47 protein-coding genes are annotated in these 57,671 nt (G+C 61.5%); 27 read left to right on the forward strand and 20 right to left on the reverse strand.

Annotated features, from left to right (window positions below; translation table 11 throughout):
- Window positions 1–150: 150 nt before the first annotated feature.
- Genes HGI47_RS14415 through HGI47_RS14425 form a run of 3 tightly spaced genes read left to right on the forward strand, consistent with a single transcriptional unit; the run spans window position 151 to window position 1,822 of the window.
- Window positions 151–855: a class I SAM-dependent methyltransferase gene (locus HGI47_RS14415; protein WP_168853475.1), complete on the forward strand. Its 705-nt coding sequence runs from the start codon at window positions 151–153 to the stop codon at window positions 853–855.
- 58 nt (window positions 856–913) lie between these two features.
- Window positions 914–1,309 (forward strand): cupin domain-containing protein, encoded by a 396-nt coding sequence (locus HGI47_RS14420; protein WP_168853476.1) that lies wholly within the window; start codon window positions 914–916, stop codon window positions 1,307–1,309.
- Between the two features lie 51 nt (window positions 1,310–1,360).
- Complete coding sequence (locus tag HGI47_RS14425; protein WP_168853477.1) at window positions 1,361–1,822, forward strand: DUF2202 domain-containing protein; 462 nt, start codon at window positions 1,361–1,363, stop codon at window positions 1,820–1,822.
- A gap of 46 nt (window positions 1,823–1,868) precedes the next feature.
- Here the strand turns inward: HGI47_RS14425 and HGI47_RS14430 are convergent, their stop codons facing one another.
- From HGI47_RS14430 to HGI47_RS14460, 7 genes are all read right to left on the reverse strand, one after another.
- Entirely contained in the window at window positions 1,869–2,558 is a 690-nt protein-coding gene (locus tag HGI47_RS14430; protein ID WP_168853478.1) for an energy transducer TonB, read from the reverse strand.
- Window positions 2,558–4,705, reverse strand: coding sequence for a TonB-dependent siderophore receptor (locus tag HGI47_RS14435; protein ID WP_168853479.1), 2,148 nt, complete (start codon window positions 4,703–4,705; stop codon window positions 2,558–2,560). Before HGI47_RS14435 ends, HGI47_RS14430 begins: the two co-directional genes overlap by 1 nt.
- A 44-nt stretch (window positions 4,706–4,749) precedes the next feature.
- A complete protein-coding gene (locus HGI47_RS14440; RefSeq protein WP_168853480.1) occupies window positions 4,750–5,394 on the reverse strand; it encodes an SCO family protein in 645 nt (214 codons plus the stop codon).
- The gene (locus HGI47_RS14445) at window positions 5,381–5,869 is read right to left on the reverse strand and encodes a copper chaperone PCu(A)C (protein WP_168853481.1); all 489 of its coding nucleotides are present in this window, start codon (window positions 5,867–5,869) and stop codon (window positions 5,381–5,383) included. Before HGI47_RS14445 ends, HGI47_RS14440 begins: the two co-directional genes overlap by 14 nt.
- Window positions 5,869–6,066, reverse strand: coding sequence for a hypothetical protein (locus tag HGI47_RS14450; protein ID WP_168853482.1), 198 nt, complete (start codon window positions 6,064–6,066; stop codon window positions 5,869–5,871). The genes HGI47_RS14445 and HGI47_RS14450 overlap by 1 nt, the downstream gene beginning before the upstream one ends.
- A 3-nt stretch (window positions 6,067–6,069) precedes the next feature.
- Window positions 6,070–6,600, reverse strand: a complete 531-nt coding sequence (locus HGI47_RS14455) for a DUF2244 domain-containing protein (protein WP_168853483.1) — start codon at window positions 6,598–6,600, stop codon at window positions 6,070–6,072.
- A 78-nt stretch (window positions 6,601–6,678) separates the two neighbouring features.
- A complete protein-coding gene (locus HGI47_RS14460) occupies window positions 6,679–7,083 on the reverse strand; it encodes a DUF2946 family protein (protein WP_168853484.1) in 405 nt (134 codons plus the stop codon).
- A gap of 119 nt (window positions 7,084–7,202) precedes the next feature.
- Here HGI47_RS14460 and HGI47_RS14465 point away from each other — a divergent pair, with 119 nt between their 5' ends.
- The gene (locus HGI47_RS14465) at window positions 7,203–8,453 is read left to right on the forward strand and encodes a hypothetical protein (protein ID WP_168853485.1); all 1,251 of its coding nucleotides are present in this window, start codon (window positions 7,203–7,205) and stop codon (window positions 8,451–8,453) included.
- An 11-nt stretch (window positions 8,454–8,464) separates the two neighbouring features.
- Here HGI47_RS14465 and HGI47_RS14470 read toward each other — a convergent pair whose 3' ends face one another.
- Entirely contained in the window at window positions 8,465–9,358 is an 894-nt protein-coding gene (locus HGI47_RS14470) for a recombinase family protein (RefSeq protein ID WP_168853486.1), read from the reverse strand.
- Between the two features lie 237 nt (window positions 9,359–9,595).
- Between HGI47_RS14470 and HGI47_RS14475 the strand changes: the two genes are divergently transcribed.
- Window positions 9,596–10,534, forward strand: coding sequence for a MarR family transcriptional regulator (locus HGI47_RS14475; protein ID WP_168853487.1), 939 nt, complete (start codon window positions 9,596–9,598; stop codon window positions 10,532–10,534).
- A 207-nt stretch (window positions 10,535–10,741) separates the two neighbouring features.
- Here the strand turns inward: HGI47_RS14475 and HGI47_RS14480 are convergent, their stop codons facing one another.
- Together HGI47_RS14480 and HGI47_RS14485 are read right to left on the reverse strand one after the other, a co-directional pair.
- On the reverse strand, window positions 10,742–11,722 hold the full coding sequence (locus tag HGI47_RS14480) for a ParB/RepB/Spo0J family partition protein (protein ID WP_168853488.1): 981 nt from the start codon (window positions 11,720–11,722) through the stop codon (window positions 10,742–10,744).
- A gap of 230 nt (window positions 11,723–11,952) precedes the next feature.
- Entirely contained in the window at window positions 11,953–13,158 is a 1,206-nt protein-coding gene (locus HGI47_RS14485) for an AAA family ATPase (protein ID WP_147161232.1), read from the reverse strand.
- Between the two features lie 554 nt (window positions 13,159–13,712).
- On the opposite strand from HGI47_RS14485, the gene HGI47_RS14490 reads away from it, so the two are divergent.
- From HGI47_RS14490 to HGI47_RS14500, 3 genes are all read left to right on the forward strand, one after another.
- The gene (locus HGI47_RS14490; protein WP_168853489.1) at window positions 13,713–15,017 is read left to right on the forward strand and encodes a replication protein RepA; all 1,305 of its coding nucleotides are present in this window, start codon (window positions 13,713–13,715) and stop codon (window positions 15,015–15,017) included.
- Between the two features lie 520 nt (window positions 15,018–15,537).
- Window positions 15,538–15,936: a toprim domain-containing protein gene (locus tag HGI47_RS22690; RefSeq protein WP_240950202.1), complete on the forward strand. Its 399-nt coding sequence runs from the start codon at window positions 15,538–15,540 to the stop codon at window positions 15,934–15,936.
- A gap of 58 nt (window positions 15,937–15,994) precedes the next feature.
- A complete protein-coding gene (locus HGI47_RS14500) occupies window positions 15,995–20,212 on the forward strand; it encodes a strawberry notch family protein (protein ID WP_168853491.1) in 4,218 nt (1,405 codons plus the stop codon).
- A 58-nt stretch (window positions 20,213–20,270) separates the two neighbouring features.
- Here the strand turns inward: HGI47_RS14500 and HGI47_RS14505 are convergent, their stop codons facing one another.
- The gene (locus HGI47_RS14505; protein WP_168853492.1) at window positions 20,271–21,380 is read right to left on the reverse strand and encodes a Fic family protein; all 1,110 of its coding nucleotides are present in this window, start codon (window positions 21,378–21,380) and stop codon (window positions 20,271–20,273) included.
- Between the two features lie 429 nt (window positions 21,381–21,809).
- Window positions 21,810–22,418 carry a hypothetical protein gene (locus HGI47_RS14510; RefSeq protein WP_168853493.1) on the reverse strand — a complete coding sequence of 203 codons (609 nt, stop codon included), beginning with the start codon at window positions 22,416–22,418 and terminating at the stop codon, window positions 21,810–21,812.
- Between the two features lie 105 nt (window positions 22,419–22,523).
- On the opposite strand from HGI47_RS14510, the gene HGI47_RS14515 reads away from it, so the two are divergent.
- From HGI47_RS14515 to HGI47_RS14525, 3 genes are all read left to right on the forward strand, one after another.
- Window positions 22,524–22,664 (forward strand): hypothetical protein, encoded by a 141-nt coding sequence (locus tag HGI47_RS14515; RefSeq protein WP_168853494.1) that lies wholly within the window; start codon window positions 22,524–22,526, stop codon window positions 22,662–22,664.
- Between the two features lie 95 nt (window positions 22,665–22,759).
- Window positions 22,760–24,217: an SMEK domain-containing protein gene (locus tag HGI47_RS14520; protein ID WP_168853495.1), complete on the forward strand. Its 1,458-nt coding sequence runs from the start codon at window positions 22,760–22,762 to the stop codon at window positions 24,215–24,217.
- Window positions 24,214–25,623, forward strand: a complete 1,410-nt coding sequence (locus tag HGI47_RS14525) for a hypothetical protein (RefSeq protein WP_168853496.1) — start codon at window positions 24,214–24,216, stop codon at window positions 25,621–25,623. Before HGI47_RS14520 ends, HGI47_RS14525 begins: the two co-directional genes overlap by 4 nt.
- A gap of 118 nt (window positions 25,624–25,741) precedes the next feature.
- Here HGI47_RS14525 and HGI47_RS14530 read toward each other — a convergent pair whose 3' ends face one another.
- A complete protein-coding gene (locus tag HGI47_RS14530; protein WP_168853497.1) occupies window positions 25,742–28,141 on the reverse strand; it encodes a type I restriction enzyme HsdR N-terminal domain-containing protein in 2,400 nt (799 codons plus the stop codon).
- Window positions 28,142–28,600: 459 nt separating this feature from the next.
- Between HGI47_RS14530 and HGI47_RS14535 the strand changes: the two genes are divergently transcribed.
- From HGI47_RS14535 to HGI47_RS14565, 6 genes are all read left to right on the forward strand, one after another.
- Window positions 28,601–30,652, forward strand: coding sequence for a ParB/RepB/Spo0J family partition protein (locus tag HGI47_RS14535; RefSeq protein WP_168853498.1), 2,052 nt, complete (start codon window positions 28,601–28,603; stop codon window positions 30,650–30,652).
- A 76-nt stretch (window positions 30,653–30,728) separates the two neighbouring features.
- Window positions 30,729–32,393, forward strand: coding sequence for an ATP-binding protein (locus HGI47_RS14540; RefSeq protein WP_168853499.1), 1,665 nt, complete (start codon window positions 30,729–30,731; stop codon window positions 32,391–32,393).
- Window positions 32,390–33,289, forward strand: coding sequence for an ArdC family protein (locus HGI47_RS14545; RefSeq protein ID WP_168853500.1), 900 nt, complete (start codon window positions 32,390–32,392; stop codon window positions 33,287–33,289). Before HGI47_RS14540 ends, HGI47_RS14545 begins: the two co-directional genes overlap by 4 nt.
- Window positions 33,290–33,391: 102 nt before the next feature.
- Window positions 33,392–34,048 (forward strand): hypothetical protein, encoded by a 657-nt coding sequence (locus HGI47_RS14550; RefSeq protein ID WP_168853501.1) that lies wholly within the window; start codon window positions 33,392–33,394, stop codon window positions 34,046–34,048.
- Between the two features lie 10 nt (window positions 34,049–34,058).
- Entirely contained in the window at window positions 34,059–34,664 is a 606-nt protein-coding gene (locus HGI47_RS22695) for a hypothetical protein (RefSeq protein WP_240950203.1), read from the forward strand.
- A 24-nt stretch (window positions 34,665–34,688) separates the two neighbouring features.
- Window positions 34,689–34,922, forward strand: a complete 234-nt coding sequence (locus HGI47_RS14565) for a hypothetical protein (RefSeq protein WP_079731416.1) — start codon at window positions 34,689–34,691, stop codon at window positions 34,920–34,922.
- On the opposite strand, the gene HGI47_RS14570 is transcribed toward HGI47_RS14565, so the two are convergent.
- The gene (locus tag HGI47_RS14570; RefSeq protein ID WP_168853502.1) at window positions 34,916–35,404 is read right to left on the reverse strand and encodes a hypothetical protein; all 489 of its coding nucleotides are present in this window, start codon (window positions 35,402–35,404) and stop codon (window positions 34,916–34,918) included. The genes HGI47_RS14565 and HGI47_RS14570 overlap by 7 nt on opposite strands.
- Window positions 35,405–35,512: 108 nt before the next feature.
- Between HGI47_RS14570 and HGI47_RS14575 the strand changes: the two genes are divergently transcribed.
- From HGI47_RS14575 to HGI47_RS14585, 3 genes are all read left to right on the forward strand, one after another.
- The gene (locus HGI47_RS14575) at window positions 35,513–35,920 is read left to right on the forward strand and encodes a DUF3768 domain-containing protein (RefSeq protein ID WP_168853503.1); all 408 of its coding nucleotides are present in this window, start codon (window positions 35,513–35,515) and stop codon (window positions 35,918–35,920) included.
- A gap of 450 nt (window positions 35,921–36,370) precedes the next feature.
- On the forward strand, window positions 36,371–37,822 hold the full coding sequence (locus HGI47_RS14580) for an ATP-binding protein (RefSeq protein ID WP_168853504.1): 1,452 nt from the start codon (window positions 36,371–36,373) through the stop codon (window positions 37,820–37,822).
- A 76-nt stretch (window positions 37,823–37,898) separates the two neighbouring features.
- On the forward strand, window positions 37,899–39,914 hold the full coding sequence (locus HGI47_RS14585) for a Druantia anti-phage system protein DruA (RefSeq protein ID WP_168853505.1): 2,016 nt from the start codon (window positions 37,899–37,901) through the stop codon (window positions 39,912–39,914).
- A gap of 11 nt (window positions 39,915–39,925) precedes the next feature.
- Here the strand turns inward: HGI47_RS14585 and HGI47_RS23115 are convergent, their stop codons facing one another.
- From HGI47_RS23115 to HGI47_RS14605, 4 genes are read right to left on the reverse strand one after another with little or no spacing between them, the layout of a single operon-like run.
- The gene (locus HGI47_RS23115; protein WP_168853506.1) at window positions 39,926–41,902 is read right to left on the reverse strand and encodes an AAA family ATPase; all 1,977 of its coding nucleotides are present in this window, start codon (window positions 41,900–41,902) and stop codon (window positions 39,926–39,928) included.
- Window positions 41,903–41,939: 37 nt separating this feature from the next.
- Window positions 41,940–47,492, reverse strand: a complete 5,553-nt coding sequence (locus HGI47_RS14595) for a DEAD/DEAH box helicase (protein ID WP_168853507.1) — start codon at window positions 47,490–47,492, stop codon at window positions 41,940–41,942.
- A 15-nt stretch (window positions 47,493–47,507) separates the two neighbouring features.
- Complete coding sequence (locus tag HGI47_RS14600) at window positions 47,508–48,581, reverse strand: hypothetical protein (protein ID WP_168853508.1); 1,074 nt, start codon at window positions 48,579–48,581, stop codon at window positions 47,508–47,510.
- The gene (locus HGI47_RS14605) at window positions 48,578–51,418 is read right to left on the reverse strand and encodes a hypothetical protein (RefSeq protein ID WP_168853509.1); all 2,841 of its coding nucleotides are present in this window, start codon (window positions 51,416–51,418) and stop codon (window positions 48,578–48,580) included. Before HGI47_RS14605 ends, HGI47_RS14600 begins: the two co-directional genes overlap by 4 nt.
- 368 nt (window positions 51,419–51,786) lie before the next feature.
- On the opposite strand from HGI47_RS14605, the gene HGI47_RS14610 reads away from it, so the two are divergent.
- Window positions 51,787–52,305 carry a DUF736 domain-containing protein gene (locus tag HGI47_RS14610; protein ID WP_168853510.1) on the forward strand — a complete coding sequence of 173 codons (519 nt, stop codon included), beginning with the start codon at window positions 51,787–51,789 and terminating at the stop codon, window positions 52,303–52,305.
- Window positions 52,306–52,835: 530 nt separating this feature from the next.
- Here the strand turns inward: HGI47_RS14610 and HGI47_RS23120 are convergent.
- Window positions 52,836–53,054, reverse strand: coding sequence for a DUF6771 family protein (locus tag HGI47_RS23120; protein ID WP_370521734.1), 219 nt, complete (start codon window positions 53,052–53,054; stop codon window positions 52,836–52,838).
- 70 nt (window positions 53,055–53,124) lie between these two features.
- Between HGI47_RS23120 and HGI47_RS14625 the strand changes: the two genes are divergently transcribed.
- The 6 genes from HGI47_RS14625 to HGI47_RS14650 all read left to right on the forward strand — a co-directional run bounded on the left by HGI47_RS14625 (window position 53,125) and on the right by HGI47_RS14650 (window position 56,226).
- Entirely contained in the window at window positions 53,125–53,745 is a 621-nt protein-coding gene (locus HGI47_RS14625; protein WP_168853512.1) for an SOS response-associated peptidase, read from the forward strand.
- Between the two features lie 51 nt (window positions 53,746–53,796).
- A complete protein-coding gene (locus tag HGI47_RS14630) occupies window positions 53,797–54,261 on the forward strand; it encodes a hypothetical protein (protein WP_168853513.1) in 465 nt (154 codons plus the stop codon).
- Window positions 54,248–54,589, forward strand: a complete 342-nt coding sequence (locus HGI47_RS14635; RefSeq protein WP_168853514.1) for a hypothetical protein — start codon at window positions 54,248–54,250, stop codon at window positions 54,587–54,589. The genes HGI47_RS14630 and HGI47_RS14635 overlap by 14 nt, the downstream gene beginning before the upstream one ends.
- A complete protein-coding gene (locus tag HGI47_RS14640; RefSeq protein WP_168853515.1) occupies window positions 54,586–55,077 on the forward strand; it encodes a hypothetical protein in 492 nt (163 codons plus the stop codon). Before HGI47_RS14635 ends, HGI47_RS14640 begins: the two co-directional genes overlap by 4 nt.
- 45 nt (window positions 55,078–55,122) lie before the next feature.
- Window positions 55,123–55,635: a hypothetical protein gene (locus HGI47_RS14645; protein WP_168853516.1), complete on the forward strand. Its 513-nt coding sequence runs from the start codon at window positions 55,123–55,125 to the stop codon at window positions 55,633–55,635.
- An 87-nt stretch (window positions 55,636–55,722) separates the two neighbouring features.
- The gene (locus tag HGI47_RS14650; protein WP_168853517.1) at window positions 55,723–56,226 is read left to right on the forward strand and encodes a hypothetical protein; all 504 of its coding nucleotides are present in this window, start codon (window positions 55,723–55,725) and stop codon (window positions 56,224–56,226) included.
- A gap of 6 nt (window positions 56,227–56,232) precedes the next feature.
- Here HGI47_RS14650 and HGI47_RS14655 read toward each other — a convergent pair whose 3' ends face one another.
- Window positions 56,233–57,465, reverse strand: coding sequence for a DUF1173 domain-containing protein (locus HGI47_RS14655; protein ID WP_168853518.1), 1,233 nt, complete (start codon window positions 57,463–57,465; stop codon window positions 56,233–56,235).
- Window positions 57,466–57,671: the final 206 nt, after the last annotated feature.

The following is a 57,671-nucleotide window of genomic DNA, read 5'->3' on the forward strand; positions in this document are numbered from 1 at the left end:
CTGCCTGACGGCCAGTTAGGGAACCTTACCCTTGTCGTTTTTGCCCAGAACCAGAAAACTGGCAATTCGGGCATGGCCCAGTTGCCAGTGCCCATCCGCTGACGCGCCTTCACTCGATGCCGCAACAGTGCGGAAACGGAGCCCAAGACGATGGATGAAACCCGAACCGACCTTGGTGAATTGGGCGATGCTGCAGCAGTTGCCAAACTGATAACGGTAACTGGGCTCTGTCTGGCAGACATCGGGTGTGGGCCGGCGCTGGCGTCCCGTGAGCTGGTAGGGCATGGCGCGCAGGTCGTCGGCATTGAGCCCGACCCGATACAAGCCGAGAAGAACCGCCACGCCGTTGCCGTGCCGGGATTGTCCTTTCACGAAGGGCGCGCTGAACACCTACCGCTTGCCGATGGCTCCATGGACGGCGTCCTGTTCTTTCGCTCGCTGCATCATGTGCCGATTGAGCAGATGGATGCGGCACTTGAAGAAGCGGTTCGGGTCCTCAAACCGGATACCGGGTGTCTTTGCATCGTGGAGCCGGGAATGACCGGCAGCCACTTCGCGGTCATGCGACCGTTCCATGACGAGACGCTGGTCCGGACCGAAGCACAAGAAGCGCTCGCCCGCTTCTCCGGGAAATGGTTCCGACACGAGGCGCTCTACCAATACGTCCAGTACCCAAAGTACGCTGCATTTGATAATATGGTCACGCGGGTGACCGGCCAGACATTCAACAGCATCTCACGCGACATGGTCGAAACCGATGCGGTGCGTGCATTGTTCGAGGCGGGCCGGTCGAACGAGGGTGACTACGTTTTCGATCAGCCCATGCTGCTCAATCTTTACGGGGGCCGTATTTGAAATCCTGTAACCAAGCACATTTCACCATACCGTCCCATTCGGAAAAGGAACTAGCATCATGAAGGGCTTTGTCGATAACATCGAGCAGTTGACGGAAGACAACAACGACTTTCGCCGCGTGCTCTATACCGGACACAACCTGCAACTCGTCCTCATGGCGATCCAGCCTGGGGATGAGATCGGCGAAGAAGTCCATGACGACCGCGACCAGTTTTTCCGCATCGAAGGCGGTACGGGAGAAATCTGGATCGATGGCGTCTGTAATACAGTTAAGGCGGACGATGGCATCATCGTACCCCAAGGTGCCCGTCACAATGTGATCAGCACAGGCTCTGAGCCTTTGCGTCTCTACACCATTTATGGTCCGCCCGAACATATCGATGGTACGGTTCACGCGACATGCGCCGCGGCAGCGTCTGCCCATGAGCACTTTGACGGGAAGACCACTGAGTAACCCAAAGCATCAGCCAAGCATCTGGCCGGCGCAAAATCAGGCTGAATTCAAATGACGAATGGCGACCTTCGCAGGATCCTGGACGAAGCCCTCGAAGACGAGCGCAAGGCAGAGGCAACTTACGCTGCAGTTCTCGCAAAGTTCGGCGAAGTTCGGCCATTCAGCAACATCATCGATGCCGAACGGCGTCATTCCTCGGCCATAGAACGCCAGATGGCCCGTCTCGGTTTCCCTATCCCACCCAACAACTGGGAAGGGCGCGCGCCAATTCCCGCATCACTGGCTGAAGCCTGCCGCGACGCCGTACAGGCCGAAGTCGAGAATATAGCGCTCTATGACCGCCTCTTGCCAACAATTGCCGACGGTACGGTCCGGCAAGTCCTCGAAAACTTGCAGGCCGCATCGCGCGACAACCATCTGCCTGCGTTCAGGCGCTGTCTTGCCCACGAAGACGGGAAGGGCGGTGGCGGATTCCGTCGATCAGGGCGGGGACGTTGTATCGCCGGTGACTAGGCGGGGAAACCCGGAAGCTACCAGTGCTTCTGGAACGCCTGCTCGCTTAGCGAAAATCAATCGGTACGGTGAAATGCAGCTGGCTTGATGCGAGCCCGGATGGTGGTGCCGGAAATGCGCCCGACTGACGAATGACGCGCAGAGCAATCCGGTCCAAGTTGAAATTGCCGCTGGACCGAACAATGTCGAGAGCAAGCACCGCTCCATCCCGGTCCAGTTGGAACCTGACAGTCACAGTTCCCCTGGTCTGAACCCCGCGAGGCTTGTGCGCTGCAATATGCCGCCAGATGATAGCTTGATAGTCGCGCAACACGTCATCTGCTGCCTCCACATGTGACGCGGCCGCGGGCGGCTGCGTCAACTCTACTGCCGCCTCGGCCGGTTTGACCGGCGCGGATGTGGCAGTAGGCGGCAGGGGCGCGGACAGGGTATTGCTGGGTGCAGCCAGTTGCTGGACGGACGCCTTGGTCAGGATAGGCGCGGCGACCTGCGCCTTCCTGGGCGACGGTGGTTCGGAGCGTGGAGGCGGCAAGGAAATCACGGTCAGGTGATGGACTGGCTTTTGATCGCTACCCTGCTTGGTTATTGTCAAATGCATCAGGCCGGCAAAGACAAGTATATGCAGTGTGATCGTGGCCAGTAACGCCGTGATCCGGGCACCGGTAGACGCCGGACCGGCGCGCGTTGCAAAGCGCGTACCGTCCGACAACTCCCGATGCCCGAAGCCCAAAATCATCAGAAGCTGGCGCTTATGCCGAAATTGACCGAGCGACCACGGCCCGGAACAGCCCTGCGCACCCCGTTCGCCTTGTAATCTCCCAGCGAGATCCCGCCCAACGGCAAGTCATATCCTGTGTCGAACAAGTTTTCCGCGTCAACGCTAACCCGAACGATGCCCAGATCATAGGCAAACCGAAGGTTGACCAGCGCATAGTCATTAGTCCGCGGTTCGTTGCGGGTTAGGTCGACGCGAGTCTTTTCCGCCACCCATTCGGCCTCAAGGCTAGCTTCGAGCTTGCCTTGCCGGTGCTGGATGCCCAGTTTCACATCGAGCGGCATCTGGTGATAGAGCGCGCGCCCGCCACTCAGGTTCTGCCCATGGACATAGGTCAGCGATCCGGTGAGATCAGTGCCATTGGCGTTTTCACCCCGCCCCAACGCAACCCGGCCGGACAGGTCAACCCCGTAGAACTCAGCCTTCTGGTTGGCGAACTGCAACTGGACCCAGGGCGTGGGCATGCCCATCATTGTGGTCAGGTTCCTGACGAAGGTGGCATCAATGTAGTCGTTGACGTGGGTGTAGTAAGGCGCAATCCGCAGCGACCAGGCGTCATCGGCGCCCTTGAATTCCGCTGCGGCGCTAACCGTATCGGCTCGTTCTGGCTTGAGGTTCAGATTGCCGACATAGCCGTTGCCATCGCCGTACCACCCGATCATCCGGCTCGACATCGCCCCCCTGCCCCAACTGAAGCGCTCATAGAGGTTGGGTGAGCGGGTCTTATGGGCATAGCCCAGCTCTATCGCGACCCCATCGGCCGGCGCATAGCTCACCAGAGCCGAGGCATTCCAGTTGTTGTCCCTCCGTGCATGACTGGCAGCGTTGAAGGCTGCGGCTGCCATCGCGTCGTCCATATTCATCATGCTGGTGGAATAAGGTTGAACGATGCCCGCGTTCATCGACACGCGGTCGAGACGCACACCGACCACGCTGGACAAACGGTCGCTCCAATGTGCCTCCCATTCGGCGAAGGCTCCAAGACGATTGCGATGCGCCGCATTGATGTTCACGAAGGTGTTCGGCCCCATCATCATGTTGCCGGTAACCGGCGGCCAGTAATCATTGAGCCACTGGTGATGGTACTCGCCGCCGACGCGCAGCGTGTCGCGCGGTGATACCGGCAAGTCGAGCTTCAACGCAGTACTGAAGGTATGCACTTCGGTGACCATCGGCATGGACCCGGGCAGTTTGTCTTCGAGGAAATTCATCTCGTGATCAGTGTCGCGGTAATCGGCCGTGAACTTCACTGACCCCCAGTCGAACTCGCCATCATAGCCGGCATTGAGGAACCAGGACTTGTTCGATACCATGTCCATCGCCTGATTGGGGAAGCCTTCATAGGGCGAGAAGTGATAGCCTCCCTTCAGGCGGAACAAGCCAACTTGGCTTTGCAAGGCGAGCGCGAGCGCATGATCGGTCTTGGCGTATTCGCTTGAACGCACGAGGCCGCGATTGCTGCCGCCCTGATACTGATCCGCCTGAGTGTAGGACCCGGTATAAGTTGCGCTCAGCCGCTCATTGGCGAGCGTCAGCTGAGCCGAACCCCCGAAACCATTGCCGTTAGTGCGATAGAAGGCCGAGGCTTCGCCCGTCGCAAGGCCTCCGGGGCCGATGGCAAAGCGGGGCGCGGCGCTTTCGACAGCGATCACACCTCCGATGTTGTCCCCGCCCATGCTTACGGGTGCCACCCCAGGCACCACCTTGATCGACTGGATCAACTGGGGGTTGGTGTAGGACAGCGGCGAATTCATGTCGTTGGGACAAGCCATGTCGATGGGATGGCCATCGACCGTTATGTTGAGGCGCTGCTCGGAAAGTCCGCGTATGGCAGGCATCGATGAAAAGCCGCCGCCGGCGTTCGCGCTCACCCCGGGAAGCTGCCGCAACAGGTCAGCTGTGTCGCTGGTCGAATTTTGTCGGCGGCGCAGGTCGTCACGCGTGAGTTCGCGCCCCGTGACAGGCGCCGTCACAATGGCATCCGCTCCCTTGTCCGAATCCACCTCGACCGGGGGCAGCTGGGTGGCGTCTTGGGCATGGGCTGTGACGGGCAAGATTGATGACGAGAGGGCCAGGAATGCGCGGAACGCGCTGATGGGAGTTGTCATGATTTTCCTTTCTCGATGAATGACGAATTCGAAAATTGAGCGGATCAGCCGATCAGGCGTTTGAGTTTCTCAAGCGCGGTCGCGTCTGATTCCTGGGTGTCGATTGTCCCTGCGAACGCGCCCTTGGCGGTCATCAGGTAGATCGCAGCGGTATGGTCGATCGTGTAGTCGCCGCCCGGCTGCGGCACTTTGGCCGAGTAGACGCCATAGCCCTTCTTGATCTGCTCAAGCTGGGCGTCGGTCCCGGTAAGGCCAATGATCGGCGTGCCGAACAGCGCAACGTAGTTGCCAAGGTCGGCCGGTTTGTCGTGGCCGGGATCGACCGAGACGAAGACGATGCTGAACTTCATGCCGTCCGGCCCGAGTTGCTTTCTCAGCCGCGCCATGCGGGCAAGGCTGGTCGGGCAGACATCCGGGCAGCGAGTGAAGCCGAAGAAGATCGCGTAAGGCTTTCCCGCCAACGTCTTCTCCGTAACGGTCGAGCCGTCCGGAGCAGTCAGGCTGAACGGCCCGCCGAAGGCGTTTGTGTAGCCGCTGGCAGGCTCTCCGGCACCCGTCCCTCCGCGCGTGAGGGTGGCTGCGGCAAGCACTCCCAGAACAAGAAGCACGACAAGCCAGAGAATCCAGCGCGGTGAACCATTGTCAGCGGTTTCGGCGGGCTCGAATGGTTCGGGATCAGTGGCTTGCATGGCCGCCCTCCATCGGACCGGTCGAGCCGACTGGTTGCACAGCGAATTGCACGGTGACGTTGCCTGCGCGCTGGAAGCGAAGCGTCACCGGAATGCGTTCGCCCTGCCGGAGTTGCCGCCTCAGACCCATGAACATGAGGTGATAGCCGCCGGACTTCAGTTCGACCGAACCCTTGGCCGGGACGGCAATGCCATCGGTGACTTGCCGCATGCGCATAACGCCGCCGTCCATCGTCATGGTGTGAAGCTGGACCTCTGCGGCGACTGGACTTGTGCCGGAAAGGAGGCGGTCATCACGAGTGCCGCTGTTGGCGATGGTCAGGAAGCCGCCGCCAACGGCCTGTCCGACCGCGGTTTCCCGCGACCAGGGGTGCTGGATGGAAAGCACGCCAGAGCGGTAGCCGTGGGCCGCGGCTGCGCTTGCCATCAGAGTGACTACGGCGCCAAGCGCCAGCGCCTTGGGAGAAATGCTCATCATATTGGAAACTCCGTCTCGGCGGAGCAGGCAGAGACCACCTGTGCCGCAAATTGGTGGGTTGGTTCGATCAGGCCGAGGCCAAACGCCGCGTCGGTGCCCCGGGCAAACATGCATAGGGAGATCAGCAGCCAGGTACGGCGGCGGAAGTGCTGCAACCGCCGGTGGCGCTCATCGGAAACGAAAAAGATGCCCATTGTTCAGCACCCCCGCGTCTGCGCGAGGGCTGCAGCCACCAGCGGCGCAACGGCGCGGCGTTCATCGAGGCTGAGGCAACGCCCGAACTCGATCGAGACGTCCCGCCCTCGCAGGAACAGGCGCAGATCGGATGGACTGCGGCCTTCGGCTGCAAGCCTCATCCAGAAGGCCGGAAGTTCGATCTGCTGCCCTGCGCTGTCACGATGCCGGACCCTGCCTTCGGCAAGTTCGAGCGTCTCGCTGGCTGGCCGGGACTTGCCATGCCGTTCGAGTGCGAACGTCAGGCCTGCCATCGCCAGGATCGAGAATGCAGGGACCAGCCAGTGGCCATGCAAGGCTGGCCCGATACTGGTCACGATGAACAGCAAAGCGATGACGCTGAAACATACCCGCGCTTCCTGCGTCAGGTGTGAGCTGTTCTCCTGCATATGCAGGATGAGGGGCTCCGAAGCGCCCCGGTCGGGCACCGCAACCAGCTTTTCAGGCTGGGGTGCCCAGGGCCGTTCGGATGAACGGCACAGTAATTCGTACATGGAAATGTGCTCCGGCTAGGCCGGTGCACGCGCAAAATGGGCGCAGGACCGGCCGGTCCGACAAATCGGTTCAGATTGTCAGAGGAGCGCCGGCGGTCCGCGCAGTGGCGGCCGGAGGTAGAAGAAGGGACTGGGAAGAGCGCCGCGCACTGGCACAAAGCCAAGTGCAAGGATGAAAGCCAGCGCGAGGCCGAGAAGCGCCTGATCTGCACCCGATACCGAGGCCATCGAGAGCGTTGAGAACGGGCAATCACCCTTTCCTTGCTTACTGCTCGAGTCGCTAGGCTCACCCTTCATCGGAATGACGAGTTGCTTGGTGAGCGAGTGCCCAAATCCATCGCTACAGATTTGGACGGTCAGGACCTTGGAGTTCTGGGCTATCATGAAGCCAGACGGCACCACTACCTTCATGCAGAGCGAAGCCATGACCAGCACGAAGGCCATGACCCGGTGTCGCATAAAGAAGGTGCGCAAGCGGTTCATATCGGCTGCCCCTAATAGACTCGCGCGACCTTGTCACCATTGCAATGTTGGCGGGACACACGAATGCAGCACATACAACGACAGATTTACACCGGCTCCAATTGATCTAACCTGCCTTCATGTCGATCTTTTCAACCTGGCGAGCGGGTTTCGAGATTGAGGTAATCCTTGGTGACCTCGATGACCCGGTTTTTGAGCGAGAATTGCGCGAACACGGTCCGATGGACCAAGCCTCTCCGAAATTTTGTCAGGCTGTCGCCCGTGCTCTGCGCAAGGAAACTGGGCGCTCTTGGACCGCGCCCACAACTTCCTCGCCCCGAACCGGCTTCTTCGTCGTCCCGGAGTACGGCCTCGATCCGTTAAACTGGCCAAAGGATCGGCTTGCTGGCGTCGAACTGCTGACTCCTCCGCTACCGCTCGAAGAAGCTGAACTGGTTCGTTGCGAGATCATTGATGCGATCGACACGATCGACGGAGATTTCAATTTCGTTTCGAATGATTGTGCAGAGGAATGTGGCTGGCACATCAACATCGATGCCGGAACGAGTCTGCGTCTTGATCCGAACAAGTTTATTGTCGGTGTGGATGAACTTCTTTTGCTTGCTAGAAATAATCGGCTATTCTCAACCTATACCGGCATCCAACGCCATGCGGTAGGTATCCCTCTCTTGCGACACTTCGGTCAAGATCCGAATGCGGCGTTCCTTCAGGGCTCGGCACTTTCCAACTTTCTCGACCGTTGCGCCGGCCGAGACAAAGGCTACGCAGCCAACTTTGCCAAACTCGCCAATGGATATGTCGAACTTCGGCACTTTAGTGCCCAAACCTTCTTCAATGGGCGCCCGCTCGAACAGGAACTCGAACGCATTCCAAGCGCGTTTGAAGTCTGGTTCAGTCAGGAGGATCAGCTGGACGAAGCCTTTCTCCGCAAATTCAGACTTCTCGCCGCTTGGCTTGATCGCAATCGCCAGGCGATCTCGTGGGATCTTGGGGGTGGGGTCGTCGCCGCAACTGGGCAAGTCCTGTTCGGTGACCAACCAATCGGACAACTAACATTAAATGGTTTAACCAAACTCGAGCTGTACGGACGCCGAGAGTACGAAATCATTGCGGCAATTAGAGATATCCAACTCCCTGACGTACCTGAAGCAATTGCCCTCCTTGCGCTCGACCTCGCTGAATTGAGAAATCTCGGCATTCGTGAACGCGTAAGCGCAAACAAGGACTTTCAAAGCACAGTCGTTCAGCTCGCAAAGCGTCTGAAAACAATGCCTAACCTCGCCAGTGAACGACAATTAGTGACTCTTGCAGCCGCACAACGGCAACGAGAAGAATTTTACGACAATTCCATTGTTCAGGCCAAAAACTGAATGCCACAACATTATTCGACTTCAATCAAACGAAGCGCATTGGCCTGAGCTATCGCTCGTCTCACGCCTTCAGGTGACCACAACAAGCCACCGCGCGGCGTCGGTTCGCGCAAATCTCGCGACAACCATGTTGCTATATCACGCAGCGAGGACTCCGGATGGGTCTTAATCCGGTCGGCGACAAGCCTTGCCACGCGCGTATCGAGTGGCAAGCGCGGCGCCGCCTCGAGAATTTTAGGATCGGCATATCCTGCACGAACCAGTGCCCGACACGCCTTGACCAGCGTCCGTTCGCTGAATGATCGGGTGGGCGGGGTGATTGCGCAGATCTGACGCAAAACGATACCCCACGGCAAATGCGGTCGCAGGCGTTCGACCGTTGGCAACCAGCGCTGTCGACCGTCCAGCAGTCGGCTGAGGTAGCGTTCGTTTTGACTGTGGCGGATCTCGGCAATTGCCGCCGGATCACGCGCGAGCATCTTTGGATTGCCGGGTTTGGCCCCCCGCGCGACGGCAGCTCTTAGACCTGCGCGCGTGCGCTCCCGAATCAACGACCGCTCGAATTCAGCAAACGCACCGAGCATCTGCGTCATCAACATACCCTGCGGACTGGATGTATCGATCGGGTCATTGATAGAGCGGAAAAATGCACCCTTTGCGCGGATGGTTTCGACGATCTGCAGCAAGTGCGAAAGCGAGCGCGCCAAACGGTCGATCCGCACGACCAGAAGGGTATCGCCCTTCTCTACCCTTTCGAGTGCCCTCGCAAGGTTAGGTCGCTCCTTGCTGGCACCGCTTGCCTTGTCTTCGAAAATCACCGTACATCCTTGCGTGCGCAGCGCATCCTGCTGTGCAGCGGTGTCCTGTTCATCGGTCGATACCCGAGCGTATCCAACTATGGTCATTTGTCACAAATCATATAACGGGAGCATCCGAACGGTTGCTCCCGGTAGATATAATGTTCGAGCAGTTATGGCCAGAGGCAACTATCCACGCAAATCTGCGCGTTTCCGGCCGTCCACCTCCCGTCGCTCGCGACAAATCCGGCCTCATTTCACTGTCCGTGAAGAGCCATTATCGGACAGTGAATGCATCGTACAAGCCGAGTATACTTTTTTGGCCAATAGTATATTTTGTGGTCGATGCATCACACTCCTCCCCCGTGGCAACTGGCCCTCGCACGGATCGAGGGAGCGCTGCCGTTCCTATCCGCCGAGGTCGCCGACGGCCTGGCGCGGATGTCACTGCGCCGGCTATGGCGCGTCCATGTCCGCGACTTTCCTCAAGAAAACCAAGGCCCCCAGCACAATCCGGGGCTTGAGGCGGCCGAACTGACCCGCTCGTGGTATGCGGCCGAACGGCAGGACTTCCTGTCCTGGATCGGCCGGCGCGCGCCCCCTCCCCTCGCCCGCGCCGCCCGGCTCACCCTCGCCGCCAAGGACGCGCGAGAGAGCTTCTCGGGAACATTTGCGGCCGCCGACCGGGCGCTGGAACGGCTTGATGCCCTGCTCCCGGCGCGCGAGCCCCTGGCAGCCCTCACCGAATGGCTCCGCCAGCTGCGCGAGGACGAGATCGACTTTCTCGAGGGCGGCAGCGAGGAGGTGCTGATCGAGGGCCGCGTGTTCCAGCGGTTCGCCGCGCGCGGGAGTGCCTGGGCCGCCGCGCTGGCCGCAGCCATGCGCCCGCAGCTGTTTGCCCTGGGCGCGGCGCCGCTGGCGCTCGCCGGGCTCGCCCCGCGCAGCGTGTTCCGCGCCGAACCCGAACGCCCCCTCCCCGTCCTGCTGGCGGGCGCGATCGTCGCGGCGGCGGGTGACGTAGGAGCGGACCTCGCCGCTGTCACGGCCATGGTTGCGCGCGGGGAAGATCGCCTCGCGGGTCTCTACGCCTCGTCGCAGGCGCCGGCGATGTGGCAACTGATTGGCGGGCTGGGTCCCCTCACCCGCGCCGAACTGGCCCGCGCGCTCGGCGTGACCCGCCGCACCGCCTCACAAGCCGCCCAGGCGCTCGACAAGGCCGGTCTGGCCGCCTTGCGCCCCGGAGACCATGCGCTGGTCCCCAAACGCCCCAGAATGGCCTCCTGAGGGCTTCCCGCAGCTAGGACGAGACTTCGCGGTACGCCACCCCGATCCGCTTGGGCGCGGACGCCCGGCGGCGCAGCAGTTGGCGGGCAAAGCGCGACGCCTCGTCCTCGCTCGCAAACGAGACCGCCCCCCCTGCCCGCGCGAACCGATCCGCCCCAGGCGATTTGTGACGCGACTGACGGACCCGATGACGCCCCCCCCCAAAGGTCAGGACGTCAGGATAGCCTCGATGGCCTTCAAGACTTCAGTTGCCGAAGCGCCGCTACGCGCAGGCACCTTGAAGGTATATCCGCTTCTTGCAGAATGGGCATAGCGCAAGATCACTTTGCCAACGGCACCCTTCACTTCGACCTCGCCGCCAGCAGGCTTTGCAGGAGCGACAGTTGCCCGAATAAGGCGCTTTGCGACTTCCGGAGCGGGCAAAGCCGTTCCCAGATCGTCGCGCTCGGCAACAATTGCCCTGCTTTCTGCGACCATCAAGTCCAGAGTGCGCTTCTCTGAAGTGAGTGGCTTAATGTCTCTTGCGATGCGGACGGTGATGCCATGCGTGTCGGGAAAGGCATTCACTATCTCGGCTGGCAACCGCGCCACATCGAGCAGGCGGCTGAGCCATGAGCGCGAAATCTTCAGATGCTCTGCCATTTCACTCTGGTTGGAATCGTAGAACTCCTCCAGCGCCCGTGAATACTCCTTCGCCCGCTCCCAATCTGAGATATCTTTGCGCGACCGGTTCTCGATGTCCGAAACCCTGAACGCTTCCTCGTCGGAAACGTTTTGGATCGTGACGAGGTATTCATATTCCGGATGATGATGCTCGCGGAGCCATTGAACGGTCCACCATCGCCTTACGCCCGCGATAATTTCGAAGTCGTAGTCTGGGTCATCCTTGAGGCGGCGCACGATCGCGGGAATGCGCTGCTTCTTAGCGGAGAGGAATGCATCAATGAGATCGCGGCAACTCTCTTCGTTCAAGTGATCAAGATCGCGGTTGTGCAGACGCCAGGGACGACAGCGAGCCGGGTCGACCCACTCGGTGCGATCCGTGACGACTTTACCGGCGGCAATTCTTGCAAGGCTCTGGCTACGGCTCGCCATAATGCTTTCCGATGGCGCAGGGCTGCCGACGTCGATCTCGTCGTCGAGCCCCTCTGTCAAACTGCTGCCGAAGCCCCGGTTACCCTTTGCCATCGCCTACTCCAAACCTTTCAAATCACTTTTGTCGGCTGCTTGTTGCCACGTGGCAACAAGCCCTATCCGCGCCTCGATTTCACCCTGATTCTTGGTACGTTGCCAAGTGGCAACATCCCTCATTCAGCCAACAAAATCTCGCCCCATCGCACCAATCGAATTTCTCAAAAAATGGCATTAGTTATTGTATTTTAACTGTATTATCCCGTTGTTGCCACGTGGCAACGGCCCTAGACCGCCTCCCCTGCCCTGCTCGCCCAGGACCGAATGACATCCGCCTCGATTTCTCTGCAAACGTCGCTCAAATACTTCATGCACCGGTTGTGAACCTCGTGGGACGTCACCGGTCGATCAAGTTCAAAGACTGTCTTCATGCGCGAGCTGGCATTGTCGATTTCTGCGCTGGTCTTGAGGACAGAAGTCGCCATCGAACCCCCGAAGACCTGCCGCATCATCGAGAGAATTTCGCGGTGCATGGACTTGCTTTCATCCACCCTGCTGCCAACGAGGCGGATAAAGTTGTAGGCAGGCTTCACCCGCTTCGCGAGCTGCTCGAGCTGCTTCATCGTTGTACGCGCCATGTCGATAAACGACACGGTCGATGCGAAGTCGATGACGCTCGGCGGCACAGGAATTACCATCGCATTAGCCGCCTGCAGCACTGCCATCGAAACCATGCCAAGTGCCGGAGGCGGATCCATGATGACGATGTCGTAGTCATCGACGACCGTATCGATGGCTTCGGCAATCAGGTCGATGATGTCGAAGTTCTGATTTTGTGCCAAGTAGCCCGCGATCTCGTATTCTAGATTATAGAGCTTGAGATTGGCGGGGATCAGGTCGAGCCCGAAAAAGTGCGTCTTCCGGATGATCGAGCGAACGCCCAACAGTTCAGGATTATGGAAGTGTCCGTAGAGGGTATCATCCTCGGTCAAATCGACATCCGGCCGATAGCCAAACATCATTGTCGAGCTGGCCTGGCTGTCGCAGTCGATAAACAAAACCCTGTAGCCGTGAATCGCAAAGTGCTGTGCGAGATGCAGGGCCACGGTCGACTTACCGACGCCCCCTTTGAAGTTCGAGACGGAGATGACCGCCGGGGTGTCCGTCGGAGCGCGCCACGGGCGAGTGCCAAATACGGCACGCATATGATCCAGTTCTTCCAATGAGTACTGGACCCGGTGGCCAGAAGCGGTTCGGTCGCGCTGAGGAAGACGACCATCTCGCTCAGCTTCGCGAATTGCAGATGCTGTTCGCCCGACAAGGGAGGCTGCTTTCGAAATGGAATACGACGGGCCAACCTTTTGCCCGGTCTCCGGATCGAGCGCACCGTCACGAATACGCTTCAGGATGGTGAGGGCCTTGCGGTGTAGATTGCCAAGGCCGTCTTCCAAGAGTTCATCGGGTTGTGCGTCGAGCGCTGCGTCGGTAGCCATGATCACCGCTTTGTGAGATTGAGGGCGCCAATTAGCACTCTTGGCAGTTTTGAGCAAACTTCGGCCACCAACCTTACAAATTGACCGATGATCTCCGTGCCCTTTTGCGAATCAGGAGTCGACCCGATGCCGCACGTAGTGGTTCAGACCGATGATGTCGGGTCCAGGGAAGGGGGCCAGCGGGCGACATTCCGATAGTCAGCTGGGCGCCCCGATGGCCGAATTGATCGCGCTGTGGACAACCACCGATGATCTCGGTGCAAGCCGATGAATTCAGTGCGTTTCCCCGATGATCTCGGTTCCCTTTGGACCGATGATCTCGGAGCCCAAACCTACTAAAGGAATCTCCTAGAAAAACCGATTCGCGAATCGCTTTTTTCAAAATTGAGATTGGATTTGGTTTCGCCCTGCCAAACCGCTCCGAGATCATCGGCCAACTTGGAGGTTTTAGGCCCGGAATCCCGTCGAAACTGCCAATGGCCTTGCTTTCGAAGCTCAAACCTGTTGTTTAACGACCAACCCGAGGCTCCAATGAGTCGGGAAGGGACGGTTCAATGAGCGGAGACACACTGCGTCCAATCGGACATCAATACGCCCTAGCAATGCTAGGCGGCGGTGAAGAGCGGGTCCGCTCCCTAGCGCAGTCTGCCGGCACTCAGCTCACGATGGATGCCTTCCTACGTGTCCAGGACGAAGAACCCGTTCCGGCATTTCTGCATTCCGCATTGTGCGCCATGTCGCTTCCGACCAAGCGTCCGAAGGACGATACTCTACCGATTCTTCGCGAAGACGGAAAATATGCACTAGCCATCAACCCACGACCAGTTCTCCAGACGGTCGACGGTAAGCCCGTACTACGAAGCGTTGGTGTGCCCTATGGAGCTTATCCACGCGTTGCGCTGATCTATCTGCTTTCGCAGGCCGTCACCAAGCGATCGCGAGACGTGTACTTGGGCCGTAATTTCACGGAATGGATGCGCCGACTTGGCTACCAGACCGTCTCTTATGGCCCACGGGGAACTGCCAATCTGATGCGCGAGCAAGTCGACCGACTGCTTGCGTGTGAATGGCAAATTCGTTGGGAAGGCAACGACGCCGGCGACAACGCATTCGCCGTACGAGACGTAAAGATTTCAAACGAATACGCAGGATCTCTGGAAAAAAATGGCGCGTTTGCCCGCGAAATTCGGATGTCCGAGGCGTTCTATAGTCACCTTATCGACCACGCCGTTCCGTTGAACGAGATTGCAATCCGTGAGCTCAAGGGCACGCCCACAGCTCTCGATCTCTATACCTACCTTGCGTATAGACTTCCGCGCATCAGCAGCGATCGAGGCCAGGTAATATCTTGGGACCAGTTGGCCAAGCACTTGGGGAACGACGCCGATAGCAAGCGCTTCCGCCAGACCGTGCGCGAAACAATGCAATTGGTCTCCGCTGTCTACCCGAACGCTGACGTCGATTTCAGCGGCAGGAAGGTAGTGCTCCGGCCTTCGCCGGCACCTTTAGAGCGGAAGCTCGTTGGCCCGCACTTGCGGTTGCTGGGCGCTCCGGCCCCGGAAACCGCACCGAGATCATCGGTCGCCAAAGCTCCTCGGTCGACTGTTCGGGACATCAAGATCTCCGAGCCCGTATTCCCTTTCCCAGCGGGCAGCCTGACCTATGGCGAAAGGGAAACTAAGTTCCGAGCAATCGGGCTTGAGAAGGGTAAGCCCTGGTGCGTCGACACCATGGCGAACGCATTCCGCACCGGCTTTCCCGGTATTAAACAAGAGAGGACCGATGCGGAGTGGCTGAGAGTCTGGGAATCCTTTGTCATTCGTTATGCCGAGCGACGCGCAAATTCGGATGCCGGCTGACCGATGATTTCCGAGCACTTCGGTTAGGCTGAAGCGCAGGACGAGGGGGAGGGGAGTAGGGTCGAACTGGGCAGTCATGCCCATCGTCAACAACCAACCCAGTCCGGACCTACGCAGCCTTGTTCGGCGCATCGGGGGCAATTGGTCCGGTAATACCGCGATGTGTCGGTGCCCTTGCCATGCCGACAGAACCCCATCTCTGTCCATCCGCCAAGGTGATCGAGCCATTCTCGTAACATGCCACGCAGGTTGCGACAGCCGAGACGTACTCAAAGCTCTTCGACGCATCGCAGACCTGCCGACCGTCGATGCCTCCAGCGTGACGCCCAACTTCCAGCGGAGCACTGGAATTCACCTCGCAATCTGGCAAGCCGGTCGACCGATCGAAGGGACTTTGGCGGAGCGATATGTGCGAGGGGTGCGCCAGATCTGGGCACCACTCGAAGACCTGCGCTTTCACCCCCGGTGTCCACGAGGGCAGGGGAAGCTTGCGAGCTTCGAGCCGGCACTCCTCGTTGCGATGCGCAAGGCGGGCGCGATCGCCGCGATCCAGCGGATTTTCCTCGATCCGTCGACAGCGGACTACACCGAGAAGCGCGTCCTCGGCCAGGCTATCGGCGCCGCATGGACCAACGGCCTGCCAGGCAAGACCATCGGCATCTGCGAGGGGTTCGAGACTGCGGCAGCCTATACATCGCTCACCGGTATCCAGGCTTGGGCGATGATGGGTGCCAAACGCTTTCACCAGGTCGACATCCCGGTCTCAGTCGAAACCGTGATCCTGCTGGCCGACAACGACGCCGAGGGCAGGCGCGCGCGCGAACGCGCAGCCGAATCGTACCGCCGACCCGGCCTTGCAATCGAGACCGAATGGCCGCCGGGCCGCATGAACGACTGGGCGCAGCTCCTCAAGCGGTGAGGGGAGGGGGGCTGGAGCGGGCGTGCCGCTGATCGGCACGAGCTCAGGAGTTCTCCGCATGACCATGACGATTCCGCGCGCCAGCGCCATTCTCGGCGCTGCGCGCACACTTGCCGCCAAGCTGCTGCTCGCTGTTCCGATCGACCGCGCTGCTTTGAGCCAGGCCATGACCGAGAGTGCTGGTGGCAATGACGCCGCAGGCGCCTGGCAGCAGCGCGACAGTTTCGAAGCGCTGGAAGTAGCTCTCTCCCTAGTCATTCCCGAGCTTGTCGGCCGCATGGACGTCGGCGCGGCGATCAGCACGCTCGAGGCGCTCTCGCGCGAACTGCCAACCCACACGGTACGCAGCGAGGAGCAAATTCAATTCCAGCAGTTCTCGACTCCCCCGGCGCTGGCCCGTCTGGCCGTTCATCTGGCGCGGCTTTCCTGCGATGACGTGCTTCTGGAACCAAGCGCAGGCACCGGGATCATCGCTTCGCTTGCCAAGGGCGCGGTCAAGGATCTGATCCTCAACGAACTTGAGCCAACCCGTGCCGACCTGCTTGAGGCTGTGTTTCCGGGAAAGAAGGTCTACCACCATGACGGCGCGAAGCTCAGCGCTATGCTCTCCGGAACCGCGCGGCCGAGCGTTGTTCTGATGAACCCGCCGTTCTCGGTGTCGCATTCGCGCGGGGAAGATCAGAATACCGCGGCCAGGCATTTGCGGGCTGCGCTCGACCATCTACTGCCGGGTGGCCGGATCGTTGCGATCATGCCGGACTGGTTCTCGCCCTCCGCCAGGTACGAAGAAACCTTCCGACGCACCCTTGAAGGAGCCCGGGTCGTCCTGTCGCTCCGTCTGAATAAGGGCGGCTATGCCAAGCACGGCACGGGTATCGCCGTTCGCGTGCTGGTGATCGACAAGGTGCCAGGCGAGATCGGCGTATCCACGATCAATCGCGGTGCGGTCGGCGAACTCTTCGCCGCGTTACCGCCCGTGCCACTCCGGGCAACGTTGCGCGACCCGACGCAGGCGGCAGCGCCCCGACCAAAGCTCAGCCTCTTCCGCTCGGTGAAGACCGGTCCAGCCCGGCCCGTGATCGTGCGAGCTCCCCAGACCAACGACGTCCGCCCCGTCGCCTACGAAGTGCTGGATGAACCTGCCGCGATGGGCGAGCAGCGCGGGGTCTATGCCGACTACCGGCCTTCACGCGTGGTGATCGCGGAAGCTGGCGAACATCCGACCCACCTCGTCGAATCTGCCGCCATGGCGTCGATTGCGGCGCCGAAGCCCAACTATGTGCCCTCTCTGCCCGAACGCACCGTGACGGCAAGGCTGCTTTCGGCCGCCCAGCTCGAAACCGTGATCTATGCGGGCGAGGCCTGGAGCCGCGATCTCCATGGTCGCTTCAGCCATCCTGCTGGCGAGGTTGCGCTCAAGGAGGATCCTGAGGGCAAGCTCTACCGCACCGGGTTCTTCCTTGGCGACGGCACCGGGGCAGGGAAGGGGCGGCAGGCAGCGGCCTGCATTCTCGACCAGTGGCTCAAGGGCAATCGACGCCACATCTGGATATCGAAGAATGCGCCGCTGCTCGAAGACGCGCAGCGGGACTGGACCGCGATCGGCGGATTGCCGTCGGACATTCTCGATCTTGCCCGCTGGAAGATCGGTGAGGAGATCACCGCGCCCGAGGGCATCCTGTTCGTGCCCTACGGCACACTCAGAAGCTCGCGTGTCGAAGATACCCGGCTCGACCAGATCGTCCGCTGGGCCGGGGAGGACTACGAAGGCGTGATCGTCTTTGACGAGGCCCACGAAATGGGCGGCGTCGCGGGCGGGGAAGGGGCACTTGGCCAGAAGCAGGGCTCGCTTCAGGGCATCGCCGGCGTTTTGCTCCAGAACACGCTGCCCCGCGCACGGGTGTTATACGCTTCGGCCACCGGCGCTTCGGACGTCAACAACCTCGCCTATGCGGTCCGGCTTGGACTGTGGGGGCCGGGCACGGCGTTCGCAACCCGCGAGCAGTTCATCAGCGAAATCCGCGACGGCGGCATTGCCGCGATGGAACTGGTGGCCCGCGATCTCAAGGCCTCCGGGCTCTACCTCGCCCGGGCACTCAGCTTCGCAGGTGTAGAGTACGATATTCTGCGCCACGACCTGACTTCAGAGCAGATCGCGGTCTACGACACCTATTGTGAGGCCTGGACGATCATTCACCAGAACCTTGAAGCGGCGCTCGAGCTCACCGGGATTGTCGACGGCCTCGAGAACAAGACGCTCAACAGTGGTGCCAAGGCGGCGGCCCGCAGCCGGTTCGAGGGAACCAAGCAGCGCTTCTTCGGACAGGTGCTGCTCTCGCTGAAGCTGCCATCGATCTATCCCGCGATCGACGAGCACCTGGGCGAGGGCGACAGCGTGGTGGTCCAACTGGTGAGCACGGCGGAATCCATCCTCAACCGGCGGCTCGATGAACTGGAACCGGCTGAGCGTGAGGCCCTCGACATAGCCTATGACTGTAAGGAGTACGTCGTCGACTATCTGACTCGGGCTTTCCCGACCCGGCAGATGGAGGAATACAAGGACGAGCTTGGCGATGTGCGCTCGCGTCCGATGTGGGACGACGCGGGTAACCCGGTCCATAACCCGCAGGCCGAGGCCGCGCGCGCCGACCTGATCGAGCATATCTGCGCCATGCCGCCGATCCCGACCGCGCTCGATGCCCTGCTCGAGCACTACGGTGTGACGGCCGTCGCCGAGGTTACCGGGCGTAGCAAACGCCTCGTCCGTGACGGATCGGGACAGCAGCGCCTCGAAAGCCGTTCACCCCGGACCAACCTTGCGGAGACGACCGCGTTCATGACCGGAACCAAGCGTATCCTGGTCTTCTCCGATGCAGGTGGCACAGGCCGCAGCTATCACGCGAGCCTTGATGCCAGGAACCAGCAGCGCCGGGTCCATTTCCTGCTCGAGCCCGGATGGCGCGCTGATCGCGCAATCCAGGGGTTGGGGCGCACGCACCGCACCCACCAGGCATGTCCGCCGCTGTTTCGTCCGGTCACAACCGACTGCAAAGGCGAGGCCAGGTTCACCAGCACGATCGCCCGGCGCCTCGATGCTTTGGGTGCACTGACCCGCGGCCAGCGCCAGACCGGCGGGCAGGGGATGTTCGATGCTTCCGACAACCTTGAGAGTATCTACGCCAAGCACGCGCTGCACGACTGGTACGGCCTGCTCTCGACCGGAAAGCTCAAGAGCACGACTTTGTCCGAGTTCCAGCGGATGAGCGGGCTTGAGCTCACCGATCATGACGGCGTGCTCCGCGAGGACCTGCCGCCGATCCAGCGCTGGCTCAACCGTATCCTTGCCATGAAGATCGCTGTCCAGAACGCCATCTTCGACGAGTTCCTGACTCTTGTCGAAACCCGCGTCTCGGCCGCCAAGGAAGCCGGTACCTTCGATATCGGGGTCGAGACCGTGGCGGTCGAGGCCTGCGAGGTAATGTCCGACACGGTGATCCGGACCGATCCCGTGACCGGCGCGACCTCGCACCTCCTCGAGTTGTCGCTAACCCAGCGGCGTAAGGTCCTCTCGCTCGAGCGAGTGCTCAAACTGGCATCCTATGAGGAACTGCCGCTGTTCCTGCGCAATGACAAGTCGGGCAAAGTCGCGCTCGGCATCGCGGCGCCCTCGCACATGGACGAGGAGGGCCACATGATCCGCCGCTACGAACTCGTGCGGCCATTGCGCAGCGAGTACCTCCGCGCCGACCGGCTCGACGAGTCCGCCTGGGAGCCCGTCACCAAGGCCAGGTTCAACGCGCTGTGGGAGGAGGAATATGCAGCCGACGAGAGCCAACTTGTCACCGAGACCGTCTATCTCGCAACCGGGCTGCTCCTCCCGATCTGGGGCGCGCTTCCCAAGGAGGACCTCACGGTCAACCGCATCGTCGACAAGTCCGGCGCTTCCTGGCTCGGCCGGCATGTTCACGACTTATTCGTCGATGCGACCCTCGAGAAACTCGGGGTTGCCCGCAAGGCGCAGACCGATTCCGTCAAGATTGCCGCCGCCATCCTTGGCGGGGGCACCTGGAAGGCGCCGCATCCCCTCAATTTCACGATCCGCACAGCCCGCGTGAACGGTTCCCGAAGGATCGAGATCGTCGACGCTGAAGCCGCGCGCATTCCCGAGCTCAAGGCCAAGGGCTGCTTCACCGAGATTATCGCCTACAAGACGCGCGTGTTCGTGCCACTGGACGGCGCCGAGGCGATCATCGCCAGCATTTCCGGGCGGGACTGACCCCCCGTGCTCATTTAACATCACTGCTGTTAGATGGGCGCGGCGATGTTAGGCGCGCTCAATCCGCGTCGATCAGCAGATGGTAGCGCGTCGACTTGAGGGTTCCGGTCTGGCCTAGCGCGCCCATCGCCACCAGCTCCTGCAGGTCACGCGTTGCGGTCGCGCGCGAGGTGTCAGCAATGGTGACGTAGTTTGCCGCGCTGAGCCCACCCTTGAAGCCATCGAGGCCCTCGCGCAGCATGCGGACGATCACCTTTTCCTGGCGCGGATTGAGGCGCCTGCGAAACTTGTCGTGGAACCGCGTCTTGGCGAGCAGGAAATCGATGAGAGCCAGGCTGTGTGCCTGCGCCTCCAGCACCGTCTCGGCAAAATAGACGAGCCAGTCGGAGACCTCGTTGCCCTTGTTGGCGGCTTCGAGCGCATCGTAATAGGCGGAGCGCCTACGCTGGATCGTCTGCGACAGGGCGATGAGACTGGGCTGCCCGATTGCCTGCGACAGCGCCTTCTCCGAGATGGCCCGACCAATGCGGCCATTGCCATCCTCGAAAGGATGGATGCTGACGAAGTAGAGATGGGCGAGACCCGACCGGGTGAGGGCGGGCAGGGGTGCTGTGCCGGCAGGACCGCTCGCGGCGAACCATTCCAGGAACCGGGCCATCTCATCCGCCATCGCGCTCGACGGCGGAGCTTCGAAGTGAACGGTCGGCTTGTGCAGCACGCCCGAAACCACCTGCATCGCATCCTCGTGTTCGCGGTAGCGACCGACCGCCTCGACGTCGCTGCGCCCGCTCAGCACCAACCGGTGCCAGTGCGACAGAACGTCCTCGGTGAGCGGATCGGCAAAGCCGCGGTAGAGGTCGATCATCATTTCCGCGATTCCGCGCTCGGCGGGCGGAATGCGGCGCTTCTCGGTCTCAAGCCCGAACTCGCGGCGCAGCGATACCTGGACGCTGTCGCGGTTGAGCAACTCGCCCTCGATCTGCGAGGTCTTGATAGCTTCGTCGGTCATCACGTCGAGAACGACGCTCGTGCGGTCCTCTTCGCCCAAGTGCTTCACCACGCCGATTATGACGCCCGACTGCTGCAGGAAACGTGCCTCGAGCGCGGCGAGCGCATCGCCGTTCCAGCGAAAATTGGGCCAGTCCGGCTGCTGCCAGTTCCACTTCATGCGGCATTGATCCTGCGTTTATGCCTCACCCAATGCCCTATCGTGAGGCACAAATCCACAATTTATGCCTCAAGAGGCTTTGATCGCGTGGGGCTGCAAGCGATTTGGGACCGGTCGTGACGCCCGGTACGTCCTGACACTGTGAGGGCAGGGGGGCTGGCATGTCGGATGATCCTGAACGGCCCCTTCGGAATCCGGAAATGATATAAGTTGTCGTTCCCGATGCCAGCCGACCGAGTCAGCTACCGACCATCACAAGTCGCTCAGATCAGCCACCCCGAACGTCCGACCATGACAGAAGCTGCCGCCAAACGCCGCGAAGCGAATCGTCGGGAAGGCGATTTAACAACAGTCGCTCTAGTCTCTAGCAAAGATACCTGAAATCAGCCGTTTACCAATGCCTTTACGTGAAGATCGCCCTCTGGGCGACTACTGCTCCACGTTCAGATTGGTGGTGGCGGGTACGACCCCGGCTTCCCGCCGCAGTAGCGTGCGAACCGCCCGGCTCGCCGGCTCGAATGCCGCTTCGTAGGTCATGGCGTGCCAGTCGATGTTGGCGCGCGCGCCGAGTCGATCCTGGTGCAGCAGGTCACGGAGGGCGAGCGTCCGGACGACGTCGCCGTCCAAGCCGTGCTCGCCGTCCGGGTCGTAAACCGTGCACAGCGCCGCCCGCCAAGCATCACGCTCGATCCTCATCGCGTTGCCGCCGTCATGGTTGTTCTGATTGAGCCAGTGTCCCGAACCCAGGCCCTCTAGCACCGAGAACGCGGTCAGGCCGAACTCCATGATGAGATTTTGGAAGTATGGTTCGAACAGCACGGACGGTTGGTTGTGGGCGCGGTGCGCGTGCGGATCGATAAGCGCGGCCTTGAGCTCGAGGCCGACCAGCAGGTGCTTCAGGTTGGAGTTGAGCCGGTGCCGGACGTCCGCATGGAGCCCGACCGGGATGTTACGGCTGAGCCACACGGTCCATTCGTTGGCGGTCGACAGGTGGACGTAGCCGTCGGGGCGTTCGTCGGATTGCGTGATGAAAAACATTGGCGGGCTCCCGGCCGTGGGTCGAGAATGAGCTGGCCTTCCAATCTGAGCACTCGCCTCACTCATGGAAAGGACTTAGTCTACTCCACGGCGAGGGCGCTGACCATGATCGGCAACAGCCTGCGCATCCGGCACTCGGAAGTGACGCAGGAGATGATCTACCGACCAGAGCAGCTGGACTGGCTGTTCGTCCGCAGTTTCAGCTTCATGCGCCTTCTCCTCCTTGCCTCCGGACGGAGCGCTTGAGCATCTAAAGAGGGCAACCAAATTTGAGCGCAGGCTCTTGCAATGTTCCCGGTGCGTTCCCAAGTTTTACCTGAGGTGTGTGGGAGGGGTGGCGTATGAGGCAGCTTGAGGTCGAGAACCAGCTTCGCGATGTGGTCAGCCGCATCATCGTTCAGGTCGAGCTGGCGACTGCGCAGGGCAGGACCGACGTCAATCTGGCGCTGGAGGATGCATTCATCCCCATCTTGAAGTCGGTCTTCAACCTGCCGCACCTCATAAACCTCAACCGTAAGCAGAAGAACTACCCCGGCATCGACCTCGGCGACGACCATGATCGCGTCGCCTTCCAGGTGACTTCCACGACCGGCTTGGAGAAGGTGAAGTTCACGGTCGGCCAGTTCATGAGCCGATCCTACTATAACACGTTCGACGAGCTCTACGTGCTGATGCTCGGGAAAAAGCAGTCATCTTACAGCCAGAACGCCGTTAACGCGCTTCTGACGGAGGACTTCTCTTTCAATTGCGCCAAGCACATTATCGACCTCGGTGACATTCTGGGCATGGTGACCGGACTCCGGTTGGCGGCGCAGGAGCGGGTGCTGGCGGAGTTCAGGCACATCCTCGGCGAGGTTGACGCCTTCATCAGCATCCGTTCCGAGACGGTCGAGGCGCCGACCGCGATCACAACCAACCTGCAGGCGATCCGGCTGCCCGATGCTGTGTACGTCGCCGAACTGACGATCAACGACAAGGCAGTGGTTGAGCGGGCCAAGGTCGAGCTGAGCTACCGGGGTTACGCGAAGGGTCGCAGGGCGGTCGTGAAGATGGCCCTGCTCCTGAACGACGTGCAAACCGACGCATGGGTCTGCCACGATAACAAGTTGTTCTCGTTCACGGACATCGTCGCCAGCGGTCTTGTCAGCATCGTGGACGAAGGTACCGTAGAGCGGCTGGACGTCGCTGATCTGGCGGACTCCGACGAACCGGACAACGTTAACGTCCTAAAGCAGTTGCTCGCGGCCGAGGCACGTCAAATGCTGAAGGCGCGCAACGTGCGCGCCCATCCGAAGGACGGCTTCTTCTTCTTCGTGCCGGTCGAAGATGGCCAGGACATCCGCAGAGAGGCCTGGGTCGGCAAGGCCAGCGCCACGCGCACGGTCTATGTGGTCAGGTATCAGAAGAACGACCCAGACAAGGTCCTGCACCATCAGCACTTCTCGTTCGAGCTGACGTTTTCGAACCTCGGCGGGACATGGTTCGCACAGATCGTGCCGAGCTGGTATTTCTCTTACAACGGCTTCAAGCGGTCGAACTGGCACGATAAGCTACTGTCCAAGCAGAAGCGGCTCGAACTCAACCTGAGCGTCAGAAACGCGGTGCGCTTCGTCGCGTACTTCCTGTCGAACAGCAGCGAAGCAAATGAGGCGGATGAGGCGGATGACACGTCGCTGAGGTTCGGAACGCTCCTCGAGTTCGATGTGGACCGCGATGGCGAGGAAGATGTGGACGACGAGGACATTGCCTCGGATGCCGCGTTCGATGACGACGTGACCGATGACGAGGTGGCGGCATGAAATTGACCACCCTTGCAGAGCCGCTTCTTGAGTTCGGCACCGGTACGCACGTTTGCCCGCGCACGGGCATCGAGAACATGGGCGTCTATGACAAGCGCGATGAGCTGCGCCGGACTGAGCTTCGGATCGGTGTCGTCGGTCGCGGAGAGGGCATTGACCTCTTCGACGAATGGCTTGAGCGCTGCCGGGAGGGCGTCGAGCGCAAGAAGGAGTCCCAGCTCCTAAACCTTTTCCGAGGCTTTGGAGGGGTGAACCAGAACTATGGCTTCCTCACCAGGCTTATCAACTCGCCCCAGTATGCGCGCCTGCTGAAAAAGTCGGAGATCACGGCTATCGTGAAGCTAGCTTCGCGCGCCCATCGCGTAGAGCGGGCGGTGGATCTCTATTACGAGCAGATCCGCTTTTTGGCCGAGAACAGGTCCGTCGACGTGATCGTATGCGTCATGCCGAATGAGATGTTCGACTCCGTGACCACCGCCGCGGTCGGCGATGACAAAGATGACAGCGAACTAGAGAACAATTTTCGGCGGAGGCTGAAAGCCAAGTGCATGCATCTCGGCACGCCGCTCCAGCTCGTTCGCGAGAAGACCATCCTCATCACCAAGTTTGCGGGAGAGCAGCAGGATCCCGCAACGAAGGCCTGGAACTTTTGCACGGCGCTTTACTACAAGGGAAACCGGACAATCCCCTGGCGGCTAGTTGAGGACGGCTCCAAGCTGCGGTCGTGCTACATCGGCATCGGATTCTACAAGAGCCGTGACGGCGAAACAGTGTCCTCTAGTCTGGCACAGGTCTTCGACGAGTTCGGCCATGGCATCATCCTGCGCGGGACGCCCGTTTCGATCGACAAGAAGAACCGGCATCCCTTTCTGAGTGAGGATCAGGCCTACGAACTGCTCAGCGACGCGCTGGACGAGTACGACCGCGCATTGGAGCACATGCCGGCCCGGATCGTCATCCACAAATCCAGCCGGTTCCGCGATGGCGAGCGCAAGGGCTTCCTGAGGGCGTTAAAGGATAAGGGCATCCGCTCGAAGGATTTCGTCGCCATCACGGACACTGACGTCCGCCTCTTCAGTGACAAGAAGTATCCACCTAAACGCGGGACGCTGCTCACCATCTCGGAGACCGAAGGCGTTCTGTATACCAGGGGCACCGTCGACTTCTACAAAACCTATCCGGGTCAGTACGTGCCGAGCCCGCTCAAGATCACCGTCTACGAGCAGGATTCGTCGCTCGAGAGCCTATGCGAGGAGATCCTGGGTCTAACCAAAATGAATTGGAACAACACTCAGATGGACGGGCGACTGCCCATCACACTCGAATGCGCCAAGAAGATCGGCGACATCATGAAGTATGTGGATGTGAACGAGAAGCCACAGGTCAGCTACAGCTTCTACATGTGAGGTTGGCTTCTGCGGCAGTTGGCCCGACGGCGTGGCGACGACGCTGATAAGCGTGAGCAACGCCGAAGCGCCACCTTACGCATTGCATTGCAGGCACCAGGCCTGGACCTCATGACGGTCAGCCCGCCGCGGCAGGCTCGCCCTTCATTGCGATATCGAAGGCCGGGCGGACTAGATCGTCGCGCCATTCGCACGCCCATTTCGCTTTCGCGGAGTCGAATTCGAGCGACCCAAGCTGGTTCAGCGCGATTAAGATCCGGCTGAGCAACGGCGCCGACTGTTGCTCGCAAGCTTCGACGAGCCAGCTGTCCGCGTCTTCGCCGTGACGATCGAGAAATCGGAAGATCGACCAAGTGATCGGCTCGATAATGCCTTCCTTGCTGCATACCAGGCTCGCGCCATCGGGAGCGTCATGCAAGTGCATGCCTGACCGCTCCGGATCGATCGGCACACGCCGGAGCGGGATCGGGCTGGTGCCAACCAGGCCCAGCACAGCGGCGTCGAACAAGCCGACGACGCGATCCTCATCGACCGAATAGGCCCCGATCGGAACCGAGGCAAGGTGGGACAGGATCAGCCAAGCATCGAGATCGCCATAGGTGACGCTGACCTCATCAGCGGGCAGTTCCAGCCGGTGCGGCGTTCCCGGTGCCTTCATTATCACGACGCCATCGTCACGCACGGTCATTTCGAGGCTGCCGATCTCGGGCACCCACATGTTCGCTTTTGTGCCCGCCTTCAGGGGCCGGATGCTCGGGCGGCGATCAAGGAGATGATTGATGAAGGGAAGCGGCAACCCGGACCGTGCCTGTGCGGCTTCGATCATCGCCTGGGCACCGATCACGTCTCCCATCGGCAAGTCGGCCAGGCCGCGGACAAACCATCGCGCAGCCTCTTCATCGTTTTCCTTGTCGATGCGCTTGGCGAGCTCAGCGGCAATCTCCCTTGCCACTTCCGAGGCGATCAGTTCGGGCATGCGCCCGACCATCAGCGCGCGGTTGTCGGTATCAAGGGTCGTGCCGAGCAGGCCAGACTGGACCATCGCCTTGAGATCATCCACCTTGGCATGTTTGCGCAGCGCGTCCTTGCGCACGAGGAAACTATGCAATGCGCGAAGCCGCAGATCGGGCGTGCGGTCATTGCGCTGATAGTCGTCGATGACAGCGCGTGCGAAGGTTGCCGCCTGCTCGATCAGCGGATCCTGCACGAAACGCTCGCGCGTGTATTCAAAGACGCCAAGGCTCAGCAGCGGCGGCAACAGCGCACTGGCATTCACCGGCCGGTCGGGTGCCGTCACCACGCCTGCGACCATCGATTGGAGGAGCCAAGGCTGACGATATTCCTCGGCACGATCCGCACCTTGCATGAAGTCGGTGCCGCTTTCGTACATCACGCGCCGAGCCTGACCGAACTCCTGGTCGTCGAGCGTTCCGACCGGCACGCGCGTTCCGCGCCTGGCGAAGACGGTCGGCTTGCGGCGAGTTTCCCCCATCCACAATCGATCGATAACCGCGGTATCGGCCTCAATTACGAATTTCAGCCGCTGGCCGCTCGACTGAGCGGTAAGTGCCTCGAGCTCGAGGCGGATCGCTTCATGCTCAAGCCCCAGGCCATCGATCACCACGACCAGCTGCGGACCATCCGAATTGCCGAGCGTCTGAAGCCAATGCCGCGCTTCCTCGGCGGAAATCCGCCAGCCCAGAGCCGAGCCCAGGATGCGCGCAATCTCGTCAGCGATGCCGACTGCTGCACTGCCCGACGCCTCGACGAACAAAATCGCCATATCCGCCTCGTTGCGGGTGACGATCGCCAGTTCGCCAGCCACATGCGTCTTGCCGACCAGCGGCGCGCCTTCGATCGCGATGACACGCCTTGTCTGGCGCAGGGCATTGCGGACGAGTGCGGTGGCTTTTCGCGGAAAATGGAATCCGTTGGTGAAAGTAGCGAGCGGCGCGTCCCATCCGCCCGAAAGTGCTTCAAGGGTCTCGCGACTGGCAGCCCGGACCGCTGCCATCCAGACGTCCGAGCTCGGGCCCATCAGCGTACCGATCGCGTCCTTCAGATCTGATTCGGCAATTTTCAGCGCGGCGTTGGCCAAGTTGGCGAAAGCTACTTCGTCGCGCTCGCCCTCGCTCAACAGTCGACCGTCATGCGTCGCATAGCAGTGCGTTTCGGCGCCGTTGGAGACGATAACAAGCGGTGGACGTGGATGCAGCACTCGCGCGTATGAAAGGCCTTGCTCGATATCGGCCTTCGTGAGCTTGGCACCCGGCCGCTTAAGCTCCAGGATCGCGATACGCTCTTTCCCTCGTTCGATGAGGATATCGACGCGACCTTGGCGGCTCGCGACCTTGGAACCATCGATCTTGACGGACTTATGGCCAAGCTTGAACGAAAAGGTCAGTTGGTGCTTGATCTCCTTGCGGTCCAGCCAGGGAATGGCGGCTTGCAGGGCGTCGTTGGCCCTGGCTTCGAGTTCAGCTTCGGTCTTGGTCTTGGTTGCCAGTCCTATTGTCATGCAACCACTCTACACAGCCTCGCGCCCAAATTCATTATTCGCGTCGATCCGACGCGATTTTCCCCGCGATCGATTACAATAAGAAGCGGATCGCCTACTTGATCGATGGTGCACTCGCCGAGTTTATAGCCGCGAGAAGCGCGCTCTCGTCCCGCAACCTTACCGCTGTAGATTAGACAGAGTTGGCAACGCAGTGCGCCGACATCATCCGCCGCAAAGCAGGCGTTGAGATCGATGACGATCGGATCCTGGCGTCAGCGGAGGAGACCGCCGACACGTTCGGGATCAAGGAAGCCCATCTTTATCGCGACTGGCAGGTGTGTCAGCGGAACACTCCGTTGCCGGCTGGCAAGCCAGCCTCAGCCTTGGACGCCCTGAACCCCTGAATCCGTGAGGGGAGGGGGGGTGGAAGGGGTGAGCCGAAGGGCTCGGCCAAATCCGGCCTTCAGGAGCACCCCCATGAACGACATCGAGTTGATCCCGCTCGGCAAGTTGCGCTTGTCCGAAGCCAACGTCCGAAAAAACGACAGCAACCTCTTCATCGAGGAACTGGCCGCCAATATCGAGGCCAAGGGCCTCCTCCAGAACCTGATCGTCGTGCCCGCCAACAAGCGCGGCATGTTCGACGTCACCGCGGGCGGACGCCGACTGCGCGCACTCAAATATCTGCTCGAGGCGGGCAAACTCCCCAAGGATCACCCCGTCGCCTGCCGCGTCCTCGACATCGATGCTGCCGAGCAGTCCGAACTCTCGCTGATCGAGAATGTCATCCGGCTCGACATGACCCCGACCGACGAGATCCGCGCCTACAAGCACTTCGTCAACGAGGGCAGCGACCTCGACGCGATTGCAAAACGGTTTGGTCGCACCCGCCGGTTCATCGAAGGCCGCCTGCGGCTTGCTGACCTCGCCGATCCGATCTTCGCCGCGCTTGAGGAAGGCAAGATCACCCTCGATGTCGCCAAGGCCTATGCGACGACGCCCAACCATGATCGCCAGATGATGGTCTGGAACGAGCTGTCGAACAGCTGGCAGGGCAACAACCCCGATTCCATCCGTCGCATGGTCACGCACAGCGCCATCCGCTCGTCTTCGCCGATGGCCAAGCTCGCCAGCGAAGCCGAATACCTCGCCGCGGGCGGCAAGATCGAACGCGACCTCTTTACCGAGGACGGCGGCGAAACCTGGATCGATGCCGAGATCGCGCAGCGCATTGCCGGGGAGAAGCTCCAGGCCTTTGCGGCCGAGGTCGCCCAAACCTCCGGCTATGCCTGGGTGCGCCCGATCCTCGAAACGCGTGTCACGTACAACGCGACCGAAGACCTCCATCAGGTCCATCTCGAACCAGCCCCGCTCACCGAAGAGGAACAAGTCGAGGCTGACAAGCTACTCGAGACGATCTCGGCGCTCGAAGCGGAAAGCGAGACGCTCGATGAGGACGACGAAGCCGCTGCCGCCGACTTCCAGGCACGCTGGGATGCCGCAAGCAGCGCCTACGATGCGCTCCACGACAAGGCCCCGGTGATCCCAGAAGAGATGAAGGCAAATGTCGGCTGCTTCGTGATCATCGGCGCCGATGGCCAGCCCACCGTCGCGAGCGGCCTCTACAGCGACAAGCCGCTCGAACGGCGCAAAGCCCGCGGGTCCGACGCGGGCGAGGGTGCAGCCGGAGCAGGGGAGGGCGGTAGCGCCGCTCCGGCCCCCAAGCCGTTGTCGCAGAAGCTGGTCGAAGAGCTCGCCGTACAGCGCCGCGACATTCTCGCCATCAACCTCGCGTCCAATCCGGCAATCGCGCTCGATTATCTGATTTTTGCCATCGCCGACTCCCGCGCGCTCTACAGTGCGCAGGCGCTCGGCACGACGCTCCGCGCGCCGTCGCCATCGCTCTACCTCGCCAATTACCCCGAAAGTCCGGCCCACACGCTGATGGCCGACATGCGTGAGACCCTCGACCTGTCATGGACCGAGCACCGCCGCACAGTCGACCGGTTCTCCGCGTTCAGCGCGCTCGACGACGATGCCAAGGCAAGCTGGCTTGCCTGGTGCATGGCAAAGACACTGGAAGCCAGCATGGGCATCGACAAGAAGACCGGTCAGTCCGGCCCTGAGCCGATCGACCTCCACGATCATCTCGCGGCGCTGATGGGGATCAACGTCGCCAGCCACTGGCGGCCAACCTCGGCCAATTACTTCGACCGCGTGAGCAAGCAGGCGCTGCTCGCCCATGTCAGCGAAGTTGGCGGACCGACCATGGCGGCGAGCTTCATGGGCTCGAAGAAGGGCGACCTCTCGGCTTCCTGCGAAAAGCTGTTTGCGGGCGAGACCATCGTCGCTCCCGAGGTCAAGGAAGCTGCGCTCGCCTGGGTGCCCGAGGCCATGCGCTTCCGGGTGCTCGCGGCGAGCGAGCCCGATGAGGAAGCGCCGGTTGCGCACGAACCGGACAGCGATGTGGGCGACCTCGAACCTGCCGAAGAACAGGACGTCCAAGCCGGCGAGACCGTCGACGCCTGAGCCAGCCTTGCCGGCACGCTGCCCGCGCACCCTTTGCGCCCTGCGGCAGCGTGCCGGTCCATCCAGGAACCACCACATGACCATGATCACTAAGCTGCGCGCCCGGGTCTCCCCCGAGGCGATCTCGAAGGTCACCCGGATCTTCAACGGGACCCTCGATGACATCTTCAACGAACTCTTCCAGAATGCCCGCCGCGCGGGCGCGGGCCGCATCACCGTCACCGCTGATCACGCGGCGGACGCCTGCCTCATCACGGTGAGCGATGACGGCGCCGGGATCGCCGACCCGGTTGACCTCATCTCCCTCGGGGCATCCGATTGGCCCGACGAGCGCCGTGCCCGCGAAGACCCAGCGGGCATGGGCTTCTTCAGCCTTGCTGGCCTCGACACCGTGGTCAGTTCGCGGAGCGCGGACGGCGCGTTCTCGCTGGCGATCAAGGGCGATGCCTGGACCGGCGAGGCCGACATCGATGTGCTGTCCTATGACGGGCCGCGCGGCACGACAATCGCCTTCCGTTTCGATCCGCAGCCTGACGGCAAGCTCGAACGCTGCGTCGAGGCCGCCGCCCGGTTCCTGCCGCTTGCCGTCAGCTACAACGGCAAAGACCTCGCCCGCGCCGATTTCCTCGCCGACGCGCACAAGGTCATCGAGCGGGAGGGATTCCGGATCGGCGTGTTCCGCGACCGGCATTCGCCGCACGTTGCGACGCTCAACTTCCACGGCGTGACCCTCAAACACGCCTTCCCGGTCGTGAAGGAAGTCCACCATACCCAATGGTCCGTCCAGGTCGACGTGATCGACGCGCCCGAACTCGTCCTGGTCCTGCCAGCCCGAAAGGAAATCTACCGCAACGCCGCGCTCGACCGGCTCGTGGCACTCTGCCGCGAGGCGATCTTTTCGGTCATCCGCGAGGAACCGTTCCACCGGCTTGGCTTCGAGAACTGGATCGAAGCGAGCTTGCATCACGACGACTTCCCGCAGGCGGCGCGGCAGTTGCCGCTGTGGTACCCGACCCTCGCCCGCGACAGCTACCGCGAGGTGCCGCGGTTTGCCGACCTCGAGCCGGGCGCGGCGATCTACGATGACACCGACTCATTCGATGCCGTCACCTTCGGCCGCGCCTTGCGGCGCTCTAACGGCGGCGAGCTGCACCGCCTTGGCGGCCCCGAACCGCGCGCGTTCTACGAGCCGATCACCAACTTCATTGGCTATACCTGGTACGATGCCCTCGCGGCCTTCGTGCGTACCGGTGAGCGCTACACCTTCGATGGCGGCGCGCCTGCCGACGAAACCGACGCCGTCACCCTGCGCCCCGACGCGATCACGATCGAACTCACCGACCAGCACGACCGGCGGCTCGATCTTGAGACCGACTTTGCGATTCTAGACGACCCTGACTCATGGGGCGATCCGGACTGCGCTCGCATTGCGCTGACCCGGACCACCGCGCTTGGCCCGGACGATCTCACCGACCTCATCATCGACGCTGTGTTTTCGCCCTCGGACGATTCTGATGCGGACAGCTACGACACCCAGGAGACCCGCTTCCGTCACGATGCCGCAGTGCGCGCGCACGCAATCCTCGAAGGCGAGGACGCTGCGATCCTTGCCGGCATCCGCATGGCCTTCGCCGACCGGGTCGCCTGGCGCATCCCGCACGGGCGCACGCTCCGCCTCTCCTGGTCGAGCGCGGCTTCCGGCCTCTCACTTGATCCTGCTCAGGAGGGCCCGGCCCAATGACCCGTCATCCAAAACCCGACGTCGCGCAGGTCATCACTGACCTGATCCTCGAGAAGATCGCCGCCGGCACGGCCCCGTGGCTCAAACCCTGGTCCTCGACCAGCACACGGCCGCTCCGCCACAACGGTGTCCCCTATTCGGGGATCAATACCTTCTTCCTCTGGGCGGTCGCCGAGAGCCGCGGTTACGCCAGCCCCTACTGGATGACGTTCAGGCAGGCGCTCGAACTCGGCGCCCATGTTCGCAAGGGCGAGAGCGGCTCGTTCAGCGTGTTTTACAGTTCGGCGCGCAAGACCGACACCGATCGCCAAACCGGTGAGACAACCGAAAAGACGATCAGGTTCATGAAGTGGAACCACGTCTTCAACGCCTCGCAGATCGAGGGGCTGCCGATGCACTACTACCCCGAGCCGCCTGACCCCAAGGCGATTGGCGCACTTTCGGCCGGGGTGCAGGCATTCCTTGATGCGATCCCGATCCGCGTGATCCACGGCGGCAACAGTGCGCATTACACGCCGAGCACGGACACGGTCACTTTGCCGTCGCCGGGCGCATTTCACTCGATCGAGGCTTACTTCTCGACGCGATGCCATGAGCTCGGCCACGCTACGGGGTCGGCCAAGCGGCTCAATCGCCAGTTCGGCAAGCGCTTCGGTGACGACGCCTATGCATTCGAAGAAATCGTCGCCTCGCTCTGCCAGGCTACCCTGTGTGCCGAGTACGGCCTCCCCAACGAGATTCACGACAGCCACGCGTCCTACATCCACCACTGGATGAAGATCCTGCGCGGGGACAAGACCGCGATACTCCACGCAGCCGCCAAGGCCGAGCAGGCGGTCAAGTGGCTGCGCCAGTTCGATCCAGCGCTCACGGGAGATCTCAAGGAGGCGGCTTGACCGTACCCACTGTGCGATGGCCCAGGCCTGCTCGCAGGACGAACGGGAAGGGGAGGGGGTGGGAGCCCGATGCGCCAGGGGGCGCAAAGGGAGACTTCACCGATGAACTACGATCTCGACTTCCGCTATCGCCGGGCCCTGCAGCCCGATGGCCTCGCGACCATTGCCACGGCAACCCAGGCCGTCGTCGATGCGATGCAGGACGCACGCAACGCCGGTATCGATCCGGCCCGCGATCCCGCGACCATCCTGCTCGCGCGCCACGTCGGGCGCATCGCACTCGGCCACGCGCCGCATGAGACCTTCGCAGAAGACCTGCCGCTGCGCCGGCAGTGCCTCGCCAAGATCGACGAGCTGAAGTCCAAGCCCGCGCTTGTCGCACTGGCCCGCCGCGGCATCGGCTACGACCCGGAAGCCAAGCGCGCCTTCCACCGCGAGGCGCGTTCGGCGCTGCGGGTAGCGGCGCGCCATCTCGGACTCGAGCCCGACCAGTACGATCTGCGCAGCAACTTTGCGGGGCCTGCGGTCTCGGGCGAGATCACGCTCCACGGTGACGAGATCTACGTCCAGGTCTCGATCCCCTGCGTCCGCCCGGGCCGCGAGGTCATGTTCCGCCGATGCAAGGGCCGTCAGGACTACCTCGGCGACCGCAACCACTTCTGCGACATCGCGGTCCTTGCCGCGCCGCACAGCTTCCGCGCGCTCGTTGTGCGCGAGACCGGCCTTTCAATCAATCCGCGCCAGCAGGCGCTCGTCTAGGAGAACCGCCATGGGTTGGCTGTTCATGTCCCGCGGCGGCATGGCCCCGTTCGCCACGCCGAAGGCCTATCTCGACAACCAATGCACCTATCCGCCCGACCCTGAGAAGGGCCGGGCGACGGGCCTGCGCGTCCTCAAATCCACCGTCCGTTCGGGCGCCTACTACGCTGCCTGCCAGAGCTACGACCTTGAGGCGCCGCGCGAGACTTTCGCGATCATCTGCCTCGTCAAGTGGAACCCCGGCGCGCGCAGCGGCGAAGAGTTTGGCTACAAGGACATGAGCGAGACGATGGGGCCGTACAATTACGACTGCCCGGCCTCGATCCTCGACCTGCTCGGTCCTCCCGGCAACGAATATGCTGCGCAGTGGCGCCAGCATTGCCGCCAGCGCCTCGCCCTGACTACGCGCCGCAAGCCGGCGCCGGGCGACATGCTGGTGCTGGCCGAGCCGCTGACCTTCACCGACGGGCAGAGCGAGCGAAGCTTCCGCGTGGTCAAGTCGGGCCGCAAGACCATCCTGCGCCGGGTCAGCGACGGGGTCGGGGTGAAGATCAGCAAGCTGATGAGCCGGGCGTGGACGATCGTGCCGCCGCCCGCAGCCCCGTCAACCTCGTGACCTGGCACCCAAGCGAGTAGCGCCATGACCGACCCCGCACCACCTCAGCGCTCGTCCAAGCGGGCGCGCCTCTGCAGCATCGAGAACGCCAACCGGATCGCAACCCGGGTCGCCGAGCACGTCCAGGGCGACACCGCCGTGGTCAAGACCGGAAACCCGCTGCAGCCCTTTCGCGTGGTGCTGGCGAGCAAGGCGGCGCCGGGGCGCACCGTCTCGCGGGTCGTCACCTGCAACGATGACGAGCCGGATGATCAGTAGGGGCCTGGCCCGCGCTCGACGAACCACGATTGCCCGAGCTCGAAATCCGGGCTGGCCGATACGACCGGGCCATCGGGCGCTTCGCTGACATAGGGCGAAACGAGGTCCTTGCGGCTAACCCCGGCCCGGCTGAGCCAGGCGGCAGTGCGACCGCGGGCCTTGAGGATCGTCAGCAGCCAATCCATCGCCTCGGCCATCTCGACCACCCCGCGCCCGGCGAGGCAGTAATAGATCGCCCGCTGGAAATCATCGCACTGCGCGGCAAGGATGCCGGCGAGCTTCGCTCGTCCGCAGGGCGCATTTTCATGCACCAGCGACACTGCCTCGCGCAGTTCCCGGACCGACAGGTAGGCGTCATCCACGCCGACCCCGATGCACAGCGCCGCGATCGCCCGGCGCACCGGCGGCAGGTTCTCGTCGCACGACGCATCGCGGAGGCCAATGTCGAGATCGAAATGGTCGAGGTGGCTGGGTGAGGGCATGGCGAGATCCTTTCCTAAAGAACGTAGCGTGAACGCTCAGACCCCGTCAACCGGACAACGGAGGGGAGGGGGCACTCGGCGGGGGATCAATCTTGAAAGGAAGAACCGATGATCTCGCATGCTCAATCCACGCCTGTCGCTGTCGACCACACTGCCGAGATCGCCCGGCTCAATGACGCGGCCCGCGCAGGCTCGCTGCCTACTTCGCGTACTGTGTTCACCCGGGCGCTGACCGACATCCTTGCTGGCGACGCCGAGGACCCCGGCACTCGCCAAGCCAGTCTGATGCTGGGTCAGGCGGCGCTGCGCAGGCTTATCAACGAAACACCGATCGAGCCGGGAAACGACCCTCACGGCGAGCGCGATTTTGGCGCGGTCGAGTTCCAGGGGCACAAGATCTTCTGGAAGGTCGATGTCTACGCCAACGACGGGACGTTCTCCTGGGGGTCGGAGACGCCGTGGGACGGGGAGCAAAGCTTCCGCGTGGTCACGATCATGCTGGCAAGCGATTGGTGAGGCGATGAGCCGGTATTCTTTGAAGCCGTATCCGCATCGAACTGACGTGTTCGAGGTGGCGGTCGGGTGGGATGCACATTTCGTCACTTATTTCGCCATTGTATTCGCGGGGCCTGAATCTGCTGGCGAGCTAAGAATTGCCGCTTGGCGAGGGGCGCGACCGAATGAACTCAGGAACACTGCAGCGCTCGAAGTGGCAATCTCCGAATTCGCAAACCTGCCACCACATCTGACGAAGCGGCTAGATGCAGATAGACTCATTCGCCATTCGGCTACTGGTACGCGCCTTGGCAAGATAATGGATACTTTTCTGGGGCATGGATATTAGATCACAAGGCCTCTCAGCCAACGGTCACACCCGCGCCTTCATCTGGCAATTAGGTTCGGCCTCATTTGGTGCAGGTTCGCCCACTCAGATGCGCCTGCACATCGTTTCGAGAGAGAATGGATATGTCTCGTGCCCACACAAAGGTCGTCGCTAAGCAAAACAGATATGCCGCCCGGTCACGCGCCCGAAATACCGATCTGATCGTTCCAGAGGCATTTGTTAGAGGTATTCGGCATTTAGGGTACCAAACTAACGTCGAAGCCCTTGCGGAACTCGTAGATAACTCGATTCAAGCTTATGCGGAGTCGATCGACATTGTTTTTTCATTTCAAGATGCGGACGGGGAGCGGAAGCCAAGCCAGATTGCCATTATTGATGACGGCCACGGTATGGACCCTGCTATGATGCGGATTGCTCTGCTGTGGGGTGGCACTCACCGTGAGAATGATCGCGACGGTTTGGGTCGGTTCGGCTATGGCTTACCTTGTGCCGCAGTTAGCATCGGCCGGCGCTTTACAATATATTCCAAGACCAAAGGCCACCGCCTTCATGCGGTGAAACTTGACGTGGACGCCATCGTATCTGGCAATGCTATATCGAGCCGCAAAATAGCAATTCCGGCTGCTCAGCCTGCCATCCTTCCGCCTTTCCTCCGCCGGGCCATTCGGCAAGCACATCCCACCGGCTGGCGAGCAGGTACCATCATTGTAATCGACTACTTAGACCGACTCGACTGGTCGACCACCTCCGGCCTGAAGCGCAACCTGATCCGACGCTTTGGCGTGACCTATCACAAGCTGCTGTCGGCCACCCGACTTACCATCGACGGAACTGCGGTGCGCCCCATCGACCCCCTATTTCTCAATCCGGATGCCGAACTCTTTGACCTTGATGAAGACAGGGCGATTGCACTCGACCCGGTAAGCTTCAAACTGCACACGCCGGAAGGACGCATCGGGGAGGTGGTTCTGCGTTATGCATGGATTCCACCGAGTTTCGCAGCCACCGACAAGAGCCGCGATGCCGTGGGGATGAATGCAAATGCCAGATTTCCCATTATCAAGCAGTATCACGGAGTTCTATTCAGTCGAAATGGTCGCCTGCTTGCCGTTCAGCCACGAACGCCCTGGACGATTTTCATGAACAACGACCGCTACATCCGCGTGGAGGTCGAGTTCTCTGCCGCCCTCGACGAGGCATTCGGAGTTACCACCTCCAAGCAACAGGTATCCATCACCCCTGAAATGTGGGATCACCTTCGAGTCGCCGGCCTCAACAAGGCGATCGAACACCTGCGGACTAAGGTCAGAGAGGCAAAAAGCGAACGTTTGGCTCAAGAGCCACTCGCCGCACCCCCATCGACCCGAATCACTCCTCGGACGGGAATCTCCCGCACGGCCGGAATACCGCGCGGCATCACTCCAGCCCACGCACTCGACATCCTGCTTGACGAAATAGACTGCCGCTCATCGGCTTCGACGCCCGCGGTGCGGGCGGCTTACCGCAGCCTGTTGAACGGGTGGTTGGAGCGCATGGGCTCCTTAGCCTCCACATCGGCTCAATCACGCACCTGATTGGGGTATACTAGCTAGCGTCGGCCACCAGGAATTGGCATTGCTTTAGTGGGGCTATGATCGGAAGGGGGTGTCAATGAGCAAGAGTGACAAAAAGCCCCGCCAAGCACGCCGATTCGAGCCTTATCTCAATCCGAGCGAGCGTGAAGAACTGCATGGCCTGCTCGATTTCATCGGGCCAGCGCCGCTGCAGTTTGCAGATAGTCTGCGCAACCTCGCGAGAAATTATATCGACGACGGAGAGGGCACTAAGCTCAGGGCAATCTGCCTCTTGTTCGCGGACCTCTTCGATCAAGGTTGGCAAGTATCCCTCAAAAAGGGGGCCTTATTGTGCGAACCCCCAAGCATTGACCGAGACGGAGACCAGACCGTCGAAGACGTCAAAGTGCGTATCCGAACTGCCCTGCAGGCGTCCCGCCGCCGTCAACTCGAAGAGCCTTCAGTTCGTACCTTTATACAAAGGATGGAACGTAGAACACTCCGGCCCGAGGGGCGGAGTTCTGTGCTTGACCTGATAGACTGCGGCGACGAACTGGCCACAGCATTGGAGCGGATTGCCTCAATCCCCGAGCAGGAACGAGATGCAGCACTCGCTGGCGTTGTCGACCCGGTAATCGAGATCTGCCATGCTGGCCGTCGATGCGCTAATACTGGCCTGCCGCTGAACGACATCTGGCGCTATTTCCGACACACTTGGGCACACGAATACCGTCCGATCCCCGGACGACAGCTACTTGTCCTCGTGCGAAACGCCGCACGTCCCAACCGGCCGGTGATGGGCATCGCCATGCTCGCGAGCCCGGTAATGCGGCTCAGCGCCCGCGACACATGGATTGGATGGCTTCGCGGCGCGATGGAGGAAAAGCTCCATTCCGGCACCTGGGATGCACACAGCCTTGCACATGCGATGACCGAGAGACTGGACGCATCCATTTCCTACGTTCGTTGGGATGACCTCGTCACTCCTGATGAGATTGAGAACCCCGTCGAAAACACGGTGCTGCGACTTGAACAAAAGGCGTCTGGGGCAGCGTATGCAAGAGAGCTTGAACTGCGCGCTCACTACGCAGCCAGCAGACAAAGCGACGGCCGGGTACCGCCAATGCGCGGCGCCGTAAAAGCCGACGATCCTGCAACGGACTGGCGCGCAGCGTCAGAAGATCTTCTGTTCGTCCGCAAGCGTGCCGAACTTCTCGCCCAACTCCTCTCGGCCAAACAGACGTTTCGGGCCGCCGAACTTCTCACCAAGCCCGAGACGGCACTGTCACAATTGCTCGAAGCGAAGAGTGGGCAACGGGCGATCGACATTGTTCTGACCGAGTTTCGAAAAGCTGGGCTATCGAGCCGCGTGGTCGACGTGAGCATCTGTGGTGCCGTTGCTCCGTACAATGAGCTTCTTGGTGGCAAACTCGTGGCACTCCTTCTCGCGTCCAAGGAAGTGCGTGATCATTACGCCGAGCGATATGGCGGTCAGGTGAGCGTTATCGCGTCGCAAATGGCGGGCCGTGCGGTTTCTAAGCCGGCCGATCTGCGGGTCCTTACCACTACGAGCCTCTACGGCGTCGGGTCGAGCCAATACAACAGGCTCGTCTTGCGGGCCACCGACCATGCAGGCCTCGACCACGACCTGCGGTGGGACTCGATTGGCAAGAGCAAGACCGGAGGCTTTGGCACGCTGCATCTCGGCGCGGACACTGCGCATGCCTTGCGTCAGATGGCGCAGAGCGTGCACACCTCGCGCCGGATCAACAATCGCTTCGGTGAGGGAACAAGTCCTCGCCTCCGTCAAATCAGGGAAGGTCTCGAGGCGCTTGGCGTCGAAAGCGACTCCATCCTACACCACAATACCCCCCGCCTCTTTTACGCATGCGAACTCGGCTCGAATTCTCGAAACTCGCTTATGGGCATGGAAGGCGACGAATTTCACGCTGCGTCGGCCTCCTCAATTGCCGCGGCCTGGAGAAGCCGCTGGCTCAATAGCCGCACCCGGCGGCCAGAGACCCTTGCGGCACTAAGCTCGCTGGGACCGGCGACCGTCCAGCGCGCCCTCCAAGTGCGCGAGGACGACCTTTTGGCGGAGCCGACTGACTAGCGCCGCAGAAGCTAAAGTTCGATCCAGTCTACGAAGTCGGGATGCCGGTCGGCGACACGTCGAAGGACGCTGCGTAAAGGGCCGGAAGCTGGCCCGATGCTGATCACCAAGGTGTCAATCGCTCGGGTAAGCGGGATCATGATCCATCGCGCCGCGTGGCGGGCGGCCGCTTCCTCGCGGGTCTCGATCAACGGATCGTAATCGTGACCTTCCACTTCCCATTGGCGAAATTTGTAGTCCCACAATTGATCGAGGCTGTAGTTTATCACTGACCACCCCTCTAGGCCCCGACACGAATCGTATTGGACGAAACGGAGTTCTTCACGGTCGGTGGGATAGGCCTCCCGGACATCTCGAGCCGTACCGTCCCATACCTTGCCGCCTATCCCGACATAAGCATCAGCCGGCTCGCTCCTGGGTCCGGAGGTTCTCTTAACGATCGCGCCGGGCGGCACACAGGCCAGCATGTCTACAGGGAAGTTACCCAGCTTGCGGGCTTCCACAACTAGTTCGGCGAGGCGATCAGGCTGTGCCGCAAGATCGCCATCGTAGATGATCACCCTTCCACCGCCTGCGTCGGTATTAGGCTCAAGGTCCCAATCCTCAAGTCCGAGACGCATCGCAACGTCGGCCGCGAACGAGGCCACGTTTGCCTTCATGCGCAGGCACTTCTTCAAGCGGCGGGTTCGGGACTCCACTTTCGATAGATCCAGCGTCCAGTCGGCCACCGAATCCCGAACATATTGGTCGATGCCGTCAGATACGACGAGGCGCGTCGGACCATATACGGCCTTCAGAATGGCAATTTCGTCTCCCGGCCAATCCTGCCCTTCATCGACGAATACTAGGTCCCAGTCGAACTCGGTCGCGTCAGTGCGCATTATCGCGCCAAGATCGTCGGAAGTGACCGCTCCGCTTCGCAGGTAGTTGAGCAAAGATTCCTTGTGCGCATCGTAGTCATCGAGGAACCCGTCATAGCAATCGATAACGCCGAGCTTGAGCATCAACCGGCCAATGAACCCATGGACAGTCTCGATCGCCACGCCGCCCGCCTCAACGCTGCGTGGGACGCCGAGCAAAGACATGGTGCGCCGCATGTCCGCCACGAGCGCCTTGTTGAACGTCAGGACGAGCGATCGTTGACCCGATTGGTCGAATGCTCGGTAAGCCATCTGCAACAAGATCACCGTCTTCCCGACGCCGCCTCGCCCCTTCAGCAGCACCTGGCGCTCACCGAGATCATCAAGCCAAACGTCAGGTAAGGCTGACTTTGCGATAAGGTCCATGCGCCGGCGATCTAGCGGTGTAGGTTCTAGAGTTGCGAAGAGCGGCGAGTTCTCCGCGAGCAGTCGACCAAAAGCATCTTCGCTTCCGTATGACAGCGTCACCCTTCTATCGGGTTCGCGCGGTCCCGCTACCTGGCCAAGGACATTTAGCAATCGCTCGAAGCTTGTATCGCTTGCGATGCAAACGTGCGGCCGCGACGGCAGGTCGCGCTCCTTCAGGCCAGTGAATAGAACGAGGTTTTGAACATGGACATGGTCCAAGCCAAAACGATCGAGCCATTTCTTGAACTCGAACATCTGCGTTCGGTTCTTCTCGGTGACGCATTCCCAGGACTCGACCCCATTCCGCACGTACCGCACAAAGCCCGCCGTGTTTTCGAACCGCACGCCTGTTGCATCGTGAGACTTCACCTCAACGACCAGCGCAAAGTTGCGCACCCGTGCCGCCTTCGGCGTAAACGCCTCGCCCTCTCGGGCGAAGAACTTCCACTCCGGATCGAAGTCACGCGCCGTCTCAAATGAGGCGATCACAACCAGATCGAGGTCTTCGAGCTTCTGCCCATGCATCTTCAAACCAACGAAAATCCGGACCGTGTCGGTCCGGCTTCGCGCCAGGTCTGGCCAAAGATCAATTATGCGTCTTTCAAGGCGCTTGGCGGCAGCATACTCGTCGCCCTCCGCAACACCGGTAATCTCGATCACGCGCCGCCCCCGTGCGCCTTCACACCATCGGCGATCTTCATATCAGCACGCGTTCCTCAACGATCCGCGTGGCCGTTGGAAGGTTTCCGCGCACAAGCAACTCATTGATCGGTATGACCTCGCCGTCCCACTTTTCTCGCATTTCCGCAATACGGGGGTCAGATGGGTGCTCGTCTGTCAACGGCCCCGCCAGTGCAATGACCGCCTGGGATCCATCCGAACGCGTGGCGAGGATTGGAACCACAACGTCGCCCATCCCGGGCACGCTCAAGATAGCGCCACGCTCGTAGGTGACGCCGCCCTCGGAGTTCCGTTCGAGGTCAAGCATCAAGACTTTTGTCGAAGCCTCGACGCGATCGGCGGAGAAAGGCTGCATGGAGTCCGTCAGGAGAAATTCGACGAGCTCCGCACCGACATGCCGGTCCAACAGGCCATGCTCGAACTTGTTTTTGAAGCTCCGCAGGCACCGATAGCACGAGGAATCGCAATTCTCGCGGCAGGTTTTCATGATCGTCAGAGCCCGCTGGAACAATTCCGCTCCGCGGTCGGCCAATTGACGGGAAAAGCCCGCACCACCAGGAAGGGTATCGTAGAGGAATATCTCCGCTTCCAGCCCCACCTTTCCGGCTTGGGTCAGTGCTGGACGATACTCCGCCATCAGTTCTCCAGGTTCGACTTCAAGAATAGCGCAAGCCGCCTTTGCAAGTGCTTCGCTTACCGTTCTGAGCGCGACGTCGGTCGGGAAATAGCCGGGCTTGAGCTTCAAAGGCGCGTCAACCCGGATGGAAAACAGCGCGATGTCAGTAATGAAATCGGTCCCGAGCACGATGTGCCGCGACGTGCGGTTTCCCGGACAGGTCGGATCCTTATGCGGAAAGGGCTTCAGATGCGGATTGAAGATAGATGCCGTCCCTTCCGCTGAGGACTCAATCAACCCGCAAAGCGTGCAATAGTTATAGCCTTCCTGCTTGGGGCCAGTGTTGGAAACAAGGAGGTGTTGCCTGATGGGCATCACCCGGAGTCGATCATTCACCTGAATCCATTTCTCCTCCGGCGCGGGAGTTGGCATTTCTAGCTTGGCCCGCGTCGCATAGCTGGTTTCTGGCATATCGTCGGGAGAGGTAACCTCCTCCAGTCCAATCGGGTGAGCAAACCCGGGTGGCCGAAGCCAATAGCGTGCAGGCCCGAACGTGCCGGGCGATTCACAAGCATGGCAGTCCGCGACGTGGTTGTGGTCAAGGCCGACATCGATTTTCACCGTTTCGGCAAAGCCACACTCGCTGCATTCCCGATATAGTCGGCGGTTCTGCCAAGCGGCAAACCTGTCCTCCGACATCGGCGAGTAGATCGCAGCTGACGTGTAGCATTTGCCCGAAATCCAGACCTGCTTCCCTGGCGCATACTGCGACAATGCGACCGGTAGGCCCTGTGAGGGCGCAAACTTCATAATGGGGCGGAATTCGGTTGATCGCTCCTTGTCAAACACGTTGAAGGTCGCAACGTCGGTCGGGAAGGCATATCGTGGCAACACACCCTTGTAGAGCAGCCGATCGAGCAGAGTACCCGTCAGAGCTTTCTCTGGAGGGGCCTCCTCTCCCACTTCGTCTTGAACTTCGCAGCCGTCATCATCAGGGTCGTCATCGGCCTTCTCGAGCCGTTCACCTTCGACTGCATCGTTGGCGATTGCCTTATCGACTTCCGAAGCGCAGTCTTCGACCATCTCGTCGAGCACAGCCTCTCGCAACTCGCCTGCCAGTTCCTCCGGGATCCAGGATGCCACACGCTCGCGAAGTTCGCCCTCGTTCGCCTCAAGCCATGCCTTGAAGTCCCCAGCGTTCAGAACCGCTCCGGTCGACTTGAAATCCTCAACCGACCCGAGAACCGAAAAAAGGTCCGGGCTTGAGTTGGGATCGAAGGCAGGTAGCCGTACTTGGTGGTAGGCCTGCAGCAGAAAGGCGCGGATGTGCCGCTTCACGATGTCAGGGTTATCTAGCGTCAGTCTGGGATCGATAACCTTTCCCGAGATCATTTCCTTCGGTTCACTAAAATAGTGCTCATCGTGGCTGTCGGCACTGCCGAATGCGACGACCGTAGCAACGGCATTACCGCGACGGCCGGCACGGCCAGCGCGCTGCTGATAGTTCGCGCGCCCCGGGGGCATGTTGCGTAGCGCCACACCCGACAAGGCACCGATGTCGATACCGACTTCCATCGTGGTCGTGCTCGACAGCACGTCAATCGCCGTATTCTGACCGGCGGAAACGCCCCAGTCGAGTTCGACATCCTGGAACAGGAGTTCGTTTTCCTCGGCCTTTGAGAAGACATCATCACTTTGCGGCGCGTTTAATTGAGCGGTGTGCTCTGCTGCGATTAGTGCCATTGGCACTTCCCTCGGTGTACCCAGGGTGCCAAGCACCGGGCTGCGGTAATAGCCCTTCCGCGCGACAAAAACGCTGTCCTCCATGGGATTCAGTTCGACTACCGCCGTGCTTCCGCAGTCGAGGCAATGCGGAATAGTGCGTACCGGCCGGTGAACCGACTTACAGTCGGTGCACCGTCGCCAAGCGCCCTCCAGTTCCAGCGAAAGGTACTGCCCCATAAGGCGTCGGGCACCGCCACCCTGATCCTGGGTGAATATTTCTAGCAACGCCTTGGTCCAGACCTTGAAAGCCTTGCGGGCGGCAGGATCCTTCAGCACGGTGTCCATCGCCTTGAAGGTGCCTTTGCGCGAGTTTACGCTGGTCCCTCGTCCCCGCGGCCGCTTGTACCAAGTGCTAGGCATAGCATTCAGCCAAAAACCAACGGGCCTCCAGCAACGCAGCCACGTGCGAGCCAGGGCGACTTTGTCATCGTCACTCTCGGCGACGCCGGGGATGTTTGGTAGAGCGTGCAGATCCTTGGTTTTGTTGGCACGTTCGCGGATCGAAGCCAGCGCAAGCGCCTCGAGCCCAAGGTATCGGTCTTGGACGGTCTTTACGATATCGTCGAGCAACGCAGCAGGCGGAACCTCGGTTCTGGTCTCCATCCATAGCATTGCAAGTCTTGCGTCATCGGTTTCCGCATTCTGTTGAGCTGCCATTTCGACTGCGTGCTCAGCGGTGGAGAAATTTTCGCCGGATTTCAATTCAGGTCGCAGGCGCACGCCCAGAACCTTCGACGCCAGAAGCACCGAAAGATAGAGCTCATCCAAACTCAGCAATGGCTGGATCACCGTCGACTTCGAAAGTCGACCGAACCCCCAGATGATCAGTGAGCGGAGCGCATCGCGGACAGAATACATCTGCAGGTTCGGGGCCAGACGCGCTGCAACCTGGCGAGAGTCAGAAAAAACGAGCACCTTTCGGCCCCGCAATGGCGCGAAGGCAGAGGCAGCCTGCTTTCCTGGCGGCTGCACCGCCAACTGCCGAGATACCAGAGCTTGGAAGGGCTGGTCACCCTTTGTCTGGTGATCCTGGATTGTTGTTCGTCCGCTGGCCGTCTCGTTACAGACCGCGCAGGGGACGAACCGCCCTCGATGATCCGCATTGTCGTCGGACTTCCCACCTTCGTCGTCGTCATCCTCGTCGACCGTGGGTGCCAGCCTGTTCTTGCGGATATAGACCGTGCGCGTCCGCTCGCCTGTTGAAAGGCGACCAGTATCGAGGTCGTATTCGGCAAGTTCCGCCAATTCCATCTTCTTTGGCGTCTCGAGCAACAGATCAAGCTCGAGAAGCGGGACCGTCTCCATGCCGGGCATGCGCAAGCGTCGGCCGGGTTCTGACCAGAGTGCATCAGGGGAATCGAGGTCATCGGAATAGGCCCGCGCGTGAGCCGATCCGCAACTCCGGCAGGTGAAGAATTCAAGCACCCGCGATCCGCAACTGCAAACCTCATGAGGCTGGCCGTACATCCTGCCGCAGATCCCGTTGCGATCCTCCTCGGCCAGTTCGCTGCAGTCCGGGTCCATGCATACCCAGAGACCGGGAAGCCCTCGATAGAAGTTGTGCACACGGCATGGCAGCGGCCCTGACGCGTCGGGTTGCTCGCGCGCCACGCTGCCGATGGCAAGGAGCGCAGTCACTGCACTGTCCGCGATCTCCGGCGTGTCGGGGAAGATCCTTTCGCCGAGTTCCGCCACGGGCTGAGCGGAACCCATTGTCTCATTCACAATGAGGCCAAGGGGGGGGAAGGTCTTTAGGGCTTCAAAAAGGTCGCGTTCGATCCCCGCAGCGGGCGCAACGCCCCGATGCTTGAGGAAACCAGCAACCGACGCCGCGCGGTCCTCCTCTCGCGGCGAATAGAAGAGCTCCAGATCAACATCCGCCAGCACTTCGGCTTCTGCCTTTGTACCGGGCGCAGCGTGCGACCGCAGGTCAAGATCGCCGGTGACGGCAACGAAACTCTCGGCCGGAACGCCGGAGAGCTGTGCGCCAAACTCGGTCGCGTATTCTTTGCTATCAAAGCTCGCAGTAGCGCAGATCACCTGGAAGCGGTCAGTCGATATCTCGAGCCGGTCACGCAACCGGCGAAGCAGAAGCCCGACTTCGGCCCCGGCCGCACCACGGTAAAGGTGAGCTTCGTCCAGGACGACCGTGAACTTTTCTGCCGGGTTGGCCGCCAACCATTCCCGGGTAGCATCAAAGATCGTCCGTTCGATCGGGCGCATCATCATGTACTCGAGCATGGAATAGTTCGTGACCATGAGATCCGGGCACGATGCCTGGACCTCGTGGCGCGTGATCAACTCGGAATCTTCTTCCAGCGTTACAGCTCGAAGGAAATCTCCGGTTTTGGGGTCAACCCATCGCGAGCCTTTTGCACCGAACCATTTGTCGAGGTCCGGCTTGGCCGGCCACTTACCCCGCTCTTGTAATTGATCGCGAAGTCGCGCCGCCGCCTTCTGCTCGTCAGACACGGGACCCGAGGCCTGGCGTTCAATCTCGACGTAGAACGCCTCGAAGGAGGTAAGCTTGCGCCCGTCCTTTTTTCCCGTTCGGACGCCGGCGTAAGGCGTTCTACTCGTGTACCGCGCAAAACGCGGCGGTCGGCCCGCCCACTTCACGAATTGCGTGACCAGGTCTGGATCACCGAAAATGGCCCGCAAGCGCCCTAACTGGTCGTTCACCAAGGCGTTCATGGGATAGAGCAGCAACGCTCGCATCGCGGGCTGCGCAAACGATGCTCGCCGCTCGGCAGCCTCACGGGCAAATTTGCCGAGGATGGGTAGCAGGAAGGATTCCGTTTTACCTGAACCTGTCCCCGTCATGACTACAAGGTTGCGGCCCTCTACGAGGGCGTTATCGACGGCGTCGGCCTGATGGCGGTAGGGGGGGTCGAAAAGAAGCCGCGGACGATGCTCGCGAGCACTCGACAGCATTTCGTAGATTGATCGGGCAGAGGGCGGCAGCCCCGGCATGTCCCGAAATTTGGCCCCAACCTGATAGCGTGGGGTTGTTTCAAGAAATGGCTCCTGATGGGTGACTCCAGTTCGCTCGAGTAACGTGCGGCGTTGCTCAATCAGTGCAGGGTCACCGATGTGGTAGGTGGCCTCGATATACTCCTTCAGCGAGGAATGGAGACGATCGATGGTCTCCTGAATCGTTCTCGCCATTTCAGTAACGCCCCCTCATGCGGTCGCCCGCGACAAATAGAGTTGATCCTTCAGGAAAGCCTCCTCCGCCTCAACCTCAGCGGTGGCGACTAGGAAGCTCATAAGGCAATTTTCGGGTTCGACCTCCCGACCAATGACCGCGAGCCGCCGCCTTGCCCAGGACGGTATCGGCGAATAGAGATCAAAACGCGAGCCAGCTTCTGCTTCTACTAGCCGGTATTCCTGCGGGCGCCCGGCGAGTGCGTCGATCGCCATTTGAATTCGCCAGGCAGCGTCGCATCCTCTCCAACGGTCACCAGTCATGGGCAAGTCGAGCAATTTTTGCGCAGAGCCTTCACGCAACTCTGCATAGCCCCATAAATCGGCACCATAGGTCTGCGGGCGCCGGACCACGAAATTCCCGGTCAGTCTGCCGGGTCCCGTCCACCGCCTCCGGTAGCTTCTCGTATTCTTGCTTCCATCCAATACCTGAATGTCCGGCACATCGCCCGAACGTGCGCAGGCTGCGAGCCTGCTGTCGAAGCCCGCCAGCAATGTGGCAGCGTCTGACCTCCGCGGAGTGCGGAGCCAACCTTCGGCAGAGAGCTCGCGCAAACCAAGCTCGCGGAGGATTGCCGACAAATCTTCGTCTCCCTGCGTTTCAATAACGCGCAGAGTTCGGTCGGCCATGACACGAGCGCGCATTTCATCTGGAAGAGGCGTTTGTTCGTCGGCTGATATGCCAAGGATAAAGGCGCTACCGCTTTCGCGCGCAACAAAAGCCGGCGGCGCTGCCACCAACCATGTCCCCTTTACCTCATCATCCTCAAGCGCGACATCGCGGACCTCGAGCAGGTCTCCAATCGCAACGAGAGTATCGAGAACCTCCTCCACGCGCTCGGCAAAACCAACAAGGTCGTCGACCAGACCGCGGTGACTATTGACCATAGCCCGCACCAAGGTGCGGGGTGATCCGGGGCACAGAAATCCAGCCAAACGCCGCAGGGCAAGCGCCAGGTAGGCTTCGTCCAATAAGACTGAGCCGGACGGTGCTCCGAGCGCAGCGCGCACCGCGCTCTTCACAATATCCGCTGTGACTATCTCGATCATAACGCCCTTTCGGCGGGGTCGGGCGAACTGTACCGATCTGGTCGATGCCCCAACAACTGGATGAGGCGCTCGCCCGCAGCCAACGCAGGCTGATCCCAAACATTTTTGATGATCGACAACAGATCATCATCAGAAAACGGCATTTTGCCTGCTATGGCTTCGCCCAGGTCAATCGCAGGTCTGGTAATCGCACCCGGCGCAACTTTGTACCGTTGGGCTAATATAGCGAATTCCCGCGCCCTCGCATCCGCTGTCGCATGCGCATGTTTATGCGCGTCCCGCGCCAGGATGAAGGCAAATGCCCGATGCCGCTTATCAAAGCAGTCCAGAAGACCCTTGACCGCGATATCGAAAGAAACCTTGCCGTTCTTCAGTTTACTCTCGGCTCGTGCCCAATCCGGACCGAGCATGACATCGTATAACCGCTCCTCGAGTCGCAAAACGATATTTTGCCGGCGTTCTGCCGCCAGCGCCCCAGTAAGTCGTGCTGCCGACCAGATGCGTATCGCTTTGATTAGAGCGAGTACTTCTTTGGGTTCTACAAGCATTTCGCCGAAATCAGGCTCAATAAGCAAACCGCTCAATCCACCAGAGATCTTGCGTGAACTCACAACGAGAGCTTCGTTCTTATCACCATACGTCGCGACGAATAACCCTCCAGGCGAAGGCGGTTCGATGCCGGTAACGACGTCCTCCAAACTGAGTGGAATGGCTTGAACAGGTCTTTCGAAAGAGGTGAATGTCACCTGTAGAGGTGTTTCGGCATCGTGATCATCGACTAGCCGCAAGTGGGTTGTGCGGTTTGTATCTTGCCAGACCCACCGCAAGGGGGCCACGTCGCGACTGAGCGCAATGTGCACCACGCCCAATTCCTCGCCATCGACGACGATGCGGCCGGCTCCCGCGCCGAGGTAATGCCAGGGTTGCTTTTCCACGCGCGCAAACGCTGTAAAGGCATTTCGCCAGGAATCTGGTCCCAAGGGAAGCGTAAGCTGGGCAACTTGTTCCCGCCCAAGCCGGCTACCCGTGCCGTCAAGCAGTTCGATGGTCACCGTAACTTGACGCCCTGCCGGACCCAACACGCTCAGTTGCGTGAGACCCTCCCAAAATTCGTCAAGGGTGGGGAACGGCGGCTCGCAAGAGACGATCAACCCGGTGTGCCCGATGGTCCCGCTCACCCACGGATTGGGGCGACGGACCGTCAGTGAAATCACGCCTTCCACCGGTCGTTTTGCCGTGTCGTTCGTGTCACGCGCAACGCTGATGCCTAGAACATGATTACCGGGGGCAAGGGGCTGCAATTTCACAAATGTCGGCTCGCCTGGCGGCTTAGCTGGAATTCGTACGCTCGGCCCGGCGCCCAGGCTCAAGATGTAATGATCCAAGGGGTGATCGTGCTCGATGGCGAAGACCGGACTTTCATTTTCAAGCCATTCGGTCGCGCCCTCGCCATCCCAAGCTCGCGCCGCCAGACCGGCCGGCCAGACTCGGATTGTTTCGGCGATCGACAAATCGGCCTTTTTGAATTCTGAGATCAACTCATCCGAAAGGGTGGCCGGCACGTGAAACCGTACGGCGATGACGTCTCGACAAATAATGGACGTAGACTTAGCCAACGAAAGCGAGGGCAAGTCGCCGCGTGCCACAAGAACGTAGGATTTTCCCGGTCTGATCAGCCTGGACAGTACTTCCATCGCTTGGCCATCTGGGCCAATCCGAAACAGCCAGGTCGGCCCCGAACGAATGGTCCCCTCGCCTGCCAGCAGATGCTCCATCACCGCATTTGGCTTTTGGAAGGACAACACTGGCTTGCCTGCCGCAGGCCACAGCTCAAGTGTTCGACGCTGCGAGCCGTTGAGAAGCCAGCCTGGAGGCCGCCAGCCTGGGGAGCCCGCGACTTGGCATCGTGTCGTGCGCAGGAATTCACCAAGTTCCGGAGCGAGGTCCGCAACCTCAGCAAAGCTGGGAATTTCGATTGTGGGGGACCATTCGTCCGTGCGGATTTGTCGCAGCACCAGCGAGGGACGAATGGAAGGTTTATGTTCGGGTTCACGTGAGTTTTGAAGGCCACCGTGCACAGAGACGTTCCGCGCAGCACCTCTGATTATCGCGGTTTCAACCGCTTTTCGCGTGTCATGGAGCCATTGGCGTGCGCTCCTCGCCCGCTCCAGGTCACTGACGATACGTTCCAAAGTTGCAGGGATGATAGTTACCCCAACCTCGGCACGATGTGCCAACAAGGCCAGGACTATGCTGCCCACGAGTGCTTCCTGCTGGAGGAAGTTCTGATAGCGGGAACTGCCACCATAGCTCATTCGAGCTACGTATCGTCCAAGTTCTGCGACCGGCAAGTTCAGTCTAGCCACCAAATTGTAGCGCAAATTATAGAGGCTGCGTGCGAGCTGCGATTGCAGGTCTTTCGGCAGCAAAGAATGGGTTATTGGCCAGGCAATGATTGAGAAATTGCTCGCCCAAGGGCCAACAGGCCGAAGTCCTCCGTAATCTCTTTGAAACCGCCTAAACCAAGAACGAATGTAGGGGCGCCAACCATGATCCCATCCGGGCATGCGCCGCCCAAATGTATACCAATATTCATCTCCGTCGTAGTCGTAACCTTGTTCGGTTGCGAACACGATCCAAAGCAGCCAATGTGTCGAAAGGGTGTATCCGCCGGTGCCAAGCCTTCGCTTAAGGCCATTCGTCATCGACTCTAGTTCTTCTACCGTCAGCCCATGCTCAAGCGCATAGACAGGGAGATTACGTTGGCCTCTTTCTTCTGAAAGGGCTTTGAAATGATGTTCAAGGCGATCTTGAAGTTGTCCAAGTTCGGCGCTCACCGCATGCCCCTGCGAATTACTGCTGAGGCGTGCGCCCGATAAACGAAACCGACCACCGGATCTCCTTTTAGGGCAACTGACCACCCCATCATAACGGCCAACGCACCAATAGCTTACACACTACGAAACCGAGCGCTACCAGAAGAAGACACTGTCCACGGCAGAGTCGAAAATTTCATTAAATCAATTTCATCGCAGCTTTCCGGAGATTGAGGTCATGAACCATGCTTTTAGCGTGCGGAGACCTTTCCGAGCAGGTCTGCGGGCAGCGCCCGCAGCTTCGGCCTGACGGCCGGGAGGGAAGGGGGTGGGAAGAGAGTGATCGAACAAGGGGTTCGGTCGCAATCGATCCACCTAGGAGAACGTCCATGAACATCGGTGAAATCCGCAAGAACGCCAACGGCCAACTGATCGGCTCTGTCGAAACGCTCACCATCACCCGCACCATCGGCCTGCGGCCGGTGACCTCGAGCAACCCGCGCGCGCCTCGCTACGAAATCGTCGCGCTCAACGACCAGCGCCGCTGGGTGATCGTCGGCGCGCTCTTCGAGCTCTCCTCGAACTCGACCGGCGAGAGCTTCTACCAGGGCAAGATCGACGACCCGTCGATGGCGCAGCCGCTCTACATCGCCGCTTTCCCGCGCGAGGATGGCACCATGGCGATCGCCTGGCAGCGTCCGCGCCGCCGTGACAATCGCCTCGGTAGCGCCGAATACGGCGAGAGCGACATGTTCCCGGCCGACGATGCCGGCGGCGACCGCGGCGCAGAGCAGGCCGGGGACGGTCTGGGCGACAGCACCGCGACTCCGCCCGCCAAGCGCGGCCGGGCCAATGCCAAGGACGGCGCCGAACACGATGGCGCGCTGCCGCCGCTCGTTGACGCCTGATCGGCAAGTCGAACTCCAACCGACGGGGACCCCAAGTGGGTCCCCGTCCTCGTGCAAAGGCCGCGGATGAGCCCCCCCGCGCGGCCTGAGGCGGAACGCTGGCACTGCCCCCCGGCCGGCGTTCCGCCTCTTCATTTGCATGGGGATATCCGGAGGACCAAAATGCTGACGATGAGCGAACGCTTCGCCTTCACCACCCGGCGCCATCACGCCTTTGCCAGCACCGGCAATGCCTACGACGCGGTCCAGTGCGACGAGGCCATCCGCACCGGAGACACGCTGGTCGTGCTCGCCGAGGAGGTGGTCGGCGTCGCCATGACCTGGCCGTTCGCGGTGACGCAGGCGCACGGGCATCTCCATGCCCTCTCCGCGCCGCGCGAGGGCGAGACGCTCGCGGATATCGCCCGCTCGCTCCACGTCAGCGCGGCCGACTTCGAACACGCCGCCGAGATCGCCCGGCGTTTCGGAATTCCGCTCGACCCGCAGATCGAGGCGCTGCTCGCCCGCCCGGCGGGCGGAGCCGGCGCGCTTCAGAGCGGCAGGGTGGATTGCTCGGAAGGCGATGAACTTGCCGGCGCATCGACCGCATCGGCGATCACGCGCGCAAGTTCGAGCGCGGCATCTTCGCGCAGGCAGGAGCTTGGAGCCGTGATCCCGACCCGCGCCCAGCCCGGGGCGTCCAGGATCGCATGAGCGATAGCAGACGTATCGATTCGTTCCATACCGTCAAAAGAACATAGAGGGAACATATTTGCAAGATGGCTGGCGTCGCTGCTCGTCCCGATTGACAGGGGAGGGCGGTCCGCCGAGCATCAGCTCATGTGCAACTTGTACCGCATGACCAAGGCCCCTGCGGAAATCGCCCGTCTGTTCGGCGCGCGCAGCGCCTCTGGCGCGAACTTCGCGGCCGAAGTCTACCCCGGCTATCCCGGCCTTGTCGTCGCCGAGGGCGAGACGCGGATCATGACCTGGGGTTTCCCGCTTGTCCTGAAGGCCAAGAACGGACAGCCGCTGAGGCCCAAGCCCGTCAACAATGCGCGCGAGGACAAGCTCGGCACATCGTTCTGGCACCCAAGCTTCGAGCGCCGCCGCTGCCTGATCCCGGTCAGCGCCTGGGCCGAGGCCGAGGGCATCAAGGGCCAGATGACCCGGACTTGGTACTCTCTGGCGGGCGCAGATGTCTTCGCGGTCGCCGGGCTGTGGCGCCCGACCGAGGAGTGGGGCGCGGCCTATTCGATGGTCATGGTCGCCGGCTGCCCGCAGATGGCCGAAGTACACGACCGCATGCCCGTCGTTTTGCGCCAAGAGAACTGGGAGCAATGGCTCGCGGGAACGCCCGCCGAAGCCTTCGCGCTGTGCCAGACCTGTCCCGATGAACTCGCCGTCGATCGCACAGCCGAACGCTGGGGGGCAGGAAGGTCCGCAGCGACGTCAGGCTGAGGGGAGGGGGGCTTCGCCGGTCAGATCAGACCCAAGCGAAAGGACCCGGCCATGGGCGACCGAGCCCCCGTTCACATCACCATCGGCGGCGCACTGCCGCGCGAACATCTCGAAACCTTCGCGGCGCACGCGGGCGACTATGACCTGCGCACCGAATGGGACGGCGAACCCTTCGATCCCGCAGCGCTGCCCGAAGACGAACCGCTTGAGCTCTACGGCACTGAACTCAACGGCGGGCAGATCCCCGAGATCGACGCCTTCTGCGCCGAGCACGGCCTGCCGTTCCGCCGCTGGTCAGGCGGCTGCCCCGGCGCCTATCTCCCCGAGATCATACTGTTCGATGGGCACGGGCCGATGCGCGACTACACGGCGAGCGAAGACGAGTACGTCCTCTTCCCGCCGTCGTGGATCAACAGTTTCACGCGGCTGCGCGATCTCAAACGCGAGATGGCCCGCGCCGAGCTGACCATCCCGGCCTTCGTGGTGACCGGAGGTGCGAGCGATGACCGTAGCTGATGGGGCCCTGCTGGCCGCCTCGCGCGAGGCGGTGCTCGCCCGCTTCCCGCTGTCGCGGGTGAGCGAGGCCTTCTTCGACGACATGCTCGGCGTCCTGCCGCCGGCGCACATCGCGGACGTGCCGGGCTTCTTCGTCTCCGAGGCGGTGTGTGACGACGTCCACGCCCAGTTCGTTGCTGCCGGCGGTCGCTTCTACGGCGGCTATGTCGGGCTGAGGGATCGAGCGGGCCTCATCACCCATGCGCGCATCGCGGCTTTTGATGCCGCCCATCCGGACGCGGTGGAACTCGCCTGGTATCCCGACGCCTGCGAGGAGGCCGCGCGATGAGTCGGCACCGGATCCTCGAACTCGGCGCCGGTCCCGCCGATGAGCCCTGCGCGCAGCTTGGGCAATGCGCGGACTTTGCCGAGGCCAACACCCTCGAACTGCTCGCCTACAAGGCCGCGATCATTGCCCTCAACGGCGAGCCGCCCCTGCCGCTCGGCTTTACCTTGGTCGCCAATGCGCATGATTTTGGGACATACCGGACCTTGTGGCTGGTCTCGGCGGAACTGCCCTTGCCCGAAGACGCGCAGGCCTGGCTCGACGACCTTGCGGAACCGGCCACCTGGATCGCGGCGGGATTTCCGCCGCCCGTGACCTACGAGGGCTCGCGTGCCGTCATGCGCCCATTCCGCGAGGTTATCGCCGCCGCGCTCCAGATCACCCGGGCGAACGCCGACGGCAGCTTCTTCCCCGCTGCGAACGCGGAGCTCCACCGCAACCTGCTCGCCGCCTACGGTCCTGCCACGGTCGCTGCCGCCGACAGCGGGTAAGGGGAGGGGGCTGGAGCTGGGCGATCCTAAAGGGAGTCCAAGCCCATGCCTCGCTTCTATGCCGGGATCGGTGCGCGCGTGACGCCGCCCGAGATCCTCAGCCTGATGACCCGCGCTGCCTTCGCGCTCACCAAACGCGGCTACGTCCTGCGCTCGGGCCACGCGATCGGCGCCGACAGCGCGTTCGAGCGCGGAGCCGGCCGCGATGCGCAGATCTTCCTGCCGGCGGCGGGCTGGCGCGGTTCGGCAAGCGCGTTTCATCCCGAGACGCTCGGCGACGAGCTCTGGGGCAGGGCACGAGCCATCGCCGCCGCGCACCATCCGGCCTTTGCCGGGCTCTCGGCGTTCGTCCAGGCGCTCCACACCCGCAACGTGTTCCAGGCCTTGGGGCCCAGCCTCAATAGCCCTGCGGAATTCGTGCTGTGCTGGACCGCCGACGGTGAGGCCTCGGGCGGGACCGGCCAGGCGTTGCGGATTGCCGCCAGTCACGGCGTCCCCGTCTTCAATCTCCAGCGCGAGCGCGAACGCGCCCACGTCGAGCGCCACCTCGTTCTCTGACCCGATCAAATCCGCGTCTTCCGCCCGTTCTATCCCTTGCCTTGGCAACGGGATGCGTCGGCGCGCGGCAACACGAAAGTCCCAGCCATGTCCTCGATCACGCTCACTCTTGAACTTGCCTGCACTCGCGAGGAAGCCGCGCGCTTTGCCGCGGTCGAGCTGTTCCTCGCCGAGGTGGCCGAAGACGCCGAGGCCGAGCCCCCGGCCGAACTCGACGCGGTCTTCGGTGCTCGCCCACGCGAGACGATCCTCGGCCTTGCCGGGTACCCGCAGCCGCTCGGAATCACCTGCCGGTACGACAGCGAGGGTGGCGTGATGACGCTCGCGGCGACGTGCGGCAAACCCAACCTCGCTGCGCTCCCAGTGCTGTTGCTCTGGCTCTATCCCGACAAGCTGCCCATCGCTTACTCGGTCCACGTGACCGAGCGACCTGACCTTGCGGTCTGGACCATCGTCGGCCTCAATCGGATCGAGATCACCCAGCACGAGGAAGAGGTAGTGACGCGGCTCGAAGCCTTGCGGGCAGGGGGCGACGCGCCCCGGCGCCTCGACCTGCTGCCGACAAAACCGCTGCCCCGATCGGACGACTGATCCCGCTCAGGCGGCTTGCTGCGCGTCCCAGCTTCGCCGCGGCGGCCGGCTGACGCGGGCCGGGAGCGGCTCGCCTTCCTTCCACAGCATATGCGCGACGCCTTGCCCGGCGAGCAGCGCTTCCAGCGGCTCCGCCACCTCATTGTCGCGGTCATGGATGTGGATGGCGCTGGCTTCCTCGCCGGTGTCCTTGAGCACCAGGCTGGCGATCGGCGTGTCGGTGTCGAGATTGACGCGCAGGCCTTTCACGAACCGCCGCTTCTCCGCGACCGCCTTGCCGACGAGATAGCGCTCGTCGCTGGTCTCATAGGGCAGCCACTCGGGCGTCACCGGCATCAGCGCGACCTCGATGAGGTCGAAGGTGCCCTCGCGGCGGCGCGCGAACGAGCCGGCGAGAACCAGATGGCCGCTTTTGCCGTTCGGCCCATCCTGCGCCTGCCACAGCGCGAGTTCGCCCGCGAACCGCTTGTGGAAGCGCCGCGCCATGTCCTGGTCCATCACGAAGGGCATGTCGCCGACATGGCGCAGGACAATTCTTTCCGCGCCGTGCGCGGCAACGATCTCCTTGATCTCGCCCACGACCACCATCATCTCGTCCCGCGAGGCATAGACCCGGGCGAGGGCCGCGCGGCGGCGGGCCCGGATTTGCTCTTTCTCCTCGATCTTGAAGCTCTCGGGCACGAACAGCACGTGGGGCAGGGCTTCCTGCTTCGCCCGGCAGCTTGCCGCCGCCTCGAGCAGCGCGCGGCGCACCACGAACCACGTCCGCTTGCCCGCCATCTTCGGATGCCAGTGGGTCAGTTCGGCCCGGTCCCAGAGGACATGCAGCAGTCCGCGCATCGACAGCTTCTGGCCCGACGACTTCACCGTTGGCTTGTCGTTGGTGAGCGCCGCGGGGGCGAGCCGGGCGGCCCCGCGCGACAGCGGGAAGCCGAGCTTCAGGCTGGTCTCGCCGCTGGCGTCATCGTCGATGACCGCGCTCCCGCGCACCTGGCCCATGCCGGTGAGGTAATCGGGCGCCTCGTAATGATCGCAGGCGGTCGCATGGTGCGCGCCCGAGCCCGGCCAACGCGCGAGCACGTAGCCATTCTGGCGGTGCGAGATGTAGAGGGGGAGGTCGGTTCCCTTGCGGCATTCGCAATGGACCGGGCTTTTGCGCTCGTAGGCCTCGCGCAGCACGTGCTGAAGTTCATCGCCTTCGGCCACGCTGCGGCCGAGCACACGGTATCGCTGGATCATTGGGGTCTGCTCCAATTTCTCGCGATCGACGCTGCCCGTTCGACCTCTCGCGCATCTCCTTTGTATGACGCGGCCCCGGATGGGCGCGCTGGGGCCAGTCTATGCTGGCCTTGCGGGTGCGGCAAGCCTGCCGAGCGGACGCTTCGAGCCTGCCGCTGCACAACCGTGGAGGCCGCCCGCGGTTTGCTGGCGTGGCGGCATATGCC

The organism is Novosphingobium sp. ERN07, from assembly GCF_012641335.1.
Lineage (GTDB): Bacteria > Pseudomonadota > Alphaproteobacteria > Sphingomonadales > Sphingomonadaceae > Novosphingobium.

Excerpts from the sequence above, each read along its gene's own strand:
- HGI47_RS14415 (WP_168853475.1), top strand. The coding sequence starts at position 151 with ATGGATGAAACCCGAACCGACCTTGGTGAATTGGGCGATGCTGCAGCA.
- HGI47_RS14420 (WP_168853476.1), top strand. The coding sequence starts at position 914 with ATGAAGGGCTTTGTCGATAACATCGAGCAGTTGACGGAAGACAACAAC.
- HGI47_RS14425 (WP_168853477.1), top strand. The coding sequence starts at position 1,361 with ATGACGAATGGCGACCTTCGCAGGATCCTGGACGAAGCCCTCGAAGAC.
- HGI47_RS14430 (WP_168853478.1), bottom strand. The coding sequence starts at position 2,558 with ATGATTTTGGGCTTCGGGCATCGGGAGTTGTCGGACGGTACGCGCTTT.
- HGI47_RS14435 (WP_168853479.1), bottom strand. The coding sequence starts at position 4,705 with ATGACAACTCCCATCAGCGCGTTCCGCGCATTCCTGGCCCTCTCGTCA.
- HGI47_RS14440 (WP_168853480.1), bottom strand. The coding sequence starts at position 5,394 with ATGCAAGCCACTGATCCCGAACCATTCGAGCCCGCCGAAACCGCTGAC.
- HGI47_RS14445 (WP_168853481.1), bottom strand. The coding sequence starts at position 5,869 with ATGAGCATTTCTCCCAAGGCGCTGGCGCTTGGCGCCGTAGTCACTCTG.
- HGI47_RS14450 (WP_168853482.1), bottom strand. The coding sequence starts at position 6,066 with ATGGGCATCTTTTTCGTTTCCGATGAGCGCCACCGGCGGTTGCAGCAC.
- HGI47_RS14455 (WP_168853483.1), bottom strand. The coding sequence starts at position 6,600 with ATGTACGAATTACTGTGCCGTTCATCCGAACGGCCCTGGGCACCCCAG.
- HGI47_RS14460 (WP_168853484.1), bottom strand. The coding sequence starts at position 7,083 with ATGAACCGCTTGCGCACCTTCTTTATGCGACACCGGGTCATGGCCTTC.
- HGI47_RS14465 (WP_168853485.1), top strand. The coding sequence starts at position 7,203 with ATGTCGATCTTTTCAACCTGGCGAGCGGGTTTCGAGATTGAGGTAATC.
- HGI47_RS14470 (WP_168853486.1), bottom strand. The coding sequence starts at position 9,358 with ATGACCATAGTTGGATACGCTCGGGTATCGACCGATGAACAGGACACC.
- HGI47_RS14475 (WP_168853487.1), top strand. The coding sequence starts at position 9,596 with ATGCATCACACTCCTCCCCCGTGGCAACTGGCCCTCGCACGGATCGAG.
- HGI47_RS14480 (WP_168853488.1), bottom strand. The coding sequence starts at position 11,722 with ATGGCAAAGGGTAACCGGGGCTTCGGCAGCAGTTTGACAGAGGGGCTC.
- HGI47_RS14485 (WP_147161232.1), bottom strand. The coding sequence starts at position 13,158 with ATGGCTACCGACGCAGCGCTCGACGCACAACCCGATGAACTCTTGGAA.
- HGI47_RS14490 (WP_168853489.1), top strand. The coding sequence starts at position 13,713 with ATGAGCGGAGACACACTGCGTCCAATCGGACATCAATACGCCCTAGCA.
- HGI47_RS22690 (WP_240950202.1), top strand. The coding sequence starts at position 15,538 with ATGCGCAAGGCGGGCGCGATCGCCGCGATCCAGCGGATTTTCCTCGAT.
- HGI47_RS14500 (WP_168853491.1), top strand. The coding sequence starts at position 15,995 with ATGACCATGACGATTCCGCGCGCCAGCGCCATTCTCGGCGCTGCGCGC.
- HGI47_RS14505 (WP_168853492.1), bottom strand. The coding sequence starts at position 21,380 with ATGAAGTGGAACTGGCAGCAGCCGGACTGGCCCAATTTTCGCTGGAAC.
- HGI47_RS14510 (WP_168853493.1), bottom strand. The coding sequence starts at position 22,418 with ATGTTTTTCATCACGCAATCCGACGAACGCCCCGACGGCTACGTCCAC.
- HGI47_RS14515 (WP_168853494.1), top strand. The coding sequence starts at position 22,524 with ATGATCGGCAACAGCCTGCGCATCCGGCACTCGGAAGTGACGCAGGAG.
- HGI47_RS14520 (WP_168853495.1), top strand. The coding sequence starts at position 22,760 with ATGAGGCAGCTTGAGGTCGAGAACCAGCTTCGCGATGTGGTCAGCCGC.
- HGI47_RS14525 (WP_168853496.1), top strand. The coding sequence starts at position 24,214 with ATGAAATTGACCACCCTTGCAGAGCCGCTTCTTGAGTTCGGCACCGGT.
- HGI47_RS14530 (WP_168853497.1), bottom strand. The coding sequence starts at position 28,141 with ATGACAATAGGACTGGCAACCAAGACCAAGACCGAAGCTGAACTCGAA.
- HGI47_RS14535 (WP_168853498.1), top strand. The coding sequence starts at position 28,601 with ATGAACGACATCGAGTTGATCCCGCTCGGCAAGTTGCGCTTGTCCGAA.
- HGI47_RS14540 (WP_168853499.1), top strand. The coding sequence starts at position 30,729 with ATGACCATGATCACTAAGCTGCGCGCCCGGGTCTCCCCCGAGGCGATC.
- HGI47_RS14545 (WP_168853500.1), top strand. The coding sequence starts at position 32,390 with ATGACCCGTCATCCAAAACCCGACGTCGCGCAGGTCATCACTGACCTG.
- HGI47_RS14550 (WP_168853501.1), top strand. The coding sequence starts at position 33,392 with ATGAACTACGATCTCGACTTCCGCTATCGCCGGGCCCTGCAGCCCGAT.
- HGI47_RS22695 (WP_240950203.1), top strand. The coding sequence starts at position 34,059 with ATGGGTTGGCTGTTCATGTCCCGCGGCGGCATGGCCCCGTTCGCCACG.
- HGI47_RS14565 (WP_079731416.1), top strand. The coding sequence starts at position 34,689 with ATGACCGACCCCGCACCACCTCAGCGCTCGTCCAAGCGGGCGCGCCTC.
- HGI47_RS14570 (WP_168853502.1), bottom strand. The coding sequence starts at position 35,404 with ATGCCCTCACCCAGCCACCTCGACCATTTCGATCTCGACATTGGCCTC.
- HGI47_RS14575 (WP_168853503.1), top strand. The coding sequence starts at position 35,513 with ATGATCTCGCATGCTCAATCCACGCCTGTCGCTGTCGACCACACTGCC.
- HGI47_RS14580 (WP_168853504.1), top strand. The coding sequence starts at position 36,371 with ATGTCTCGTGCCCACACAAAGGTCGTCGCTAAGCAAAACAGATATGCC.
- HGI47_RS14585 (WP_168853505.1), top strand. The coding sequence starts at position 37,899 with ATGAGCAAGAGTGACAAAAAGCCCCGCCAAGCACGCCGATTCGAGCCT.
- HGI47_RS14595 (WP_168853507.1), bottom strand. The coding sequence starts at position 47,492 with ATGGCGAGAACGATTCAGGAGACCATCGATCGTCTCCATTCCTCGCTG.
- HGI47_RS14600 (WP_168853508.1), bottom strand. The coding sequence starts at position 48,581 with ATGATCGAGATAGTCACAGCGGATATTGTGAAGAGCGCGGTGCGCGCT.
- HGI47_RS14610 (WP_168853510.1), top strand. The coding sequence starts at position 51,787 with ATGAACATCGGTGAAATCCGCAAGAACGCCAACGGCCAACTGATCGGC.
- HGI47_RS23120 (WP_370521734.1), bottom strand. The coding sequence starts at position 53,054 with ATGTTCCCTCTATGTTCTTTTGACGGTATGGAACGAATCGATACGTCT.
- HGI47_RS14625 (WP_168853512.1), top strand. The coding sequence starts at position 53,125 with ATGTGCAACTTGTACCGCATGACCAAGGCCCCTGCGGAAATCGCCCGT.
- HGI47_RS14630 (WP_168853513.1), top strand. The coding sequence starts at position 53,797 with ATGGGCGACCGAGCCCCCGTTCACATCACCATCGGCGGCGCACTGCCG.
- HGI47_RS14635 (WP_168853514.1), top strand. The coding sequence starts at position 54,248 with ATGACCGTAGCTGATGGGGCCCTGCTGGCCGCCTCGCGCGAGGCGGTG.
- HGI47_RS14640 (WP_168853515.1), top strand. The coding sequence starts at position 54,586 with ATGAGTCGGCACCGGATCCTCGAACTCGGCGCCGGTCCCGCCGATGAG.
- HGI47_RS14645 (WP_168853516.1), top strand. The coding sequence starts at position 55,123 with ATGCCTCGCTTCTATGCCGGGATCGGTGCGCGCGTGACGCCGCCCGAG.
- HGI47_RS14650 (WP_168853517.1), top strand. The coding sequence starts at position 55,723 with ATGTCCTCGATCACGCTCACTCTTGAACTTGCCTGCACTCGCGAGGAA.
- HGI47_RS14655 (WP_168853518.1), bottom strand. The coding sequence starts at position 57,465 with ATGATCCAGCGATACCGTGTGCTCGGCCGCAGCGTGGCCGAAGGCGAT.